This window comes from Peribacillus sp. NPDC101481, assembly GCF_044767165.1.
In the GTDB taxonomy this organism is placed as follows: Bacteria; Bacillota; Bacilli; order Bacillales; family DSM-1321; genus Peribacillus.
Map to the genome: position 1 here is coordinate 1,127,639 of NZ_JBIWNJ010000001.1, position 57,671 is coordinate 1,185,309.

At 36.6% G+C, this 57,671-nt stretch carries 51 protein-coding genes, 1 pseudogene and 1 riboswitch (1 of these 53 cut by a window edge); of the genes and pseudogenes, 13 read left to right on the top strand and 39 right to left on the bottom strand.

Annotation, left to right across the window (positions count from 1 at the left end; translation table 11 throughout):
- Nucleotides 1-557 precede the first annotated feature (557 nt).
- The 14 genes from ACIROD_RS05455 to cymR form a co-directional block, all read right to left on the bottom strand.
- Nucleotides 558-848, bottom strand: a complete 291-nt coding sequence (locus tag ACIROD_RS05455) for a DUF1292 domain-containing protein (RefSeq protein ID WP_063232962.1) — start codon at nucleotides 846-848, stop codon at nucleotides 558-560.
- A gap of 11 nt (nucleotides 849-859) precedes the next feature.
- Nucleotides 860-1,285 carry a Holliday junction resolvase RuvX gene (gene ruvX, locus ACIROD_RS05460; protein WP_034308633.1) on the bottom strand — a complete coding sequence of 142 codons (426 nt, stop codon included), beginning with the start codon at nucleotides 1,283-1,285 and terminating at the stop codon, nucleotides 860-862.
- Nucleotides 1,285-1,554, bottom strand: a complete 270-nt coding sequence (locus ACIROD_RS05465; protein WP_034311358.1) for an IreB family regulatory phosphoprotein — start codon at nucleotides 1,552-1,554, stop codon at nucleotides 1,285-1,287. Before ACIROD_RS05465 ends, ruvX begins: the two co-directional genes overlap by 1 nt.
- 66 nt (nucleotides 1,555-1,620) lie before the next feature.
- Entirely contained in the window at nucleotides 1,621-4,257 is a 2,637-nt protein-coding gene (alaS, locus tag ACIROD_RS05470; protein ID WP_402938544.1) for an alanine--tRNA ligase, read from the bottom strand.
- Nucleotides 4,258-4,567: 310 nt separating this feature from the next.
- The gene (locus tag ACIROD_RS05475) at nucleotides 4,568-5,644 is read right to left on the bottom strand and encodes an AI-2E family transporter (RefSeq protein WP_101222644.1); all 1,077 of its coding nucleotides are present in this window, start codon (nucleotides 5,642-5,644) and stop codon (nucleotides 4,568-4,570) included.
- 226 nt (nucleotides 5,645-5,870) lie between these two features.
- On the bottom strand, nucleotides 5,871-6,086 hold the full coding sequence (locus ACIROD_RS05480; protein ID WP_034311361.1) for a hypothetical protein: 216 nt from the start codon (nucleotides 6,084-6,086) through the stop codon (nucleotides 5,871-5,873).
- Entirely contained in the window at nucleotides 6,076-6,534 is a 459-nt protein-coding gene (locus ACIROD_RS05485) for a PRC-barrel domain-containing protein (protein WP_230177053.1), read from the bottom strand. The genes ACIROD_RS05480 and ACIROD_RS05485 overlap by 11 nt, the downstream gene beginning before the upstream one ends.
- A 146-nt stretch (nucleotides 6,535-6,680) precedes the next feature.
- A complete protein-coding gene (locus ACIROD_RS05490) occupies nucleotides 6,681-7,454 on the bottom strand; it encodes a TPM domain-containing protein (protein WP_402938547.1) in 774 nt (257 codons plus the stop codon).
- Nucleotides 7,454-8,023 (bottom strand): LemA family protein, encoded by a 570-nt coding sequence (locus tag ACIROD_RS05495; protein ID WP_397315188.1) that lies wholly within the window; start codon nucleotides 8,021-8,023, stop codon nucleotides 7,454-7,456. The genes ACIROD_RS05490 and ACIROD_RS05495 overlap by 1 nt, the downstream gene beginning before the upstream one ends.
- Nucleotides 8,024-8,103: 80 nt before the next feature.
- Complete coding sequence (gene recD2 / locus ACIROD_RS05500) at nucleotides 8,104-10,509, bottom strand: SF1B family DNA helicase RecD2 (protein WP_402938550.1); 2,406 nt, start codon at nucleotides 10,507-10,509, stop codon at nucleotides 8,104-8,106.
- Between the two features lie 36 nt (nucleotides 10,510-10,545).
- Complete coding sequence (locus ACIROD_RS05505) at nucleotides 10,546-11,211, bottom strand: tetratricopeptide repeat protein (protein ID WP_402938553.1); 666 nt, start codon at nucleotides 11,209-11,211, stop codon at nucleotides 10,546-10,548.
- A 122-nt stretch (nucleotides 11,212-11,333) separates the two neighbouring features.
- Entirely contained in the window at nucleotides 11,334-12,449 is a 1,116-nt protein-coding gene (mnmA, locus tag ACIROD_RS05510; protein WP_101222649.1) for a tRNA 2-thiouridine(34) synthase MnmA, read from the bottom strand.
- 29 nt (nucleotides 12,450-12,478) lie between these two features.
- Nucleotides 12,479-13,624 (bottom strand): cysteine desulfurase family protein, encoded by a 1,146-nt coding sequence (locus ACIROD_RS05515; protein WP_402938556.1) that lies wholly within the window; start codon nucleotides 13,622-13,624, stop codon nucleotides 12,479-12,481.
- 60 nt (nucleotides 13,625-13,684) lie between these two features.
- Entirely contained in the window at nucleotides 13,685-14,104 is a 420-nt protein-coding gene (gene cymR, locus ACIROD_RS05520) for a cysteine metabolism transcriptional regulator CymR (RefSeq protein ID WP_034308657.1), read from the bottom strand.
- A 379-nt stretch (nucleotides 14,105-14,483) separates the two neighbouring features.
- Here cymR and ACIROD_RS05525 point away from each other — a divergent pair, with 379 nt between their 5' ends.
- Together ACIROD_RS05525 and ACIROD_RS05530 are read left to right on the top strand one after the other, a co-directional pair.
- The gene (locus ACIROD_RS05525; RefSeq protein ID WP_402938559.1) at nucleotides 14,484-15,476 is read left to right on the top strand and encodes a nuclease-related domain-containing protein; all 993 of its coding nucleotides are present in this window, start codon (nucleotides 14,484-14,486) and stop codon (nucleotides 15,474-15,476) included.
- A 535-nt stretch (nucleotides 15,477-16,011) separates the two neighbouring features.
- Nucleotides 16,012-17,283, top strand: a complete 1,272-nt coding sequence (locus ACIROD_RS05530) for a replication-associated recombination protein A (RefSeq protein ID WP_260358142.1) — start codon at nucleotides 16,012-16,014, stop codon at nucleotides 17,281-17,283.
- Between the two features lie 29 nt (nucleotides 17,284-17,312).
- Here the strand turns inward: ACIROD_RS05530 and ACIROD_RS05535 are convergent, their stop codons facing one another.
- A complete protein-coding gene (locus tag ACIROD_RS05535; RefSeq protein WP_101222705.1) occupies nucleotides 17,313-17,960 on the bottom strand; it encodes a DUF2642 domain-containing protein in 648 nt (215 codons plus the stop codon).
- A gap of 211 nt (nucleotides 17,961-18,171) precedes the next feature.
- Nucleotides 18,172-19,146, bottom strand: a complete 975-nt coding sequence (locus ACIROD_RS05540; protein WP_402938563.1) for a hypothetical protein — start codon at nucleotides 19,144-19,146, stop codon at nucleotides 18,172-18,174.
- 766 nt (nucleotides 19,147-19,912) lie between these two features.
- Here ACIROD_RS05540 and tagU point away from each other — a divergent pair.
- Nucleotides 19,913-20,842, top strand: coding sequence for a polyisoprenyl-teichoic acid--peptidoglycan teichoic acid transferase TagU (tagU, locus tag ACIROD_RS05545; protein WP_402938566.1), 930 nt, complete (start codon nucleotides 19,913-19,915; stop codon nucleotides 20,840-20,842).
- 993 nt (nucleotides 20,843-21,835) lie between these two features.
- Here tagU and ACIROD_RS05550 read toward each other — a convergent pair.
- The 4 genes from ACIROD_RS05550 to ACIROD_RS05565 form a co-directional block, all read right to left on the bottom strand.
- Entirely contained in the window at nucleotides 21,836-22,318 is a 483-nt protein-coding gene (locus tag ACIROD_RS05550) for a VanZ family protein (RefSeq protein ID WP_402938568.1), read from the bottom strand.
- On the bottom strand, nucleotides 22,315-22,446 hold the full coding sequence (locus tag ACIROD_RS05555; protein WP_402938571.1) for a YwzD family small protein: 132 nt from the start codon (nucleotides 22,444-22,446) through the stop codon (nucleotides 22,315-22,317). Before ACIROD_RS05555 ends, ACIROD_RS05550 begins: the two co-directional genes overlap by 4 nt.
- Nucleotides 22,447-22,719: 273 nt before the next feature.
- Nucleotides 22,720-22,857 carry a hypothetical protein gene (locus tag ACIROD_RS05560; protein ID WP_170974034.1) on the bottom strand — a complete coding sequence of 46 codons (138 nt, stop codon included), beginning with the start codon at nucleotides 22,855-22,857 and terminating at the stop codon, nucleotides 22,720-22,722.
- 505 nt (nucleotides 22,858-23,362) lie between these two features.
- Nucleotides 23,363-23,497, bottom strand: coding sequence for an anti-repressor SinI family protein (locus tag ACIROD_RS05565; RefSeq protein ID WP_402938574.1), 135 nt, complete (start codon nucleotides 23,495-23,497; stop codon nucleotides 23,363-23,365).
- A 17-nt stretch (nucleotides 23,498-23,514) separates the two neighbouring features.
- A riboswitch (cyclic di-GMP riboswitch) is annotated at nucleotides 23,515-23,596 on the bottom strand.
- An 872-nt stretch (nucleotides 23,597-24,468) separates the two neighbouring features.
- On the opposite strand from ACIROD_RS05565, the gene ACIROD_RS05570 reads away from it, so the two are divergent.
- From ACIROD_RS05570 to ACIROD_RS05615, 10 genes are all read left to right on the top strand, one after another.
- Nucleotides 24,469-25,644: an acyltransferase family protein gene (locus ACIROD_RS05570; RefSeq protein ID WP_402938577.1), complete on the top strand. Its 1,176-nt coding sequence runs from the start codon at nucleotides 24,469-24,471 to the stop codon at nucleotides 25,642-25,644.
- A gap of 74 nt (nucleotides 25,645-25,718) precedes the next feature.
- The gene (locus ACIROD_RS05575; RefSeq protein ID WP_402938580.1) at nucleotides 25,719-26,462 is read left to right on the top strand and encodes a YveK family protein; all 744 of its coding nucleotides are present in this window, start codon (nucleotides 25,719-25,721) and stop codon (nucleotides 26,460-26,462) included.
- A complete protein-coding gene (locus tag ACIROD_RS05580) occupies nucleotides 26,452-27,075 on the top strand; it encodes a CpsD/CapB family tyrosine-protein kinase (protein WP_402938583.1) in 624 nt (207 codons plus the stop codon). The genes ACIROD_RS05575 and ACIROD_RS05580 overlap by 11 nt, the downstream gene beginning before the upstream one ends.
- Before the next feature lie 104 nt (nucleotides 27,076-27,179).
- On the top strand, nucleotides 27,180-27,731 hold the full coding sequence (locus tag ACIROD_RS05585; protein WP_260358621.1) for a sugar transferase: 552 nt from the start codon (nucleotides 27,180-27,182) through the stop codon (nucleotides 27,729-27,731).
- 21 nt (nucleotides 27,732-27,752) lie between these two features.
- Nucleotides 27,753-28,745 carry an NAD-dependent epimerase/dehydratase family protein gene (locus tag ACIROD_RS05590; protein ID WP_260358165.1) on the top strand — a complete coding sequence of 331 codons (993 nt, stop codon included), beginning with the start codon at nucleotides 27,753-27,755 and terminating at the stop codon, nucleotides 28,743-28,745.
- A gap of 17 nt (nucleotides 28,746-28,762) precedes the next feature.
- On the top strand, nucleotides 28,763-30,229 hold the full coding sequence (locus tag ACIROD_RS05595) for an oligosaccharide flippase family protein (protein ID WP_402938586.1): 1,467 nt from the start codon (nucleotides 28,763-28,765) through the stop codon (nucleotides 30,227-30,229).
- The gene (locus ACIROD_RS05600; RefSeq protein WP_402938589.1) at nucleotides 30,210-31,433 is read left to right on the top strand and encodes an O-antigen ligase family protein; all 1,224 of its coding nucleotides are present in this window, start codon (nucleotides 30,210-30,212) and stop codon (nucleotides 31,431-31,433) included. The genes ACIROD_RS05595 and ACIROD_RS05600 overlap by 20 nt, the downstream gene beginning before the upstream one ends.
- Nucleotides 31,411-32,214 (top strand): glycosyltransferase family 2 protein, encoded by an 804-nt coding sequence (locus ACIROD_RS05605; RefSeq protein WP_402938592.1) that lies wholly within the window; start codon nucleotides 31,411-31,413, stop codon nucleotides 32,212-32,214. Before ACIROD_RS05600 ends, ACIROD_RS05605 begins: the two co-directional genes overlap by 23 nt.
- 5 nt (nucleotides 32,215-32,219) lie before the next feature.
- On the top strand, nucleotides 32,220-33,266 hold the full coding sequence (locus tag ACIROD_RS05610; RefSeq protein WP_402938595.1) for a glycosyltransferase family 4 protein: 1,047 nt from the start codon (nucleotides 32,220-32,222) through the stop codon (nucleotides 33,264-33,266).
- A gap of 104 nt (nucleotides 33,267-33,370) precedes the next feature.
- Complete coding sequence (locus ACIROD_RS05615) at nucleotides 33,371-34,912, top strand: glycoside hydrolase family protein (protein WP_402938598.1); 1,542 nt, start codon at nucleotides 33,371-33,373, stop codon at nucleotides 34,910-34,912.
- Between the two features lie 171 nt (nucleotides 34,913-35,083).
- Here the strand turns inward: ACIROD_RS05615 and ACIROD_RS05620 are convergent, their stop codons facing one another.
- The 19 genes and pseudogenes from ACIROD_RS05620 to galU form a co-directional block, all read right to left on the bottom strand.
- Entirely contained in the window at nucleotides 35,084-36,007 is a 924-nt protein-coding gene (locus ACIROD_RS05620) for a hypothetical protein (protein WP_402938601.1), read from the bottom strand.
- A gap of 485 nt (nucleotides 36,008-36,492) precedes the next feature.
- Nucleotides 36,493-37,515, bottom strand: a complete 1,023-nt coding sequence (rfbB, locus tag ACIROD_RS05625; RefSeq protein ID WP_402938604.1) for a dTDP-glucose 4,6-dehydratase — start codon at nucleotides 37,513-37,515, stop codon at nucleotides 36,493-36,495.
- A 1-nt stretch (nucleotide 37,516) separates the two neighbouring features.
- Nucleotides 37,517-38,371 (bottom strand): dTDP-4-dehydrorhamnose reductase, encoded by an 855-nt coding sequence (rfbD, locus tag ACIROD_RS05630; protein ID WP_402938607.1) that lies wholly within the window; start codon nucleotides 38,369-38,371, stop codon nucleotides 37,517-37,519.
- 1 nt (nucleotide 38,372) lies between these two features.
- Nucleotides 38,373-38,936, bottom strand: coding sequence for a dTDP-4-dehydrorhamnose 3,5-epimerase (gene rfbC / locus ACIROD_RS05635; protein ID WP_402938610.1), 564 nt, complete (start codon nucleotides 38,934-38,936; stop codon nucleotides 38,373-38,375).
- Nucleotides 38,933-39,835 carry a glucose-1-phosphate thymidylyltransferase RfbA gene (gene rfbA, locus ACIROD_RS05640; RefSeq protein ID WP_402938613.1) on the bottom strand — a complete coding sequence of 301 codons (903 nt, stop codon included), beginning with the start codon at nucleotides 39,833-39,835 and terminating at the stop codon, nucleotides 38,933-38,935. Before rfbA ends, rfbC begins: the two co-directional genes overlap by 4 nt.
- Nucleotides 39,832-40,998 (bottom strand): non-hydrolyzing UDP-N-acetylglucosamine 2-epimerase, encoded by a 1,167-nt coding sequence (gene wecB / locus ACIROD_RS05645; protein WP_402938616.1) that lies wholly within the window; start codon nucleotides 40,996-40,998, stop codon nucleotides 39,832-39,834. Before wecB ends, rfbA begins: the two co-directional genes overlap by 4 nt.
- A 41-nt stretch (nucleotides 40,999-41,039) precedes the next feature.
- Nucleotides 41,040-42,197 carry a beta 1-4 rhamnosyltransferase Cps2T gene (gene cps2T, locus ACIROD_RS05650; protein WP_402938619.1) on the bottom strand — a complete coding sequence of 386 codons (1,158 nt, stop codon included), beginning with the start codon at nucleotides 42,195-42,197 and terminating at the stop codon, nucleotides 41,040-41,042.
- Nucleotides 42,198-42,205: 8 nt separating this feature from the next.
- Nucleotides 42,206-43,456 carry a glycosyltransferase gene (locus ACIROD_RS05655; RefSeq protein ID WP_402938622.1) on the bottom strand — a complete coding sequence of 417 codons (1,251 nt, stop codon included), beginning with the start codon at nucleotides 43,454-43,456 and terminating at the stop codon, nucleotides 42,206-42,208.
- A gap of 4 nt (nucleotides 43,457-43,460) precedes the next feature.
- Nucleotides 43,461-44,555, bottom strand: a complete 1,095-nt coding sequence (locus tag ACIROD_RS05660; protein ID WP_402938625.1) for a glycosyltransferase — start codon at nucleotides 44,553-44,555, stop codon at nucleotides 43,461-43,463.
- 474 nt (nucleotides 44,556-45,029) lie between these two features.
- Nucleotides 45,030-46,388 carry an O-antigen ligase family protein gene (locus tag ACIROD_RS05665; RefSeq protein WP_402938628.1) on the bottom strand — a complete coding sequence of 453 codons (1,359 nt, stop codon included), beginning with the start codon at nucleotides 46,386-46,388 and terminating at the stop codon, nucleotides 45,030-45,032.
- Nucleotides 46,389-46,995: 607 nt separating this feature from the next.
- Nucleotides 46,996-48,130 (bottom strand): annotated as a pseudogene (locus tag ACIROD_RS05670) (IS3 family transposase).
- 167 nt (nucleotides 48,131-48,297) lie between these two features.
- Nucleotides 48,298-49,491 (bottom strand): glycosyltransferase family 4 protein, encoded by a 1,194-nt coding sequence (locus ACIROD_RS05675; protein WP_402938631.1) that lies wholly within the window; start codon nucleotides 49,489-49,491, stop codon nucleotides 48,298-48,300.
- Between the two features lie 104 nt (nucleotides 49,492-49,595).
- Nucleotides 49,596-50,861 (bottom strand): flippase, encoded by a 1,266-nt coding sequence (locus tag ACIROD_RS05680; protein ID WP_402938634.1) that lies wholly within the window; start codon nucleotides 50,859-50,861, stop codon nucleotides 49,596-49,598.
- A 317-nt stretch (nucleotides 50,862-51,178) separates the two neighbouring features.
- Nucleotides 51,179-52,156 (bottom strand): N(5)-(carboxyethyl)ornithine synthase, encoded by a 978-nt coding sequence (locus tag ACIROD_RS05685; protein WP_402938636.1) that lies wholly within the window; start codon nucleotides 52,154-52,156, stop codon nucleotides 51,179-51,181.
- 16 nt (nucleotides 52,157-52,172) lie between these two features.
- Nucleotides 52,173-53,531, bottom strand: a complete 1,359-nt coding sequence (locus ACIROD_RS05690) for an acyl-CoA synthetase family protein (protein WP_402938638.1) — start codon at nucleotides 53,529-53,531, stop codon at nucleotides 52,173-52,175.
- 1 nt (nucleotide 53,532) lies between these two features.
- Nucleotides 53,533-55,512, bottom strand: coding sequence for an alginate lyase family protein (locus ACIROD_RS05695; RefSeq protein WP_402938640.1), 1,980 nt, complete (start codon nucleotides 55,510-55,512; stop codon nucleotides 53,533-53,535).
- A gap of 8 nt (nucleotides 55,513-55,520) precedes the next feature.
- On the bottom strand, nucleotides 55,521-56,783 hold the full coding sequence (gene wecC / locus ACIROD_RS05700) for a UDP-N-acetyl-D-mannosamine dehydrogenase (protein WP_402938643.1): 1,263 nt from the start codon (nucleotides 56,781-56,783) through the stop codon (nucleotides 55,521-55,523).
- 16 nt (nucleotides 56,784-56,799) lie between these two features.
- Nucleotides 56,800-57,453: a sugar transferase gene (locus ACIROD_RS05705; RefSeq protein WP_402940119.1), complete on the bottom strand. Its 654-nt coding sequence runs from the start codon at nucleotides 57,451-57,453 to the stop codon at nucleotides 56,800-56,802.
- A 55-nt stretch (nucleotides 57,454-57,508) separates the two neighbouring features.
- A protein-coding gene (gene galU, locus ACIROD_RS05710) for a UTP--glucose-1-phosphate uridylyltransferase GalU (RefSeq protein WP_402938646.1) crosses the window boundary here: on the bottom strand, nucleotides 57,509-57,671 show its end. The gene runs 713 nt beyond the window's last position; the window shows 163 of its 876 coding nt (coding positions 714-876); its start codon lies off the right edge, out of view; its stop codon occupies nucleotides 57,509-57,511.

The window sequence follows — 57,671 nt, forward strand, 5'->3', positions numbered from 1 at the left end:
CTTCCGCCTGCGGGGTCTCCTTAGACACGCTTTTCCCGCAGGAGTCTCGCACCTTCCGTTCCAATCGACTTTGTATTAAAAATTCAGATTGAAACCTTGAAACCCTTTTGCCTAAAAAAATGGCTCGGAATGGTCACAACCGAACCATGAAATGTTATTTGGTGGTGGACTTAAATTTCCACTCCAGGTACTCGCTTTCCGAGGGCGTCTCGGGAGCCTCCTCGGCTTCCGCCTGCGGGGTCTCCTTAGACACGCTTTTCCCGCAGGAGTCTCGCACCTTCCGTTCCAATCGACTTTGTATTAAAAATTCAGATTGAAACCCTTTTGCCTAAAAAAATGGCTCAGAATGGTCACAACCGAACCATGAAATGTTATTTGGTGGTGGACTTAAATTTCCACTCCATGTACTCGCTTTCCGCGGGCGTCTCGGGAGCCTCCTCGGCTTCCGCCTGCGGGGTCTCCTTAGACACGCTTTTCCCGCAGGAGTCTCGCACCTTCCGTTCCAAATCTTCCTCTTTTCAAAAAAAAAACCGACCTTTAAGGGCCGGTTTTTTCTCTTATTCTTCTTCCGCTTCTTCTTGGTCAAGGAATGTATTTAACATTTCCTCGACAAGATCCCACTCTTCTTCTGTTTCGATCGGTGTAAGTTCACCATCTTTATTATCTTCGCTTGGTACGAATGATGAAGCGTGGATTTCGATTTCTTCCTCATCATCTTCTGCAGACATCGGATAGTAAAGTACATAAGATTTGTTGAATTTATCTGAGTCGAATGTGAAAAGGATTTCGCAAAGCTGCTCGTTTCCGTTTTCATCTACTACTGTAATGTTGTTTTCGCCGTGTTCCATTTGTATTCACCTCATATTGAATTTGTTTGTCTGTCCAAGAATCCTTGCAGAATCATGACAGCCGCCATTTTATCAATGACTTTCTTGCGTTTGCTTCGACTCACGTCCGCCTCAAGAAGGACACGTTCAGCCGCCATAGTTGTCAACCGTTCATCCCAGAGAAACACCGGCAGCTTGAATTTGTTTTCTAATCGTTTAGCGAAATCTTGGCTGATTTCGCCTCGCGGTCCAACGGTACCATTCATGTTTTTAGGTAATCCGAGGACAATTTTAGAAACATCATGCTCTTTTATGATTTCATTGAGGCGTTTAAAGCCGAAGTCATTTCCAGCTTCGTTAATTTTGATCGTTTCCAATCCTTGTGCAGTCCAACCCATCGCGTCACTCAGGGCAACGCCGATGGTCTTTGAACCTAAATCAAGTCCCATTGTGCGCATTAGTATTCCTCTCGATGGTTCTTAAGATACGACTTAACCAATTCTTCGATGATTTCATCGCGTTCTAGCTTACGAATAATGTTTCGAGCATCCATATGGCGCGGGATGTAGGCCGGGTCACCAGATAATAGATAACCGACAATCTGGTTTATCGGGTTATAACCTTTTTCCTGAAGTGCAACATAAACTTGAGACAATACTTCTTGTACATCTCTTTCGAATGGTTCTTCGGGAAAATTAAATTTCATCGTTTTATCAAAGGAACTCATAAACATGCACCTCTCCTCAGCGTCCAGAATCCACTATTACCTACATTGTACAACACTTTCCATTGATTATGAAATCGATAAGACCCATTCTTCAACAAAATTAAGCGCTGCATCCAATTTTTCAGGGTCTTTTCCGCCGGCTTGGGCCATATCTGGACGTCCGCCACCGCCGCCGCCGCAACGGGAAGCAACTTCTTTGACCAATTTACCAGCATGGAAGCCGCGGTCGATGTAATCCTTGGTCACCCCGGCAATCAAATTGACTTTATCACCTTGGGCCGAACCTAATACGATAATGACAGAATCGAGCTTTTGTTTCAAATCATCCGCCATGGCACGCAGATTATTCATATCGGTAGCTTGAACCTTCGCCACCAATACTTGAACGCCATTAACGTCTTTTACGTTAGAAATAAGGCTGCTTGCTTCAATATTACTTAATTTTGCAGTAAGGCTTTCATTCTCACGATGAAGTTCCTTCACTTCAGCTAGTACCGTTTCAATTCTTGAAGGTACATCTTTCAAGTTCGTTTTCAATTTGGCAGCCGCGTCTTTCAAGACACCGATTTGATCAGTCATCAATTTGTATGCCCCTGCACCCGTTACCGCTTCAATACGGCGAGTACCTGCACCGATGCCGGTTTCAGATACGATTTTGAACAAGCCGATTACCGCTGTATTCGGAACGTGGACACCTCCGCAAAGCTCAAGGCTGTAATCGCCGATTTGAACGACACGGACAATCTTGCCGTATTTTTCGCCGAACAACGCCATTGCGCCCATAGCCTTAGCTTCCTCGATGTTTTTATAGTCCGTATTCACTTGTAAGCTTTGCCAAATCTTTTCATTTACAATCGTTTCGATTTGTTCAATCTCTTCCGCCGTTATCTGGCCAAAATGAGAGAAGTCGAAGCGAAGGCGTTCAGCCTGTACGAGTGAACCTGCTTGATTGACATGTGTACCAAGGACATCTTTCAACGCCTGATGCAGAAGATGCGTCGCTGTATGATTTTTCGTGATATGGATCCGATTTTCTTGATTTACCGTAGCAACGATATCGGAATCTGCTGTTAAAGTGCCGGCAGTAACTGTTACACGGTGCAGATTTTGGCCATTAGGAGCCTTTTGGACGTCATGGACATCAACCTTCACTGATTCACTGGCCATCGTTCCTATATCGGCTATTTGTCCGCCGCTTTCCGCATAGAAAGGAGTTTTGTTCAGTATCACTTGAACTTCTTCACCTTCTTGTGCCTCCGTTACAAGCTCGCCATTTTTTACTATGGCAGCAACTCTGGCTTCGACAGCGACTTGATCATAGCCGACAAATTCACTTTCAACTTTAATATCTCCCAATACCCCGCCTTGGATTTGCATGGAATCCACATCTTGACGCGCTGAACGGGCACGTTCACGCTGTGCATCCATTTCCTTTTCAAATCCAGCATGATCGACCGTCATGCCTTCTTCTTCTGCATATTCTTCCGTTAACTCAATCGGGAAGCCATATGTGTCATATAAACGGAATGCGTCACTGCCAGGAATGGTTGTACCGCCTTTTTCCTTTTCCTTTTTAATGACTTCAGAAAGGATAGCGAGTCCATCATTTAGAGTTTCATGGAAGCGTTCCTCTTCATTCTTGATTACTTTTGCAATGAACTCTTTATTCTTAAGGACTTCAGGGTAGAAGTCTTTCATGATTTCGCCGACGACCGTCACAAGCTCGAACATGAATGGTCGATTGATGTTGATTTGCTTAGCATACCGAACCGCTCTGCGGAGTAAACGGCGCAATACATAACCGCGGCCTTCGTTGGATGGAAGAGCCCCGTCACCTACTGCAAAGGCTACCGTACGAATATGGTCTGCAATGACCTTGAATGCAACATCTTTTTCTGAATCAACACCATACTTCACATCGGAAATCTCTTCGACTGCCCGGATGATCGGCATGAATAAATCTGTATCATAGTTCGTCGCCACATCTTGAACCACGGAAGCCATACGTTCAAGGCCCATGCCTGTATCGATATTTTTCTTTGGAAGCGGTGTGTAAGAACCGTCCGGATTATGGTTGAATTGGGAAAACACAAGATTCCAGACTTCTAGATGCCGTTCATTTTCCCCGCCTGGATATAATTCCGGATCATTCGGATCATCGCCATATGCTGGTCCGCGGTCATAGAAAATCTCTGTGTTCGGGCCGCTTGGACCTTCACCGATATCCCAGAAGTTCTCCTCCAGGCGAATGATCCTTTCTGCAGGAACACCGATTTTCTTATTCCAGAGTTCGAATGCTTCATCATCTTCAGGATGAATCGTCACAGCCAATTTGTCCTTGTCGAACCCAATCCATTTTTCATCGGTCAAAAATTCCCATGCCCATGTGATGGCTTCTTCTTTGAAGTATTCACCAATGGAGAAGTTTCCGAGCATTTCGAAGAACGTATGATGACGTGCCGTTTTCCCCACGTTTTCAATATCGTTTGTACGGATGGCCTTTTGAGCATTTGTAATCCTTGGATTTTCAGGAATCACCCGTCCATCAAAATATTTCTTTAACGTCGCCACCCCGGAATTGATCCAAAGCAATGATGGATCTTCATGAGGAACCAATGACGCACTTGGTTCGATGTTATGGCCTTTTTCACTAAAAAAATCTAAATACATTTGGCGGATTTGAGCACCAGTTAAATACTTCATATATATATCCTCCTTTAAAAATTATGTAATTTTGAGCACACAAAAAACCCCCATCCCAAAAACAGGGACGAGAGTTGACTCGCGGTACCACCCTGATTATGGACGCAGGAATTCATCCTAGGCCCATCACCTTCATAAAAGCCTTAACGCGGCATGACGGCAGGTATTAGCTGCTCTCAGGACTAGCTTTCTGCTGCTCTTCACCTTGCAGCCCCTTTCAGCCTGGGGGACCACTCTCTTTTAGATGGACTTCAGCATACTTCATCCTTCAACGAATTATCTTATGTAATGGATTATATTCACAAGACTTTTATTTGTCAATAAGGGGCGGCTTCTTTCTAAAGTGAACGCGGGCATGAAGTACAAAAACTTTCAATACTGCCAATATGGGAATTGAAAGGACCATGCCCATGATACCTCCTATTTCCCCCCCGGCCAATAATGCGAGCATGATGAACAGCGGATGCATATGGAGGCTTTTACCGACTATAAGCGGCGAAAGGATATTTCCCTCAAGAAATTGAAGTACAAGCACGATGACCGCGATGATCAACACCATCTTAACTGACATTGTCGCGGCGATGACCAGTGCAGGAATCGCCCCAATAATCGGTCCGAAATACGGAATGACATTCGTTATCCCGATTATCGCCCCCAATAGAAGCGGATATTGCATTCCGACTATCCAGAAGAGCAGCGAGGAAATCAAACCGATCACGACACAGACGATGATTTGTCCGCGGATATAGCCGCCAAGCGATGCATCCACATCACGAATGAATGCCCGTCCCTGCTTGCGCCATTTTTTCGGCGTCATATACCATGCCATTTTTTTTAAAACAGTGAAATCTTTCAGGATATAAAATGCGATGAATGGAATCAATGCAATCAGGACGATGAAATCAATCATCTTCATTGCATACTCCATCGCCTTTTCAGGTATACGCTTCAGCCAATCTTCGAAAAGGGTGACACCTTCTTCGAACCTTTCATGAATTCCGAACGGCCAGGCAGCCGTTTGATGATTGAGTTTATCGATGCTGCCCCGGTACTGTTCAACCAGTTCCGGCACGCTTTCCGACAGCTCGCGGACCTGGCTGACCATCACTGGGATACCTTTATAAACAGCAAAGCCGATCCCTCCGAAAAACAATAAATAGATGATCGTAATCGAAAGCCAGCGACGCATCCCCTTCTCATTTAAATATTCCACTACTGGGTGGAGCAAGTAACTGATGAACGCACCAATCAAAAAAGGCAGCAGTACCGTCACACATACAGCAACGACAGGTCCCCACATGGGCTTAAGTTTCATAAAAATATAGATAACGAAAAATAAGAGCAATAAAAAACCCAGGCGATAAAACCACTTTAGACGAATACTCACAATAAACACCTCCCGCTCATTTATTCTTCGAAAGGCGGGAGGTTTTCATACATAAAAAAGAGTGCCCTCATTATCAGGACACCCATTCCTGCTATAATAATGATTTTAATCTTTTGCGTATTTTCTTCATGTTCCGTTTAAACATCTTCGAGTTCATCAAGTCCGAACCCATATTCATTAGAGTATTGCGTGAACGTCTAGCCATTGCAAACACCTCTTCCGTTATTTACATACCGAAGCGGCGGTCATTTTCCTCAAACAAATCGTCCAATGAGCTTAAACTTCCATCTTCCTCGACTTGGTGCGTATTTATGAGCCCTTCGGATAGAGTCATTTCAATAAAGCAATTCCAACAATAATATTGATTTACGCCAATCTTCCCAACATCTTTACTGCGGCAATTCGGACATTTAATTTCCAAAATGGACACCTCACTGTTCATAAACTGAAACAATGATGGTATCCTTCCCTAATGCAGGCGGCTGTTTTGATTCTATCACTGTCGACTCCGAGAAAAACCCATCCGTTGTTTCATACGCTATAATCGTGCCCATTTTCTCCTTGAAATATACATCCTGCAGTAAACCAAGCTCTTCGCCCATTTCTGAAAAAAGCATGCGTCCCAATAATTCGTCCTTCGAAAGGCAAATGGAATCCGCAGGCACCTTCCTTAAGGTTGAATCCTGTTGCATGATGACGATCCCATCTGGACCGAATGAAGAAATATCGTCGAGTTTCAAATGAAAAGCTCTTTTGAACAATGCATGTTGATGAACGACCAAGCCTGTTACCTGACCCATTTCAGAAATTGATAAATCGTGGACCGTACCGATTCTTTCTCCTTTGATTGTAAAAACCGGCATCCCTTTCAATAAAGAAAACGTCCGCAAGGTCATCCCGCCTTTCCGAACATTTTTATTATCTCTTTACTATTGTAAATAGATGTGCTGAAAGGTTTTCCATTGTTGGTCCCTCTTCTGGTAAAACAGAAACCAGGCATAAAAAAAGACCGGTTTCCCGGTCTAATACACTTACTTTACCATCCTCTGCTGGCACCTCCGCCACCGGAACTTCCTCCGCCGCCGCCCCGTGGACCGCCGCTGCCGCCTCCACGGCCGCCGCCACCTCCGCGACTGATGATTATCAAGAGAATATTGATTAGCGTTTGAAGGAAAAATCCTTTAAAGAACTTGGCATCGAGGATGACTACGATGATGACTACGATGATAATGAGGAAAATCTGTAAACCTGATGGCTGAAAGGTTTCTGACTCTGGCTGAACGGAGAGATCTTGATAAAATTCGTCACCTAGGTCGTATTCTTTCGTGACATCGTTATATACAGCCTTATAGGTCTCCGTCAGGGCAACATCATATTTACCCTCTTTCAGCGCAGGGATAGCCACATCATCCAAAATCTGTCCAGATCTTATATCGGTAATGGCCCCTTCCAAACCGTATCCCACTTCAATGCGGATTTTCTGTTCTTCCATGGCCAGCACAATGAGGACTCCATTGTTCAGCTCGGCATCACCAAGCTTGAATGATCTTAATGCCTCGACCGAGTACTCCTCGATTTCGGATCCTTCCATCGAATCAACCGTCAAAACGGAAATTTGTGCTTTTGTGGCATCATCCAATCGTTTCCCAAGTTCGATGAGTTCGGATTTTTCCTGATCATCCAGGACTCCAGCAAAGTCCTGAACATATATATCCCCAACTGGTTCAGGGATGTTAGGTTGTGCTGCGGCTACGTTTGCTAAACCGAACGTGAGAATGAAGAATAGCGCAAACACAGCGAGTCTTTTCATTATTTATCGCTCCCGAAATCAACCTTTGGCGTTTCTTTTTCTTGATCGGTCACTTCAAAATATGGTTTGGCATCGAACCCGAACACTCCTGCCATCATATTCTTCGGAAAGCGTTTAATCATTTTATTATAGTTGGTAACTTCATCATTATAGTCTTTTCGTGCTACCGTCAGCCGATTTTCCGTTCCTTCCAAACTATCCATGAGACCCTTAAAGTTCTCATTGGCCTTTAAATCCGGATAGTTTTCGACAACCACCAAAAGTCGGCTCAAGGCCCCACTCAATTCTTGATCGGCATCAATCGCATCTTCAGTGGAATTGGCACCGGCCAGCTTCGAGCGTGCATCACTCACCGCTTTAATGGCTTCCGTTTCATGCGAAGCATAACCCTTCACCGTTTCGACAAGATTTGGAATCAAATCCGCTCTTCGTTTTAATTGATTATCCACTTGCGACCATTTATTGTCGACGTCTTCACTGGCACTTACAAGGCCGTTGTATGAAGATGCCCCATAAATGACAAGTAAAACGACAATGACTATTCCTATTATCCAACCTTTTTTCATCAAATCCCCCCTACTCTTTCACATATTAGTTATAATTCCACCAAAACTATGAATTTTAAACAAAATGCATCCAAAAGAACCCGCTACATAAAATCATAAGGCGTGACATTCTCCATCCCGATCATCGGGTCAGCATGCATGAGAATATCAAGATAACTCGATTGTTGAGGTACTTCTCCCTTTTCCGCCGGCATTTCTTCTTCGCTCAAAATTTCCCGCAGCTTTTCACGCAAAGTCGTTTTGCGGCGCATCTCATCATTACGCTCGATCCCTAAACGGAATGCATCTTCTTCACCACAAAGGATCAAGAAATTTTTACTGCGCGTAATCGCCGTATACAATAAATTACGTCGGAGCATCCGATAATAGCTTTTCACTACAGGTAAAATGACAATGGGGAATTCGCTTCCCTGCGACTTATGGATGGAGCAGCAATATGCATGTGTGATCTGGTTCAAGTCCTGCTTCGTGTATGTCACTTCGATGCCTTCGAACGATATGATTACTTTATCGACAGAATCGGTATTTTCTTTAGCGAACAATATGGACACGATTTCTCCCATATCACCATTAAAGACTCCCTCCTCTGGCTGGTTCACCAGTTGAAGCACCTTATCTCCCGTTCTGTATATTACGTCTCCGAATTTTATTTCCCGCCGCTTTTCATCCGCATTGCTATTGAACACTTCCTGAAGCATTTTATTCAGTGCATCAATCCCGGCAGGCCCTCTATACATGGGAGCCAGCACCTGTATATCCTTGGCCGTGAAGCCTTTCGTCCTGGCATTGGCAACGACTTTCTCGATTACTTGGGCGATTTGACCGGTTTGGCAGCGAATGAACGATCGGTCTTCTTGCTGTTTCGTGACATCAGCCGGAAGCCTTCCCTTTTTGATTTCATGGGCCAATTCAATGATCGACGAGCCATCGGCTTGACGATAAATATGTTCCAGACTGACAGTCGGTACACAATTCGATGCAAGCAAATCCTTTAAAACCTGCCCAGGGCCAACAGATGGCAGCTGATCTTCATCACCAACCAATATCACTTGGACATTTTCCGGCAGAGCTTTAAACAATTGATGGGCCAGCCACGTATCCACCATGGAAACCTCATCGATGATTACAATACGGCCATCCAGCTGATTATCCTCATCATGGGAAAAGCCTTCACTCCCGTTCCACCCGAGCAAACGGTGGATCGTAACAGCGGGAAGCCCAGTCGATTCTGCCATGCGTTTCGCTGCACGGCCAGTAGGAGCCGCAAGTACGAATGGAAATGGATCGCTTCCTTCTTTTTTATAATCGTTAATGTCCATGGATACGCCATGCAGCTCTGCATATAGCTCAACGATTCCTTTGATGACTGTCGTCTTACCGGTACCCGGTCCGCCCGTCAAGATTAACATGGGTGATTGCAGGGCCGTTTGGATCGCTTCCTTTTGGGCCGGGGCATAGGAAACATCCAGACGCTCTTCCAGCTCCCCAAGTGCAAGCAAGAACTCCGATTCGGGGAACTGGTCCTCATACTCGGTTTGAGCAAGCAGTCGCTTGATGTTCATTACGATTCCCTTTTCCGAATAGAATAGCGAAGGCGGATAAATTCGTTGATCCTCGACAACTATTTTCCCCTCTTGCGTCAATTCGATTATTTCCGAGGAAATGTTCGTGAATTCAATGCGATCCCGCTTATTTTCCTCCAACAGCCGTTTGACTGCTTCCAAAAGCTGCTCGGCTTCTATGTAGATATTTCCGTCCTGCAGGCATTGTGATTCAAGCGTATATAAGCATGCAGCCTTGATTCGGTCGGGATGGCTGCCGGAAATGCCCAGCTGATGCCCAAGCTCATCCGCCCGTCCAAAACCAATCCCTTCAATATCCTCTACGAGCTTATACGGATTCCCCTGAACCATCGTGATCGTATCCTGTTTATACATTTGATATATCTTCATCGACAACTGCGGACCGAAGCCATATTGATTCAGGGCGATCATCACCTGCTCCAGACCTTGATGCTCGACCAATGTATCATAGAGGCCCTTTGCCTTTTCACCGGATAGCTTCGGGATATCATCAAGCAGCGAGGGCTGAGCCAGAATTTTTGAAATTGCCTTTTCACCCAGTGTCTCAACAATGCTTTCAGCTGTTTTCTTCCCAATGCCCTTGAAAAGGTCACCTGATAAATAACTGACGATGCCTTCCTTGGATTGAGGCAAATCCTTGCGAAAATGCTCTACATGAAATTGAAGGCCAAAACGCGGATGTTCCTTCATGGCCCCATAAAAAATATAGATCTCATCCTCATGCATCCTTGGAAAATAACCAGTTACGACCGCTTCCTTCTCTTCATAATTCAGATTCGTTTCATGCACACGAATTCTTACAACCGAGTACATATTTTCTTCATTATGAAAGATTGTCACTAAATGACTTCCCTTCATGAACATCTTCTCTTCTGAAAACAAATCCAACGAGTCTTGCTGGCTCAACGCTTCTCCCCACCTTTCCATGCATATGCTTTTTATTTACTCTGCATTCATTTCTTCCAACAGTTTCTTACCGTGTGCAGCAAGCATATGATCAGGCTGTGCTTCCAAAGCCTTGTCAAAATAAGCCATCGCTGCTTGCGCATCCTCACGATACCCTGCAAACGCAACACCTAAATTATAATAAGCATCCGCATGTCCCGGATCCTGTTCAACAACTAAATTCAGCTGGTTGATCAATTCATCATATAATTCCGCATTAGCAAGACATAACGCATATTGGAATCTTGCATCAACGTCCTCTGGGCTCAGCTCCACCGTTCTCTGTAAATAAGGCATCGCCAATTTCGGCTGATCCAATGCCATCAATGTCAATCCAAGCATGAAGTAAGCATCGCTGTTATCCAGTCCCAATCGGATTGCCTTTTCGAACATATCCTTCGCTTCAACTAGTTTAGAATCTGATTCATAATATAAGTTTCCTAATGAATAGTAAGCCGCTGCCGCATTTTCATCCAGCTTGATCGCCTTTTTGTAAAACTTGACCGCTTTATCCGTTTCACCAACGGCAGTCAATACATTCCCAAAGTTTATGTAGGCAACAGGCTCATTCGGATTTTCCTCGATCGCCTCATTAAAAACCTTCGCCGCTTCTTCGTATTTCCCTTGCTGCATAAATTCAATTCCTTGTTGATTCTTATCCATATCCATTCACACTCCATTTTTATATTAAAAAGTATAGCATAAGCCAGTGGCCGAATTCAGGCGGTATACCCGCAATCCAAAAGAAGTCCCCAACCGCAAACACAGCTGGGGACATGCTTATTTTACCCTACGTAAGTCAGTTTTTCACCTTTTTTAAATACTTCATCAATCGTACCGCCGCCAAGGCATACTTCACCTTCATAGAATACGACTGCTTGTCCAGGTGTGATCGCGCGGACTGGCTCGTCAAAGATGACTTCGACGTCACCATTGTCCAAGACCTTCACCTTAACACCGCTATCCTCTTGACGGTACCTGAACTTTGCCGTACATGTAAATTCACCCGCAGGTATATGTTCCGCTACCCAGCTGACATTCACTGCACGAAGGGAATTGGAATACAGTACATCATTATCAAAGCCTTGACACACATATAAAACATTGCGCTTCAAGTCTTTTCCCGCAACAAACCAAGGTTCGCCGCTGCCGCCGATCCCTAGACCGTGACGCTGACCGATGGTGTAATACATCAATCCGTCATGCTTGCCCATGACCTTGCCATCCATCGTGACCATATCACCGGGCTGAGCTGGGAGGTAATTGCTTAAAAACTCTTTGAAATTGCGTTCACCGATAAAACAGATGCCTGTAGAATCTTTTTTCGTTGCCGTGGCAAGACCCGCTTCTTTTGCAATTTCACGGACTTCCTTCTTATCAATGTGTCCAAGCGGAAACATGACTTTTTCCAACTGTTCTTGAGTAAGCTGGTTCAAGAAGTACGTTTGATCTTTATTATTATCGACACCGCGAAGCATTTTGTATTCGCCATCCCGGTATTCAACCTGTGCGTAATGACCTGTGGCCACATAATCGGCACCAAGGCTTACGGCATGTTCAAGAAATGCCTTGAACTTGATTTCCTTATTGCACATTACATCCGGATTCGGGGTACGGCCCGCTTTATACTCATCCAAGAAATATGTGAAAACTTTATCCCAATACTGCTTTTCAAAATTGACCGCATAATAAGGGATGCCGATTTGATTACAAACGGCAATTACATCATTGTAATCTTCCGTTGCCGTACAGACTCCGTTTTCATCTGTATCATCCCAGTTCTTCATGAAAATCCCGACCACATCATAGCCTTGATTCTTCAATAGCAGGGCTGACACAGAAGAATCGACGCCTCCTGACATACCCACGACGACGCGGGTGTCCTGTGGTGCTTTTCTCATTCTGTCACCTCATTTATTTAAAGTGAGAATTATCTTCTCACTAATCTATTAACGATTTTAACGGTAGTTTCAGCCGCCTGCCTTACTTCCTCTTCCGTGTTGTTCAGACCGAAGCTGTAACGAATGGAATTCTTCGTCCGCTCCGAATCTTTCCCGAACATCGCCACAAGCACATGCGACGGATCGATTGACCCAGCAGTACAAGCAGATCCGCTCGATACAGCAACACCTGCCAAGTCCATATTAACGAGCATCGATTCCACATTCGTACCAGGAAAACTAACATTCAGCAAATGCGGCAGCGACTGTTCCATAGATCCGTTAATTTCATATTGTACATCCGCCTCATCAAAGACGGCAAGCAATACGTCTTTAAAACGCTTGTATTGCTCCTTTTTCTTTTCCATCGTGCTTTGTGCAATTAAAACAGCTTCTGCAAAACCGGCAATTGCAGGCACGCTCTCCGTACCAGCACGGCGCTTGCGTTCTTGTTCCCCGCCATATAAATGTGGATTCAGCTTCAAGCCTTCACGTATATAAAGAAAGCCGATTCCTTTTGGACCGTTGATTTTATGTGCGGATACGCTAAGTAAATCCACACCCAGCTCACGGACGTCGATAGAGATCAAACCATATGCCTGAACCGCATCCGTATGGAAAATGGCTTGATGCCCCCTGAGCAGCTGCCCAATTTCAGCAATCGGCTGGACCGTTCCAACCTCATTATTGCCGAACATGACCGAAACCAAAATCGTGTCATCCCGCAATGCGGCCTTTAAATCGGCAATTGAAATAAGCCCCGCTTCATTCACAGGTAAATATGTGACCTCAAAGCCAGACTTCTCAAGGTATTGGCATGTATGCAAAACCGCATGATGCTCAATCTCCGTAGTAATGATGTGCTTTCCTTGTTCTTTATAAGCATTCGCAACACCAATGATCGCCGTATTATCCGCCTCGGTTCCGCCGCTCGTGAAAATGATTTCATTCCGCCCCGCACCGATGCTCGCTGCAATACTCGAACGCGCCTCATCCAAAACATGGCGCGCCTCCCGCCCGAACGCATGAATGCTCGACGGATTCCCGAAGTCATTGCTCATGACCGTCATCATCCTATCGATCACATTCGGATGCATCGGTGATGTCGCAGCATGATCTAAATATATTCTGTCCACTTTTTTGTCGCCTCCATTAAAAAACGCAAGCGCCTACATAATAGGCGCATTGCTAATCACTTAAATATAATACATATAAGAATCGATTTCACCCGTATCCTTGTAGCTCGCCAAATCCATAAGCGTCGTATTATCCAATACATCCTTCACAGCATCGCGAATCCGGATCCAAAGCTGGCGCTTCACCGGCTCCTCATCCTCAATTCCTTCAACAGGCGTAATCGGCCCTTCCAATACACGAATCACATCACCCGAAGTAATCTCCTGAGGATCCTTAGACAAGACATACCCGCCATACGCACCGCGCACACTCTTCACCAATCCCGCATTACGAAGCGGCGCAATCAACTGCTCCAAATAATGCTCCGACAAATTATGCGTCTGGGCAATCGATTTCAAACTCTTCGGGCCTTCTCCATAATGTTTAGCAAGCTCGATCATAATCGTCAAACCATAACGGCCTTTAGTAGATATCTTCATACATATACACCTCAAATTATTTATCCGTTTCTAAATTCTTTTGAAATTATAGCATATTCCCGCCGGAAATGCATTCACCCGCCCTTCATTTGTCAAATTATCCTAATTGGAGAGGTAGGAAAAGATAGAAAAAGGTTGGGTTAGGACGGAATTTTTGCTCGAACGGTCGGATTACTGCGGGGATAGGTCGAATCTTTCGCCCGGACGGTCGGATTATTGCAGAGATAGGTCGGATCTTTCGCCCGGACGGTCGGATTTTTGCGGGGATAGGTCGAATTAATACAAAAGTTCATCCATGCCACATTTAATTTCACTAAAATACAGGAAATCTCTTTATTAACCGAGAATACTTCACTTAAATCTATAAGGAGTGGTTATCATGATCATTAAAAACTGCAAGAGGCCTTTAAAAATAGACATGCTCGAAGCTCTGATGAGACGCTTACCTCCTGGGCATGCGAAGCACCCGGCAATTATTGAAGATATTAAAAAAATCAAGGCTGGATACAACGGTGAAAACAGAGTCTTTCAATCTCTTAAATCCCTTCCTGAAAAAGAGTATCTACTCTTTCATGACCTCCGACTTATTGGATCACCTTTCCCCTTCCAAATGGACATCCTCATTCTCACATCCTCTTTCCTTTTAATCCTTGAAGTCAAAAACATGGCTGGTGAAATCTTTTTCGATAATACATTCAATCAACTTATCCGTACAAATCCAGATGGAAAAACCGAAGCTTTTGATGATCCCATATTGCAAGTGAGCCGGCAGCGCCAGCACTTGTTAGACTGGTTAAAAACAAAAAGAACGAACAACCTTCCAGTTGAAACTCTCGTAGTCAGTGCCAATTCTTCAACTATCATTCGGGCCGGGAATACGGATATTAATAGAATAGTGACACGTAAGGATCGGATTCTACTTAAAATTGAGGAATTAAAAAACAAGTATAACGAAGCGGTCCTTTCTACTAGAGCAATGAAACGATTATCGAATTTATTGCTTGATAGTCACATCCCTTATTTTCCTAAACCGCTCGAGAATTATAGAATTCCGATTACCGCCCTCCAAACCGGAGTATTCTGCGATAAGTGTCATGCATTTTCGATGGAGCGGAAATCAAGAAAGTGGATTTGCCGTACCTGTTTGGATATTTCCCTCGATGCACACATTTCAGCACTATATGATTATCTATACCTCGTCAAACCTACCATTACCAACAGGGAATTTCGAAACTTCCTACAACTCCAATCCCCATCCAGTGCAAAAAAACTATTACTTTCACTAAAACTGAATCATTCCGGCCATACTAGAGGCAGAGTTTATCTATTAAATTCTCTCATAGAAGGAGAGGTCGGATTATTACGTCGGTAGGTCGAATTAATCCCCCGCTAGGTCGGATTTTTCCTCTGATAGGTCGAATTAATCCCCCGCTAGGTCGGATTTTTCCTCTGATAGGTCGATTTAGTCACCTGCTAGGTCGGATTTTTCCGCCGGTAGGTCGAATTAATCCTCCGCTAGGTCGGATTTTTCCTCTGATAGGTCGAATTAATCCCCCGCTAGGTCGGATTTTTCCTCTGGTAGGTCGAATTCGTCCTCTGCTAGGTCGGATTTTTCCGCTGGTAGGTCGATTTAGTCACCTGCTAGGTCGGATTTTCCCGCCGGTAGGTCGAATTCGTCAACCGATAGGTCGGATTTTTCCGCTGATAGGTCGAATTAATCCCCTGCTAGGTCGGATTTTTCCGCTGGTAGGTCGAATTCGTCCACTGCTAGATCGAATTATCGATCTCACAGCATAAATTAAATCCCGAAACAGACTACTATAATAGGAATTCACCCTCTTTTACAGCATAATCAGCGCATTTCCCCCATCAGTTGTGATACCTTATATAAAAAGGAGAGGTGCGCAATGAATATTAAACCGCTTGCTTTCCGGATGCGGCCTCGTTCGATTGATGAGATCATCGGGCAGGAGCATCTGGTCGGTGAAGGGAAAATTATCGCAAGGATGGTGAAAGCCAAGCAGCTTTCTTCCATGATATTGTATGGTCCGCCGGGAATTGGCAAGACTTCGATTGCAAGTGCGATTGCCGGAAGCACGAAGTTTGCTTTCAGGACACTGAACGCGGTGACCAATAATAAAAAGGATATGGAAATCGTGGCTGCCGAGGCTAAGATGTCCGGAAAAGTGATTCTGCTGCTTGATGAGGTTCACCGGCTCGATAAGGCGAAGCAGGATTTCCTATTGCCTTATCTTGAAAACGGGATGATCACCTTGATCGGTGCAACGACCAGCAATCCCTATCATGCAATCAATCCGGCCATCCGAAGCCGGTGCCAGATTTTCGAGCTCAAATCATTGGAAACCAATGATATTACCAAAGCTCTGGAACGGGCACTTCATGATGAAGAGCGCGGGCTTGGTGCGTATATAACGGATGTCAGCCTTGATGCCCTTACCCATTTCGCGACGGCTTCGAACGGAGATGTCCGCAGTGCGCTTAACGCTCTTGAGCTCGCCGTCATTTCCACCGAACCCGATGAGTCCGGAACGATACATATAGATCTGCAAATTGCCGAGGAATGCATGCAGAAAAAAAGCTTCTCACATGACAAGGATGGAGATGCCCATTATGATGTTCTGTCGGCTTTCCAAAAATCTATTCGCGGCAGTGACGTGAATGCAGCCCTTCATTATTTGGGGCGCTTAGTCGAAGCCGGCGATCTTGTCAGCATTGCCCGCCGCATGGTGGTCATTGCCTACGAAGACATTGGTCTCGCCAATCCGCAGGCTGGTCCCAGGGCCCTCGCTGCAGTCGAAGCCGCTGAACGGCTCGGGTTTCCCGAAGCCCGGATTCCACTTGCCAACTCCGTGATCGAGTTATGCCTATCACCTAAATCGAATACCGCCATTACCGCAATTGATGCGGCTCTTTCCGATATTCGCAGCGGCCATAGTGGAGATGTACCGGATCATCTTAAGGATGCCCATTACAAAGGGGCCACTGAACTCGGACGCGGCATCGGCTACCTTTATCCGCATGACTACGAGAATGGCTGGGTGAAGCAGCAATACTTACCCGACAAACTGCGCAGAAAAAAATACTACAAACCGAAAAAGAGCGGGAAATTCGAACAAGCCCTTGCCTCGGTCTATGAAAATATCGAGAAAAAGAAATAACTCCGGATCACTTCAGACCCGGAGTTTCTTTATTGTGGGAAATGAAAACTTTTAACATGCCTCATGTTAACAAAAATCGCCTCCCCTTGAGCATTCACCATCTCAATGATGCCATCTTTCACTGCACTGATCATCCCGATATTCTGCGGATGCATCCCCAAGTCGAGCACCACCAGTTTATTGGTTAACTTTTTTACCTGTTCCTCCAATGTCCTGGCCCAGCTTAAAGATGAAACCTGTGCCAATTGTTCCCCTTTATTCAAACCGTATGGACCCTTTTCATCATTACAAACCGAAAGCCACTTTAAATGATCCATCGAAATGAACATCGTTTTAAATACTGGCGAATAAAAGACGAAATAGTTATTCATGATGCCCACGATATAACCATGAACCGAGTTTTTTTTCGTGAGCAGGATTTCAACAAACATCCCCTTCGCATTCATCAGTAATTTTCGGAACGAGGTCTCGTCAATCTCCGGCTCTCCTCCCGAACCAATCTCCTCATCGATTATAGGAAAGGAAAAATTCTTAATGTGCCGGAATGGAACGTAACGGTAGGCTTTTCCAGTATACAAAACGATGATGTCAGAACTTACTTCAATTAAAATCCCCGCTTCATGTATATTCCCTGAGAGCTCCAGTTCCATATACTGGCCTATATGTTTTGCTAACAAGCGACGCTTCCCCCTTTATATTAAGATCAACCAAACAAAATGGTTGCTTGGCCATTTTAAAAGCATTTGAACATAAACTTTTGCAAATGAAAAAATAAATCAAAGGTGTATTGAATCCCAATGAATCCATCTTAGGCAATAACGGCATGTCCACCTTCCATAAGAAGGCACAACAACTCGATTTTGGTTGCTGTACCTGTTTGGTATTTCTTTACCGGATATTTTGATTTGAAGCTTTGATTAAGTTCTCAATCCAAATTTGCTTGAATGCATTTGCACGAGGACTTCTGCGTCTTCCTGATCTTTCATCTGAGCTTGAGCTTGAGCTTGAAGAGCTTTCATATGAGCTTGAGCTTGAAGAGCTTTCATATGAAGAACTGCTCTCTTCTAATGAACTGCTTTCATCCTTTCTACTTCCGTTTGCTGAATTTCCATTTGCTGAATTCGCGTTTGATGCACCTCCGTCCGACGAACCTCCATCTTCGGAATTTTCATCTGTCTCCTCTTCAGCTTCTTCCTCTACCTTCACAGTTAAGGCAACGAATTGGACATGATCAGTTGGCACATAAAATAATTCTTCTTTATGCACAACGATAAGGTACGTATCAGCCACTTTCATCAGGATGCCCTCAACCCTCTCAGGTCCACCAGCGAAAACGGATACCCAGTTGTGGACTAAGCGAGTCAGAAGGCCATTAAGTGTATCGGTTCCGTTATAAACAAATTCAGGCAATAATTGTTCGTCTGATTCTTCGATCACTGTTACACTTTTAATATGGGAAATCGGGTATAAAACAAGCCCATCCTTCTCCGTGGATAAAACTAAAAATTCATCTTTCACATCTACAACCCGGCCAACTTTAGATCCCGGACCGCCGCCATTCACTTGAATGCAGCTAGTTTGAAGTGTTGACAGCACTCCTAAAAAACTGGTCGGAAATACTGTTTCTTCTTCCTCGGCCAATAAATCGACTTGTGACTTTTTCGCATTCGCGACAACTATTTTCAAATGATCCCTTGCGTAATACACAAGTTGAGTTTGTTCATCTTTCCCTGTTTGTAAAACGATATAATCGCTAAATACTCCTATAAGCCTGCCTTCTCTAGAATCAGGCCCGCCTTTAAACACCCTCACCGATTTTCCTGTTAAAGCATCAAGGTACGGTAAACCAACAGTCTCTGCCATTTTTCCTTTAGCCTCCAATAGTTATTTATACTTTAATGATATCCGTACTGCATATATATGCGCCTGCTTTCCAATACGGACTCTGCTTATCACCCATTTTGTGGGAAATCGTCGTACGCCTAGAAATTCCCTTTTGAAAAATCACTTTTTCCATTCTATTCAACTTTTAATAAAGGGCCTTACTTTTTAATAAAAAAACTCGGGAATTTTTTCCGGAGTTACATCACATATTTCTATATAGAATGAAATGGCTACACAGGAGCTTTCTTTTGCCTGGATTTTGTCACGGTTCATGCAGCTTGCCAAACTATAACTTCGTTTACATCACAGAATAACTGGTGATTTTTTTCTGATTCTGTATATAGCTCCACATACTGCTCAGCTGAAACATTTTGCGGAGCTGCCTCGATCAGCGGCGGATACCGTCCTTCCCCTACCGGGAATTGAAAAGGTAGCTGGAACTCACCGTTTTCAAAACAGCCTACCCTTCATAAATTCCACGACTATTTACCTAGATGAAATCCAGACTTTTATATAGCCGTGCTGCTACAATGTCATAGCTTTAAATCCCTGCTATATCAGCATTCAATTCAAAAAAATTCAAACTAATTATAAAAAACTATTAAACTTTCAAGTCATAACAAAAACCTTTTATTGGCTTCCAAATATGTCAAAGGTATTATAAAGTAGCAAAATATACTATTCTTTTATTATGAAATTAAATATAATAGATGAAGTGGTTACAAAAAGAGGAAGGAAGTAAAATATGAGACATGAAAAAAAGAAGAAAAAGAAACGGACATGGCTGAAGGTAGTCGGGGTAATTGTCCTACTATTCATATTGGCTGGGGGAGCCTTTGCCTATTCCGTATGGAATTCACTGACAAAAACCGTTGACACGATGCATACACCAATAGACCGTACCACCGATAAACGAACTAAGGACCTTGCACTATCAGATCAGGAGCCATTTTCGATGCTCATGCTCGGTGTCGATGAACGTGATGGCGACAAAGGCCGCTCAGATACAATGATCGTCTTGACAGTCAATCCACAAAAGAAATCGGTCAAAATGCTAAGCATTCCGCGTGATACACGGACCGAAATCGTCGGTCATGGAACACAGGATAAAATCAACCATGCATTTGCCTTCGGCGGCGCAAAAATGTCCATGGATACCGTTGAAAACTTCCTTGATATCCCAATCGACTATTATATGAAAATCAATATGGAAGGCTTTAAGGATATCGTTGACGCAGTCGGCGGCGTGACAGTACAAAACGATCTGGATTTCACTTATGAAGGTGTCCATTTCGCAAAAGGGAGCATTAATCTAAATGGAGAAGATGCACTTAAATATTCGCGAATGAGATATGATGATCCGAATGGTGATTATGGCCGTCAATCCAGACAACGTTCCATCATCGAGGCTGTCATCAAGGAAGGCGCTAGCCTTTCATCACTTACGAAATACGATGATGTATTCGATGCATTAAGTAAAAATATCCAGACGAATTTGACGTTTGATGACATGATGGACATCCAAAAGAACTACAGGGACGCAAGCAAAAGCATAACGCAAGCAACCATTCCAGGAGATGGAACGAAGATCGACGGAGTCTACTATAATATCGTGTCGGATGAAGAAAAAGAAAAGGTTCAATCCGAATTAAAAGAACAATTATCCATCAAATAAGAAAAAATGAAAGAGCTGTCCGGACCCGCATCCCGACAGCTTTTTCATTTTCCCCGTCCAATAATCTGACAAAAAACGAACACCAATTGTAGAGATTTGTTGGAATTTTTGTTGTTTATTAGGCACTAAAAGACGGTATAATCTAATATGAGCTGACAGTTCCATCTTCCCCTTGCCCCTATTATCAATTGACGCTATCATTCACTGGACCCGGAATTCCATCAACCGTCATTCATCAACTATAATAAATAATCCTAAACCAAAGGAGTGGATTTGTATGAAAATCAAAGCAGGCAGCTGGGCTATGCTAAGCAAACAGGACAAAATGTTTATTCTGAAAGCCATCAGTGATCGATCAAGAATGAAATATGTTTCATGAGAAGTAGCTCTTTTCGGCAATTACATGAGAGCATGCCTCTCCCTTTTCAATAAAACGAACTCGAGCCTGAAAAAGGAGAGGAATCTATTTAAACCGATAATCCCATAACAAACAGCATTCGCCTTTTTCTTTGATAACATAGCTATCTTGTTCAAGATAAACATCACAATGCGAGAATTGAAGACCTGTGTAACTGGAATTTCATAGGCCGTTTTATGCTGCCCTCCAACCTTATCCAGAATCCAGTTCTTCACATTCTTAAGTATCGGTCTGCAAATCATATTGAAAGGACTTCACATTCATATGCTGTAAAAATACATGTGACCGATTTTGCACATAATCTGCACGATTCGGAAATCGAAGCTTTATTTTAAACTTAACAAATCCCAGGACTTCCCGAACTCCGCCTCACTTTCATCACTCGCTTTTTGAACCGATCGAAAAAAAAATGATACAAACTCCTGCAGCTAACACCCCGAGAATAGTCGTCAATTCTCCTCATACTCATCACCCTCACAGGTTATCATTCATTTATATATAAATGAAAACGATAAAAAAGAAGCATGTTTTAAACATGCTCCTTTAGTATATGCAACTGAAATGATTTCTTAAATTCATTGACGCTTTCTTCTTCGATACCAGAAAAGAGAAAAGAAGATTCCCAGCAAACCTCCAAACGTGTCCAGCATGACATCTTGCAACAAGGGAGTTCGGCCACCGGTTAGTTTTTGATGCAGTTCGTCTGCACTCGCATAAAAAAGGACACATAATAGAGCGCCTGAAAACGAAAGAACAGGATTCTTCACAAAGCGGCCCCAAACACGATACGTCAATAATCCAAACACAAAAAAGATAAAAAGATGGGCACCCTTCCGAAGGAAGAACTCCAGAAAGCCATTTACTCCAGCTATTTGGGCACTCACCTCAACCCCTCCATACATGAATGAAATACCACTTAGCTTATCATACCAATATGGAGTATTGAACTGCGTTAAAAAAGGGGTAATGCTTTGCTCCTCATACGTCTGCGAGGAAAAAAAGAAGATGACCATCGCCCATAATATGAGCAAAATAGGGAATATGTATCTACGAATCATATACTTTCAGGATGTTCAATGATCCCGCTTAATTTCTCCTTAATCTCTTCCACAAGTTCATTTACAGAAACATCTTGTCCAGACTCACCCTTGGCAAAAGTGTCTTTTAAAATATCAAAAAAATCCATGCGAAATTTCCACTCCAATATATAATTGAGCCACCATTTCATACTGTTGTCCTAATCCTTTTTTCAAAAATAAGGAATATAGCTCATTTATTTGATAATCACATATAAAGCGGGAATTGGCAAGCAGAAACTAGTTTAAAAACCAAAAATTTACCCAATTTTAACATTTCTGAAATATCCCTTAGGAATGAATACTAGTAAGGTTTAGGCAAATAGTGTGGATATAAAAAAACAAAAAAGGACCGATTGCTCAGCCCCTTCGATAACCCCATATTATGCTTGTCCCATAAAATATGTCATTAATGAAATCAAAACTAATGTAATGGTAATATAAGTCCCAATAAAAATTTTCTTGCTTCTCTGTTTCTTTTCATAAACTTCCTCGAACGTAATGAACTTGTTTTTTGTCATCAAATAATCTCCTTCTATTTTGATGGCAGCTATCTGACATCGCCTTTGCGAAGTCCCTTTGCTTGATCTCTATATGTAGTATCGGCACATAACGAAAAATATTTAAGTATTATTAACTATTTTTTTGCTATATTTCGTATATCTGGAGAAGGGTAAGACAACTTAAAACACATTATGTATATAAGTTAAATTCCATTATCAATATACTAAATCCTTCTGTATTCATTTAATAATCTGATTTAATAAGGGTTTTATTCTAAAACATTCAATATTATTTTTATCCAACCGCAAAATGATAACCATAGCGGTACACTGAATAAAGTTCCCCACATTAAACCCTTCAAAAAGGCAATAGGTACATCCATAATAAAAATCCCCCTCAATTAGGTCGCATTTTTATTATCATCGCCATGTTCCTTATTCTGGATACCTTTTACGGTAATTTCCGGTAATGAAAATAAAAAAAAAAAGACTGTATAACAGCCTTCCCTAAGGTACATATAGCTTATCCCATGATGTAAGATTTTTCTCTTGATCCATTTTCTACGATAAAATCATTCACATCTTTAATGGACAAGCCTGAATTTTTCGCTTCTAACATTAAATAAATCCATTCTTCAAATTCATTGTTTGCTTCCATGACAAATTCCGCCTACTTGTGGTAACACAGCCGTCTTAGCAAAGCCTTAGACCTGTAATTTTGCGTCCCTATTTTTCAATAGGTTTGCTTTTCTCAAGAATATTTAACATTATGATGATTTTCCAATTAAATTTCATGCGCAAAATATGTATGTCTAACTTTTTTGAAGTCGACATACCCATATATTCATGTTAATTATACTTAATAAATCTGATAATTAACTAAAATACTTTTCGTTATTTTCCGCCATCATTCTACAATATTCTTAAAAAAACAACTAGGTATTGGAAATTTTAAAAACAAGCTTAACGCGCAATTAAATTAAATAATGCATTACTTTAACTTTCTTCGACGTTTATTAAATACTTTCATAAAAATACTTCCTTCTTCTGTTTTAAAAAACTTAACTCCAACTAATTTTAAAGGTGTCCATATTTCTCTCATTTGGTATAAAGGCATTAAAAATCATCCTTTCTTCTATAGATTATTAATTGAGCTAATGGCAGGTATATATTAAATAGTAAAATCTATTATTTTACATTTTTTCTAATTTTTTATCCTTTGATAGAAATAACAGTGTAACACTAACATTTAACGAACAAACCGTTCTTTATAAAGAATAATTAAATTGAACTTACCATCTTTACATTATTATGTCAATTAGTTTCATTATTAATCTATACTAGCATTTTGTTTCCCTCATCTTCTACTTTTCCTCTCTAAACTTGCTGGCCTATTCCCAAACTGCATACCTTATTTATATTTAGGTGATAGGATCTGGATTTATCCAATGACCCGGAATCCCTTATTTTTATTCGCCCATTAAACATTTCATAATTGAGCCTAAAAATTAAGATATGTTGGTTAACTTTATATTTTTTTGTCTATTTTTGTCTGTTTTAGAGAACTAACTATACTTTATTAAGAACAAGTGCTATATTATAAAAAAAACGGTTCATATGGAGGAGGATATGACTAGATATGAGGAATTCGACTCATTAAGGGGTTTAGCCGCTCTCATTGTGTTAATCGGGCATTATTTGATGGTTTACCCTTCATATGCTGATTATCAGTATGGTTCAAGCAGCTCCTACATAATTTATTTGTTTAAGGAAACTCCTTTACGCCTTTTTTTCAGCAGTGGAAATGAGTCTGTCATTCTATTCTTTGTATTAAGTGGTTTTGTTTTGTATTTATCAGTTAATAGTGCTAAATTCCACTATTCTACATACTTAATAAAACGAGTGTTTCGAATTTATATACCATATCTAGTAGCAATAGGCATGGCTATATTGGCTAAAATGCTTTTAAGCCAAATTGATTTGCCCTATATCTCTGACTGGTTTAATAAATCTTGGACAGGCCCGGATACTCCTTCCTTATTAATAGAACATCTTTTGTTTATAGGGCAGTACAATACAGACGCCTATAACAATGTTATATGGTCCCTTGTCCACGAAATGAGAATTTCGATTATATTTCCTGTTCTGATTTTTTTATTTGTTCGAAAAAAGCTTAAATACTCTTTATTATGGCTTTTTGTTTTAATTTTTTCTTCGACTATTTTTTTGTTTTTGTTTGGTTCTGGTGGCGATATAACCAGCATTCTTCTAAGTTTCCACTACAGTACGCTTTTTTTGATGGGAGCAATAATAGCTAAATATCGACACGGACTTTTTTCCTATACCTTGAAAAAGAAAAAACCTGTAAAAATTGCATTGTTGTTGGGGGCAATTACCTGTTTTATGTACGAAGGCATCATTGGCGAAGTGGATTTTTTAAACAATTATATTTTTAGGGATTACGTTGTCTCATTCGGTGTTTGCATTTTTATCATCATGAGCGTATGTTCCCAAAAAATTTCGGCGGTCTTAAGGTCTAGATTGCTAACTCTTCTCGGGAAGATTTCATATAGTTTGTATTTGTACCATCTTATATCCTTATTCTCTTTGATGTACCTATTCTATAACAAGCTGCCTACCGGTTTAATATTGATATTTTCCTTTTTATTATCTTTTTTACTCTCTTCAGCGTCCTATCTACTCGTGGAAAAACCATGCATGAGGCTCGGATCGTACTTCACAAAAAACAAACAAGAAAAAGTAATTTCCAAAGACCACATAGCTTTAAAACGCAAAATAGGATAATTCCTACTATTATATAAAAATTCTTTGCAAGTTGTGAACGTATTCTTACTATCTCTAAAAAAGTGGTGAAATCGATGAATGAAAAAGTAAAAATTAAAGATTTTATACGAATCTTAAAAAAGCGAATATTTATCATTATTCTATCTACCCTTTGTATTACTGGTTTTATTATTTTTTCGTCCATGTACCTTATGAAACCAACCTATCAGTATTCCACTCAAGTTCTGGCAGGATCTTTAAGCATGGATGAAAAGGAAGCCTCGATAAACAAGGTTCAAGAGAACAGACAGCTTGCCCTTTCATATATGGACATCATTAAAAGTCCGCAGATCATGATAGTAGTTAAAGAGGAATTGAATCTTAAGACTTCTAGCTATGACTTACTTAAGCAAGTTTCCATTACTAATCGAGATAATTCACAAATCATCACGATTACCGTCAAGGATTCAAATCCTGAATCCGCTAAGGACATCGCCCAAACTGTCGCGAGGCATTCGATATCTAATTTTAAAGACATTACAAACGTTAAACAGATTAGTATTCTCAATGATAATGAAATGGGACAAGCAGAACTGCTTTTCCCAAAGCCGAAATTCATCATAGCCATTTCGATCGTAATAGGCTTTTTTGCTGGAATAGGCTTAGCACTTCTTAGAGAGCACTTTGATGATTCAACCTACTCCGATAGGGAGCTTGAACTTCTTGGAATTCCATTATTAGGGAGGCTGGATTTGAATACCAAAAGAATAAACAGAAAACGTAAAACAACATATAAAACCTTACCTTCCACAAAACGGGGTGAATATAGTGAGTATTAAATTCACAAGGAAACAATCCTTTTACCTAAATGAAATCAATAAAGAGCAATTTTATTCGATATGTAACAATATCGAGTCCAACCTTCATAAAGACGATTCAATATTAATGATTACATCTCTTTCACAATCACAGAATATTGTAAATGCATCAGCGTACTTAGCACTTGCCTTTTCTGAGCAGCGTAAACGAGTCCTTGTAGTGGATGCTAATCTGCGCCAGCCTTCGCTGCATCAAGTGTTTAATATCGATAATTCATTCGGTTTGACCAACTTGCTTTTAAACGAGAAGCCCAATATTAACGAACATGCTATACATATAAAGGGTCATCTATTTTGTATACCTACAAGCGAAGCCATTTATGAGCCAGCAACTTTATTAACATTAGAAACCCTTCCAACTCTGATTGAGGAGTGGAAGAAGGATTTTGACATCATTTTATTTCATACATCAGACAGTTTAAATAAACCTGATGCAAATATCGTTGCTAAATATTGTGATGGCATAATATTAGCGATACAAGAAGGCAGAGACAAGTTAGAGAAAATTGCCGGTGTGAAAATGCAATTCGAAAGGGCAAATCTTGAAATTTCAGGATCAATGATCATTTCTTAATTCAGGGAGGATAACCAGTGGATTCGAAAGTCAGAGTCGATAGACAGGAAGCAAACCTGACAAAGCCACTATCGACATCATCTAATTTTAATATAAAGCGCACTATGGATTTAATCATCTCATTTTTTATGCTGATACTTACAGCACCTATTTTACTTTTATTCTGCATTCTTATCCCTATTGATTCAACTGGCTCCCCTTTTTTTTATCAGCAAAGACTAGGTCTGGATGGGAAGCCCTTCAATATGATTAAACTGCGTTCCATGGGCATCGATGCCGAAAAAAATGGGCCTAAGTGGGCAAGTGCAAATGATTCCAGGGTGACTAGAATAGGAGCCTTTATACGAAAAACACGGATTGATGAAATCCCTCAGCTTATTAATGTTTTAAAAGGAGATATGTCGCTCATCGGGCCAAGACCTGAAAGGGAATATTTCTATAAAGAATTTGAAAAGTTTTTGCCTGGCTTTAAAAACCGTTTATATGTAAAACCTGGAATTACTGGATGGGCACAAGTAAATGGGGGTTATGATTTATCACCAAAAGAAAAGCTGCATTACGACCTATATTATATTCAACACCGCACATTTGCTATGGAAATCAAGATTTTGTTTCGAACTTTGACCATAGTCTTTACTGGTAATGGAGCTAGATAATCAAAAAAGGGGTAGTGAAAAATGAAAAAAGTACTAGTAACTGGGGGCTTTGGATTTATTGGTTCTCATATTGTTGATACATTAATCCGTAATAATTATGAAGTGGCTATATATGATAACCTCTCTACCGGATCTATCGGAAATGTCCAGGCCAAAGTCACTCCCTTCTTTGGAAATGTTGAAGATGAGGTCCTGCTTGAAAATGCGATGGAGACATTTAGGCCTGACTATGTCATTCATCAAGCTGCACAAGTAAGTGTCCAACAATCCATTTCGGATATTACGAATGATGCACGAATCAATATCATGGGAACGATAAACATCGCTAAGCTTTCTCATAAGTATGCCGTAAAAAAAATCGTGTTTGCTTCATCTGCGGCTGTATATGGAGATGCTGATGTCATGCCAATCACATTATCACATCTTACCTCTCCATTATCACCCTATGGTGCATCAAAAAAAACGGCAGAGGATTATCTAAAGCTTGCTAAAGAATTATACGATTTAAATTATGTGAATCTTCGATACAGCAATGTATATGGGCCAAGACAGACAGCTAGCGGCGAAGGCGGTGTTATATCGATCTTCACTAATCTTGTCATAAAAAATGAGCGGCCCGTCATTTATGGAGACGGCACTCAAACAAGGGATTTCATCTATGTAAAGGATGTAGCCGATGCCAATCTGAAGGCGTTGGAATATGAAGAAAGCGGCACCTTCAATGTCTCATCAACCACCAGTACAAGCATCAATCAATTATTCTCGATTATTCAATCCTTTGGCAGCCATGATTTATCTCCTATTTATCAGCCAGCTAAAAATGGGGATATCAAAGACAGCTTACTCTGTAATAAAACGACACTTCAAAAATTGGGTTGGCATCCCGCTCATTCACTTGAACAGGGTCTTGCGAGCACATATGAATATTATTTAAACCAAACTCAGCCTTCTTTAACCAGAAAGACAATTCAATCACCTGCACCACTACTCAACCCAACGACTTTATCGTCATAAAATCGGGAGCGAATAAAGTGAATACAAAGAAAAACTCTATTTTAAAAAATATTGTCCACTTATTTTACAGTACCATTCTATCCAATGTTCTTAATGCGGCCACGCTCATTCTATTAGCAAATTATTTTAACTCAAAGAACTACGGGATTTTCAGTGTGGCATTGGCTCTTGCCATGGTCATGAATTTTCTTACGGACCTCGGGACAAGTAATACTTTTCTAAGAGAAGGATCAAAAAAGGAAAACTTAGGAAGAACGTTTTCTTCCTATATTAAGATTCGGATTGTTTGCTCCCTTTTGACCTTTTTTGTTTTTTTTGCCGGCATCCACATTCTTTATCAAGAACAACAAATTCTTTATATGATCTATAGCCTAATGATCCCGATGGTCATTGGCCTGGCGATGCAAAGTATTGGAATAACCTACTTTCAATTAACTGAAAGGATGCAATTCATCGCGTCGATAAAAATCTTCTCTTCTTTTGCGTTGATACTTTCAACCACGGTAAGTATGGGCTTGAAAGTTGATGTTCATCTGGCAGCCTTTTTATATGGATTCTCTTATTTAGCCGGTGGATTTTACAGCCTTTATTTACTGCTGAAAAAAGCGGAAATACAATGGAAGTCTCCTTTTGAAAAACAATTATTAACGAATCTTAGTCCGTTTTTAATCAGTGGGTTATTTATTATGCTAACCCCACAATTGGGTCCATTGGTGCTGGAAAAAACACTGCCTTTAGCGCTTGTCGGTCTCTTTGCAGTAGCCTATCGGATTCCTTCTGCTTTATACCAAATACCAGGAGTCATTGCAGGAGCCTTTTTTCCGCTTTTATTTAAGCGATACAACCAAGGTGAGCTTGCAGAACATACAAGATTGAATATCCTGCAAATGAAAATCATGTCCTATATCGGCATGTGCATGACTATAACCTTATTCTACTTGGCCACTTATCTCGTCACCATTTTATTTGGACCCGAGTGGGGATCTGCGGTTCAGCCTTTAAAAATATTGGCTTTTATAATCGTTCTGCAAGGCTTTAACATTGCCATTGCTGACGGTCTCACAACAAGGGGATTACAGAACCGGCGTACAATTGTCCAGTTCATAACCATCACCGTTGGTTTGGTTTCCTTCTATTTTATGAGCGTTAACTATGCAGTGGCTGGCTCAGCTTTTGCCGTCCTTACCATGGAAATCGTCTCATTCATTGGCTATGTCGCTGCAAATCCAGAAAAAAGAGCGGTACTTTTCAAGGTCATCCTGCCGTATGGTACCTTCTTTTTCATTAGTTTCATCCTGATGCAAAACTTATTATCCAAGTATCCTTTTATAGCCATGATTTCTACCATCATTTTCGTCACTGCTCTAATTTTGCAGCTCGATAAGAGCATCAAGCAATTAATCGTTGGCTTTATTAAAAAGAAACCTGCTACCGAACATTTACAAGATGGGAGACAAAAAGAGAATGGAAAAATTGCTAATTAATAAAAACACCACCTCTATATGGTCAGTCTTTCTCTTGTTATTTTTTATTACGCTCAGTAAATATAATATCTCCATCGGTTTTTCTTTAAAAATTTATATGATATTTCTAGCCATTTTCTTTTGCATTCATTTTCGGGATTTTTATTTCCATACCCTTTATCATTATGAAATCCTTTTGCTCTTATTTTATTTCACCTATTGTCTGAGCGGCGCTTTTTCTCAGTATCCTGAATCGAGCATTCGTGTCATTCTAGGAGTGATACTCGTACTTGGCTGTTATTTCATCATGAGATATGTATTGGAGCTAACTTCGTTAAGTGCGATTGAGAAATCGATTGCAAATGTCGGAATCATCTTTAACGTTAGCAGCCTATTATTATACATCATAGGAATACAGGTGACTGGAAGATTTCCGACAGGTGTTGAGATTACTTCATATGGATTATTATTGGACCGGGATTATCCAAGATTAATCGGTTTGCTGGATGACCCCAACATCTTCATTTTTTTTAACACAATCTTTTTTTCCTATTATTTAACCAATTTAAAGGGATTGAAGCATTCGATAGGATTCCTCCTATGTATGATTACTTCCCTTCTTACTTTTTCAAGAGGCGGTGTTTTAGCGCTTGTACTGGTGGTCTTTTTGTACATGCTGTTAGCTAATTTCTCAAAAAAAATCAAAATGTTAGCTGTTTCCTTATTATTTTTAGCGGTAATATATGTTGCTGGATCTCTTATCAATATAGATCTCAATGAAATCGTCATGAGCCGCATTTCTGACTTTTCAACTGACGGGGGCAGCGGAAGGTTTGAATTATGGGGACAGGCGATTAACTACTTTATGTCAAATCCCCTTTTTGGCATTGGCGCTTTTAATTTTTCCGATTATTACGCTTTTGAGCATAATGAAAAGCTATATGTTCACAATACGTATCTTGAGGTTTTAGTAGAGTCAGGAATCATTGGTTTTCTTTTTTACCTTTCCTTTTTATTAATGCTTATCATCACTTTATTCAAGACTAAATTACATAAAGAAAAACCCTTCATTGTGCTTACTCTTTTTGCTTTCTTAATACAGATGATGTCCCTTTCACTCATGATTAATGAAGCATTTTTTTCCTTTTTAGCACTAACTTTAAAATATATTTCGGTATATGAGAAAAAAGAGGTGGAATGTAATGACCTACAGCAAAAAGGATGACAGACCTTTAGTTTCCGTGATAACTCCCTCGTATAACTGCTCGTCTTTTATCCGTGAAACGATAAAAACTGTGCAAGATCAAACCTATTTTAACTGGGAAATGATCATTGTAGATGATAAATCAAAGGATGATTCTGTTTCTATCATTAAATCCTATGCAGAGCACGATTCACGGATCAGACTTATTCCCTTATCCAAGAATGTCGGAGCTGCCCGCGCAAGAAATATAGCCATTAAAGAAGCCAACGGAAAATATATCGCGTTTCTTGATAGTGATGATTTATGGCTCCCAACTAAATTGGAAGAACAAGTCGCATTCATGCAAAAGGGAAATCTCGCTTTCTCTTTCACCTCCTATTCTTTAATAAATGAAGAAGGTAAGTCTCTTGATGTTGAAGTAAAGGCACCTAAAGAGGTGGATTATAAGCATCTGATTGGAAATACAACAATTGGCTGTTTAACCGTGATGCTGGATAGGCTGCAAATCAAACATATCGAAATGCCTGATATTCAGCCTGAGGATACTGCATTATGGCTGTTACTGTTACGACAAGGATATAAAGCGCATGGCTTACCAAAAATGTTATCCAAATATCGGATTGTAAGTAACTCCACTTCAAGAAATAAATTTAAGGCTGCTTACCGATATTGGAAGCTGTTACGAAGCCAGGAAAAATTAAACTTTGTAAAAGCTAACTTCTATTTTAGCAAATACGCCTATAACGCATACAACAAAAACAGAGGTTCACAGCCTGCCTCTTTACTAAATGGAGGGAAATAGAGTATATGAACAATGTACTTTTACTTACAGATAAACTCATAATTGGCGGAGCTGAGATGTATTTTTGCAAATTGGAAAACCATCTCCAGGATGAAAACATGACGTTTTACTCTGCTGCTGCGACAGGGGAATTGTACAAGCAAATTCATAACAAACAACAATTCATCCCTTTAAGCTTAAAGAATCACCTCGCCAATCTTAAAATACTGACTAAACAAGTTAGAATAAAAAACATCGATGTCATTCATGCCAATAGTTTACGAATGCTGCTATATTCAATCGCCATCAAGAAACTGACCAGAAAAAATATCAAGCTAGTCTATACCAAGCATAATGTAACCATTCTAGAAAAAAAGGTGCCCTTTCTATTTAAAAGGGTGCTGAATAAGCATGTTGAGCAAATCATTGCGGTCAGTAATTTTGAAAAAGATAACTTACTTCAACTGGGTGTAAGGAATGAGCTTATTCGGACGATTTACAATGGCGTGGATGTGGAACACTTTTCTTTTAAACAATTACAGCCTAAAGAAACCTTCAATGTGGGAATTTTAGCCCGCTTATCAAAAGAGAAAAATCATGAACTTTTCTTGAAAATCGTTAATGAGTTAAAAGACGTACCTAATGTGATGTTTTATATTGCTGGAGATGGACCGGAGCGGGAATTTGTAGAAAAAATGATTAAAAACTTAAAGTTACGCCATAAAGTGATGCTACTAGGCAATGCCTCCAATCCGTATGAATTTATATGCAATATGGACTTACTTCTTTTAACGTCACTTAGAGAAGTTTTTCCAATGGTCGTCCTGGAAGCGATGGCCGCAGGAACTCCAATTATGTCAGTCGATGTAGGCGGCATTAAAGAGGCGGTTGTGGACCATGAAACAGGGATTCTCATCTCACAACATTCAGAACAGGAATTTGCCAAACAAATTAAAACGCTTCAAGATAATGTGGATTTAAGGCAACGCTTGGGAAGCAAAGCAAGACAAAAAGTAGAAGAATCCTTCTCCCTCTCAAATATGATTCATTCTACACTGAAAACCTATCAATGAACAAAAAACAAACGATGACCTCGTTTGTTTTTGTTTTTTATACCTATACATACTTTTTGGACAAGCATATGCTATATAACATCACCATAAAAGGAGTGTTATATATGGCAGACCCACTCAACCTCCCTGAGGATTGCCAGAACAGAGATATTGCTAATATTGATTGTTTTGGCGCCGATCCCAATCTAGCGGATAATTCTCCAGCCATTCAAGCAGCGATTGATTATTGTGTAGATAATAACTACTCTAAAGTTGTCATTACAGGGAAGAAACAATATACCCTCTCCTCCCCCATTATCATTAAGCGAAATGTCCATCTAGAAATTGATCCGACGATAACATTAATAGTTAAAGGTAATTTCCAGGTTTTTGAGCTACAAAAGGATGCTTCCCTCTCCGGCGGGACGATTGAAGTAGTCGATACTAGCTTCAATTCATCCGTCATTTTCCTTTCCGGGGCGCAGCAAATAGAAATCCATAATCATACAGCTATATCCAATATCAATATAATTAACCGTACAACAACATATCAAGGTATAGCCATCCACCTATACTGCAACAAAGCATGGGATTTCATCAGCTTCTTTAAGGCAAGCTCCCTCCAAATCACAAACTTCCATACAGCACTCTATTTAAAAACTGAAAAACTATCAAATGTAGATACCCCATGCTGGATTAATGCCAACTCCTTCGAGTCCATTTTTATAGACGGCTGCCAGTACGGTATCGAGATTGTGGGAAGCAGTGATCTACCTTACGAAATTTCCGGCAACACCTTTACTGGAATTCAAGTTCAAAGCCGAAAACAAACGAAAAAAGTCATTCGATGCTCGGGTGCTTATAATATATTTGAAGGCATCATATGGGATACCTACCGTATGGATGATCCCCCGCTCGTCATTGAATTCTCCTCCGTTTCCCATCACAACTACTTAAGCTCGAATCAGGTATCCACATCCATCCTTGATCGCGGCCAATATAATCGATGCACATCTCCTCATGAAGAATCGCTCCAAGTATATCCACCTCTTGCCCTAGGAAAAGCCCAACTAGTCGGAAATCAAGACGATGTCCTAGTAAATGCAAACGTCCGCTACGCTGTACGTCAGCTTTCTGGAAAGGCTCCTTATGGAGGAAATATCAATAACTGCTTCAATTTACTCGATGAGCAAAGTGTAAATTACCTCGATGTCCCTAGTTCCCAGCCGGTTGTGATTGAATTGGATTTTACCAAACAGCCTATTAAAATGCTAAATTGCTTTGGTATTTATTTTGGATGGAATGAAAGTCCCAGCCGAGTATTAATTGAATATCAACAAAGCTTAAATGGACCATGGATCGCAGCTAAGAATCTCCCATTTAATGCCGGTAACACTGTTATCTCAGAAGCAAGAGCAGAAACACTGTATAAAATTAGACTGACGTTAAGCGGGTATACACAAGAGCACAAACGATTCCGAATTAATCGGATCTTCGCAAGATCATCGTTACAGCAAGGTGCAGCTTGGTTACCGACTACAGGCGGAACACTATATGGAGATTTAGAACTTCAAAAAGGGAAAGCTGTGACAATGGCTTCTCCAAACGGAACAAAGTGGAAAGTGACTATTAATGATCAAGGCCAAATTATCACTACAAAACTATGACTATTAAATATAAAAAAAACCGGCATATATACTCTTTAACCAAAGAGGAAAGGAATATTCCCCATGGATAAAGATCAATAGTACCAGTTAATTAATGGTCATAAATGTTATCTCCAAATTATATTACAGGGTGTGAGCCTATCTATTAGCTAATCACCCTTTTCACTTTTATTATTGATTCAAGCTATTGGCTTGACCTCTATCAGCGATTCGGCTCATAGGCAGAGACGGGATCTCAATGATAGTGCCCATGCTATTATCTTTAAGTTCAATAACATCGTTTTGAAGGGTGATTTTGTCCAAATCCCAAGCCATTCCCTCAAACTTATTGTATTGCCCATTTACCTTCAAAATGCTCTTTGTTTTGCCTGAAGGCTGTATCTGTAAGTTGGTAAATTGATTACCACTAACTTCGTTCGGTACGGTAGAATGACTATCTATGTAAATCATATTCACACAATCTTCCAATGATAGATTCAAAAAACGATTAGCATTGATCCAGGCCTTACCAGAAGACGGTTTTTCAGCTATTAGCTTAACTCCAGTCTCCATTCCTGCAACCTTGACATTTTCAAAGTTCACGAAAGAAATCTCATGTTCCTTACCGCCAGCATATAAAGATATCCCTGTACCCTGATTACTCTCAGACCAATTAATGATATTTACATCCTTCACTTGCGTTTTATTCCAGGTATTATAATATTTATACTTACCATCTAAGTAAATGACCTCTGAATTAAATTCAGCATCAATTATCACTACATAAGCACCCTCAATAGAAGCATTCTGCTCAAGCTCAAGCACCCTGAAGTTCCCCTCAACAATGAACTTCGTTCCGTATCCGAATAGCAGCTTAACACCTTTCCTAACTTTGATCGGTGATGAAATCGTATACTCCCTATCATCCAGCATTACCGTTTTTAACTTATTGGCCTTTGCATGATCAATGGCAGCCTGAATCTTCGCAGAATCATTAGCCCCTTTAAAATCTTCAACGTATATCTTTTCTTTGTGATTAGATATAGAATGTTTTTGCTGAAAAATGAAGAAAACAATCAGCAAAAAACAGAAGGAAAAACCAATCATTTTTTTCATGAAACACATCCTTTTTTCTTTATTTTTTTCTATTTGTATTGCTGAAGGTATTATCACTGTATTCATTTTCTTATATGGGGAAAAGGTCACCATGTTGAATTATTATTTAATATCGTCAATATTAGTAAACCATTTAAATGGATAACACTATGATTTGCAAATATTTAATACAGTCATTATTCCAGTAAAAGTGAAAATTAAAGTATGCCTTCTTTTTCAAATAAGATTTGATTTGAAATTTTCAAGGAATAATTAATATTCCTAAATGTTCGTTATATAGAATATCATACTTTAATATTACCATACTTGCTAAGCATACCAACGGTTTCAAACTCTACTTTCCACTAGAACTTACCTTCAATTAATTTATTATCGAAAGATTTTTTCACCTACTCTTTCCTAGCATATTAAACACCTTATAAACATTTCTGTATTCATAAAAAAATAGCCTACCACTTATTTAAGTAGTAGGCTGGTAAAATTATTTATTGTCCCTTATATTGCTTTTCAAAATAATATTGATATTCACCATCAATGATTTGTTTCCACCATTCTTTATTATCCAGATACCATTGAATGGTATGTGCAATGCCTGTCTCAAAATTGTAAGTTGGTTTCCAACCTAATTGTTCCAATTTTGTAGGATCAATTGCATATCGCTTATCATGTCCTAGACGGTCCTCTACAAATTCTATTAAGTCTTCCGATTTTCCGAGAGTACTAATAATAGTTTTAACCACTTCTAAATTGGTTTGCTCATTATGACCACCAACATTATAAACTTCACCCAACTCACCTTTATGAAGGACCAAATCAATGGCAGCACAATGATCAATTACATGCAACCAATCTCGAATATTCTTTCCATCCCCATATACGGGGACCTTTTGATTATTTACAACTCTTGAAATTGATAAAGGAATCAGTTTTTCTGGAAAATGATAAGGACCATAGTTATTCGAGCAACGAGTAATATTAATCGGCAATTTATAAGTTTCATAATAGGCACGCACTAACATATCAGATGAAGCCTTACTAGCACTATAAGGACTGTTTGGCTGTAATGGGGTTTCTTCTGTAAAGAAGGTTTCAGGATCAAAATCTAACTCTCCATACACCTCATCAGTAGATATATGAACAAATTTTGTTATTTTATGTTCTTTAGCAGCATCCAATAAGACTTGCGTCCCCAATACATTTGTGACAACAAATACCTCAGGATTCGTTATCGAACGGTCTACATGACTTTCAGCTGCAAAGTGGGCTACAAAATCGAATTTTTCTTTCTCGAAAAGTTCCATTATAACTTTTCTATCTGCTATATCCGCTTTAATAAAGTGATAATTTTCTTTCTTTTCGATACTACTATGTTTGGTTAAATCACCAGCATATGTTAATAAATCTAGGTTATAAATATCATAATCTGGGTACTTATCTACCATGTATTGGACAAAATTGCCTCCAATGAATCCTGCTCCACCTGTAACTAAAACTTTTTTATTTTCCATACTATTTCACCTCTTTTTCTAACTCAACTAGATAGCGGGATAATGCATTTTCCCAAGTAGGCAACTGGTTAAAACCAGCATCCACTAATTTCTGTTTTGACAATCGAGAGTTTTTTGGCCGTATAGCTCTAGTTGGATATTCTTCAGTAGTTATTGAATGGACTTTTACCGTTTTATTAGCTTGGTTAAATATTTCTTGAGAAAACTCTGCCCAGCTGCAAAAACCTTCATTTGAAGCATGGTAAATTCCATACTTTTCTGTTTGTGCCATTTGCAATAATAAGTGGGATAAATCAACTGTGTATGTTGGTGAACCAAATTGATCACCTACAATGTTCAATTCATCTCGAGTTTCTGATAACCTCAGCATGGTTTTAATAAAGTTGTTTCCATTTAAGCCAAATACCCAAGAAATTCTTACAATAAAATACTTTTCCAATATAGACCTGACTACCATTTCTCCTTCAAACTTGGTTATTCCATACTGTCCAATAGGATTAGGAATATCTGCTTCATTAAAAGGAGCATCACCAAGTCCATCAAATACATAATCTGTACTAATGTAAATAAATTTTGCATCAATTTGTTTGGCAGCTTCTGCTAAATATTTTGTACCATTAGTATTTACATCATAACAGTCCTCTTTGTAATCTTCTGCCTTATCTACAGCAGTATATGCTGCACAGTGCACAATTACATCTGGCTTTACTTTGTTTATATATTCACAAACATTTTCTTTATTTGTAATATCCAATTCCTTTGATCCAGTACCATACATTTCGAATCCATATTTATTACCCTCTCGGACAACATCAAATCCTAATTGCCCACTTACACCAGTCACTAATATCTTCATCTCATTTAACCTCTAGTTTAAAGTTATTATCTGCATCTTTTAATAGTGGTGCATTTTCATCTTTAGCAGACAAAACTGGCTGAATATTAATTGGCCATTCAATACCTATTTCTGGGTCATTCCAAGTAATTCCTCGATCATGCTCAGGTGAATACAACTCATCCACTTTATACTGAACCTCAACATCATCTGTTAGCGTCATAAAACCATGAGCAAACCCTTTTGGAACTAATAATTGCTTTTTATTTTCTTCACTAAGCTCTACTCCATACCATTCACCATAGGTAGGGCTTTCTTTTCGAATATCAATTGCTACATCAAAGATTGAACCTTTTGTGCAACGGACAAGCTTTGTTTGTGCTTTTGGATCCTTTTGATAATGTAATCCTCGTAGCGTTCCTTTTGTGGCAGAAAATGAATGATTATCTTGTATAAAAACTGTGTCTATACCAGCCTTTTTAAAGCTCTCTTCATTATAAGTTTCAGTAAACCACCCACGGTGATCACCAAAAATTTTTGGTTCAATCACCATTACACCATTTAATTTGGTTTTAGTAATATTCATGATTTTGCACCCACTAAATTTTTATCGATTAATACTTGCTCAGCTAAGCGCAGCATATATTTCCCATATTCATTTTTCTTTAAAGGTTCAGCTAGCTTTATGAGTTGATCTCTTGAAATATATCCTTTTCGATAAGCAATCTCTTCTAAACAAGCAACTTTTAAACTTTGCCGTTTTTCTATCGTTTCTATGAAAGTAGAAGCTTCTAATAGAGATTCATGAGTCCCTGTATCTAACCATGCAAAACCACGGCCCATTAACTCTACTTGAAGCTTTCCTCTCCGTAAGTATTCCTCATTCACTGCTGTAATTTCCAATTCTCCTCGTTCAGAAGGTTTAATAGATTTCGCTATTTCAACTACATCGTTATCATAAAAATATAGACCTGTTACTGCATAGGTTGATTTTGGAGTTTGCGGTTTTTCTTCAATAGAAACCGCCTTCCCACTTTCATCAAATTCAACAACTCCAAAGCGCTCTGGATCTTTAACATTGTAGCCAAATACAGTCGCTCCATTTTTTTGACTGGCTACTCGTTCCAATACTTTCGTAAAACCGTGCCCATAGAAAATATTATCACCTAAAACCAGAGCAACCGATTCGTCACCAATGAAATCTTCTCCAATGATAAATGCCTGTGCTAAACCATCTGGTGAAGGTTGGATAGCATAACTTAATTCAATTCCCAATTCTTTTCCATCACCCAACAGTTGCTCAAATCTAGGCGTATCTTCTGGCGTTGATATGATTAATATATCCCGAATACCTGCAAGCATTAATACTGATAACGGATAATAAATCATTGGTTTATCGTAAACCGGAATTAATTGTTTTGATATCGACTTAGTTATAGGATAAAGGCGTGTGCCACTTCCACCTGCTAATATAATTCCTTTCATATTTTTACCGCCTCATTTGTATGAAAATCTAATGGTTTTTTATCATTTAGACCAAAGTGATGTAGAATCCCTTCTACTATTCTACTTGATGCCTCACCATCTCCATATGGATTTGATGATTGAGCCATCTTATCATATGCGACTTTGTCTATTAACAACTTATTAGCTAAATTGAATATCACATTTTCATCTGTTCCAGCTAATTTTAATGTTCCCGCTTCTATACCTTCTGGTCTTTCAGTTGTATCTCTAAGAACAAGCACAGGTACACCTAAAGAGGGAGCTTCTTCTTGAACACCACCCGAATCAGTCATAATTAAGTATGCTTTGGATGCAAAATTATGAAAATCAATTACATCTAGCGGATCTATCAAATGAATACGAGGATGTTCCCCAAGTATTTCATTTGCAATTTTTTGAACTATAGGATTCATATGAACAGGATATACCACTATTGTATCTTCATGGCAATCAACTAATCTCTTTATAGATTTGAAGATATTTCTCATCGGTTCACCTAAATTTTCTCTGCGATGAGCAGTAACTAAGATTAACCTTTTGTCTCCGATAGAATCCAAGATATGATGACTATAGTTATCTAAGATAGTAGTTTGGAGAGCATCGATAGCCGTATTACCAGTCACATAGACATTTTTCTCTTTCTTATTTTCTTTTATAAGATTCGAAGCAGCTTTTTTAGTTGGTGCAAAATGTAAATCAGCTAAAACACCTGTTAATTGACGATTCGCTTCTTCCGGATAAGGAGATAACTTATTCCCTGTCCGTAATCCTGCTTCTACGTGCCCAATAGCTATTTGATTATAAAATGCAGCCAAACTAGCAATAAACGTTGTCGTAGTATCTCCATGAACCAATACTAAATCTGGCTTGACTTCTTGTATGACTTTATTCAATCCGTCTAATCCCCTTGTTGTAATATCAACTAGGGTTTGGTTAGCTTTCATGATATTTAAATCGTAATGAGGCTGTATCTTAAATATATCTAATACCTGATCTAACATTTCCCTATGTTGTGCTGTAACAACTACTATTGATTCTATTTGTTCCTTATATTTATCTAATTCTAATACTAGAGGAGCCATTTTTATAGCTTCTGGTCTTGTACCAAATACAGTCATTACCTTAAGTTTTTTATTTAGCATAGTTCACACCCCAATAAAAACCTTTCCTTTTACAAGCAAGGTTAATTTTTTGAAAATAAAGTTTCATATTCATTAACAATTTTATCCCATGAATATTCTTTTCTTATTCTTTCCTTAGCCGCTTTACCTAGGTTCTCAATCTGACTTGGAGTATAATTCTCTACTTCTTTAATTAAATTGGTAAGTGAATTTGTTTCTTTAGAAAAATAAACAGCTCCATCTTTACCAACTTCTTTATTGAAAACGACGTCCAAGAGTAAATTTATATTTGTCGAAGCTAGTGCTTCTAAAAGTGAGGGATTTGTCCCCCCTACTTCATGTCCATGAAAGTAACCATACGCATTTTCTCTTATTCTTTTAAGTAATTCTTGATCATAAACTGTTCCCACAAACTTAATACGCTGATCCTTTTCAAAATTGGTTGTTTGTTTCAATTGTTCATAAAATGCATTTTCCTCAACATTTGCGATAAGAATAAAATCTTTTGTTGATGAAGAATTCATAAACTCTTTTATCATTAATTCATAGTTGTTTTCAGGAACAAATCGTCCAACAACTAAATAATACTCTTTAGACTGAATTTGCTGCTTTTCATACCAATCGATAAGCTTTTTATCCTCATTACTCAAAATAGACGGAGTAATATCAGCACCGTAAGCAATAAATGTTGTTTTAGGTTCAAATGCTGAGTAATCGGTTTGTATATAATTCTCAATCCCGATAGAGTCACAGATTAATAAATCTGCATTTTTCACCATTAATTTCTCAGATATCTTCCAATAGCGCTTAACCCAGTAATTCCATTTACTTCGTTTCCATTCATGACCATCAGGATTCACAAATACTTGTGCCCCGAGTTTCTCTAACTGCTTTTTATAATATGAAAAGAAAGGACCAATTCGACAAGCTAAAATATATACAATACAGTTCTTTAGCTGATTCTCCTTAATATAACGAATACTTTCTTTTAAACTTAAAATATCATATAAAACTGCCCTAGCACTCCCAACATTAGGTACCTTCACATTAAAACAGCGGGCTTTATTATGATAGAATTCACTATTATCTTCACCTAAACATGATACATGATACATGATACTATTATTTACCTTACGTGCTGTTAAATACTCTACAAACGTTTCAAATCCACCGTACTTAGCCGGAATACCTTTAGAACCTATGATAAATATATTTCTCATATACAAACTCAACACGCTCTTTTCTTAAACATTAGCTGCTCATATAATTTTATTAATTCACTATAATATTTATCCATTGTAAATTCCTCTTTAAATACCAAAGATTCATTTACCATATTTTGATATTCTATAGAAGACTTATCCATACTTAATATTTTATTTAGAGCATTTTTTAAACTTTCAACATTACCATTTTCGAAAACAAAACCTGTTTTGTTATCTTTAATATTTTCTGGTATCCCACCAAGGTTACTTCCAATTACCGGAGTCCCTGCACTGTATGACTCAATTATAGTTAACCCAAATACCTCATGCCATGTTGAAGGAATTATAGTAGCCTTACTAGAACTTATTTCATTGTGTAGTTCGTCCCCACTTTTAAAACCTAAAAATCTCACATTTTTTATATTTTCTTTTGAGACACGGTTTTTTAGTCTCTCTTCTTCTGAACCTGTTCCAATAATTTTAAGGATATAATCCTCATTAATTTCTTTTATAGCATCTAGTAAAAGATCTAGCCCCTTTTCTTGAGATAATCGACCATAATATAATAAAGTTTTATTTTCCTTATGCCCTTTTTTTACTACTTTATCATCGAAATCAGATGTTAAAAAATTCGGGATATGAATAAGTTTCTCTTCTTCATATCCACCTTTAATCAATTGATTCTTCATAAATAAGCTAGGACAAATAATTTTATCTACCATGTCGTATGATTTCTTAAATTTATGATAATACGCCTCTATACTTAATAGTGCACTAAATAAAATAGAATCTTTATGACATTTGTTAATTGCACAATTAACAAAATTTCCATTTAAACATTTTGTGCAAATTTCTTCACCAGAATATAATTTATAGTTTGGACAAACCATTTTATAATCGTGAGATGTAAATACTATAGGTATATTATATTTTTTTAATGCATGAAAAATAGATGGGGTTAATTGATGATAAATCAAGTTAACATGGGCAATATCCGGTTGTGAATCCTCAATCAACTTACAAAGATTTTTATATGCTTCATTAGAATTAATTAATTTCAGACCATTCTTTATTTTTGTAATTTTGTTACCTTTTTCATAATCTACATTTGATACAAAATATTTTCGATAGTTTGATTGGTAATTTCTGTCATCACTCATGCTAAAATCTATTGTTTCATGCCCACGATTTTCTAACATCTTCTTTAGTCCAAAAAAGTAAGTCTCACTGCCACCTTTAACATAAAAGTACTTATTTATTAATAGAATTTTCATTAAATCACCTTATCTCCGACATATATTCTTTTAATTGGATATAACGTTTTTCCCATGTATTATTCGAAGCATACTCTTTATATACTTCTGTTCGTTTTGAAGTGACTAATAATTCTTTTATTAGTGATACAAATTCTTCTTCATTTTTATATAACAGTGCGGGAGAATTCATTTCTTTTACTTCTTCTAATTCTCTAGAAACAACAGGTAATCCAGCTGCGAAATATTCATATACCTTTAAGGGGTGAATGCTGTGTGTTAATTTATTTTCGATGAAAGGCATAATTCCAATATCCGCATAATAAAGATAATTAGGTAATTCATCATGAGCTTTTTTACCTAACAAAAAAATGTTTTCTTGTTCTTTAAACATGTTTTTTGCTGTCTCACTTACATTCCCAATTAGGATAAAAGATACTTCTTTTAATGTTATTGCTGAATTTAGAATTAGTGAATAATCAAACCAATCTTCCAATGCGCCAACATAAATTACTTTAGGCCCATTTATATTTGAATACTCTTTTGGAAGTGAATACTCAATATTTTCAAACCTTGATGTATCTACCCCATTAGGTAAATAAATTACATTTTTATTGAATTTATTTGCCTTATCAATCAAATTTTTTGCACTAACTAATACTAAATCTGATTTTTTTATTACTTCATTTTGCAAATAAATCATATTTTTATACGCACCTGAAAAACCTGAAAAATCATCAGCCATTCTATGAATCATAAAATTGTGTTTAATTGTATCTGCCAATTTCAACATTTTAACATTTGTCATCCATAAAATATCAGTTTGGTTAACGTCTAATCTTTTATTAAATGTTCTAGAAAATTCGTTTAAATAGTTATTTGCCCAAAATTTAGTATTAAAAGGGGGATACTTACAAAATGGCATAATTACCTTTGGATTGAAAACTTTGTAACCCGAAGAAACTTCTTCAAACTCTATATTTCTCTTAAATAAATATGGAGTTGGCTGATTAATCCAATTTACATCATATTTATCTTGTTGAAAGTTCTTTGCATAATAATGACTTCCCACCTGGAATACTGTGTTAACATCTAAATACTCACACATTAAAACATTCATTCTTATACCCCTTATTAATTGTATAATTTTTACTATAACACTGGAAAAATTACACATATTGTTTTTTTTAAAAATATACTATATCTAAACGCTTAACAAACACTCCAGAGCTCGTGTTTAAATTTATATTAGTACATTTTTTCTGTTAAACTCTCCATTAATATTTTTAAATTCAGGAAATAAATTTCCCCATGAAAACGAATCAATAGTTTTATTTATTAATTTAAGTTCACTATAGGTTTTTCCACCATATTTTTTTGACTGTATATACTTTGGAATTCTTGAATAACTTTATCAAATTTGAAGATTATTTTAGTTTTCAGCGTCGATTTCTTAAAGCATATGCTCGTATTTGTTTAATAAACATTATTATTAACAACTCTAAATTAAATTATCTTCGAAATTATATTCAATAATTCAGTATACCAACTATTGGAACAACGTATTACATTCAATAAAATTAGATCCTATTAACTAAACATTTTCATATTTTCCCTTTTTATTCATTTTTCCGAAAAATGTTTTTTCATCTATGAACACTAAACTAAATAACATTATGAATAAGATATAATTAGGTATTGCATAATATTGATTTGGATTAAAATTTGAAACTATAATGTACCCGCTAATTAAAGTCGGAAGAAACCATTTGTTATTACTGAAGTTTTTATAGCCCTTGAATATAAGATAAATTAATAGAGTAATAAATAAGATGAAATTAATTATTCCTTGTTCCACCAATATATTCAATAACTGAGAGTGGATTGCTATATCAATAATATAATAATTCATACTCAAATAATAAGTATACTGACCAGCCCCTATACCTAATATAGGCAAATCTGCAAGAATTAATTTTATATACTCAAACTGAATAAAGCGTGATGATTGGGTATCTCCCCTATCAACGATTAAAGTTTTGTAAATATCATCAAAAAAGAAAAATATCACTAAACCAAAAATACCCATTAAAAACAATGCTAAAAAGATTTTAAATGCAACATTTAACTTATCTTTTGACCTTATAAGTAGGAAACAAAGAATCAACTCAATAAAAATCGCTAAGTATCCCAACCTTGTAAAGGTTAAAACACAAAAAATTAAATTAGTTAGAATAGCTATAAACCCAATTTTTTTATTGTACTTTAAAAAATACAAAATAAGAATGGGCATTAATATAGCCGCTAGATTACCTGCTCCATTACTTGCCCCTACTATTCCTATGGCTCTTTTGATTACACTTCTACCTTCTGTATAAAAAATATCCGCTGCATCCGAAAATGGTAAAAAAGATGAATTAAATATATACTGTATAAATCCTAATACTGAATTAAATAGGGAGAATACTACAATAGATATTAAAATTTGTTTGAATTTCAATCCATTCGCACTTAATATATATATAACCATTCCTAACAAAAAAAGGTTTACCAATAAATTGAATTGATTTAAATATAAATTGTAATCATAAATATCTATAAAAAATAATTGTACAATTAAAACTAATATCATTAGAAAAAACAAAAAAGTAATAAATTTCATTTTTTTACTATTATATACAAAAAAATTATTACTCAATTTAATATTTTTCTGCTTTATAAGGACGGAAACTGTGATAAATGCCCAGATAATTGTTAGATTGATGAAAGTTAGCAAGGACAAGTAGATTGATTGATTAAAAATCACGATATTAAATTGAATATTTGAACTAAATGCCAAAAAAACCACAAAAACTATAACCCCATTTAAAAACGAAAACTTTTTTCTTGAATATAAAGAAATTATAAATATATAGAAAATCGCTAACAACGGTAGTAATAAAAATAATTTCATAATCTACTCCAATCTTGGAAAACTTTTTTTGAAATTAAATTACATTTAAACCACACCTTTATATTTTTTTTAATTCTAAATTTTATTCCTTTACTTTAAATAGGAGTGCAAAAATATATTAGGTTAATAAATACCACATAATTTGCTCCACCGAGTACGTAATTTAAAATTAGGTTTAATATAAATGAGCATAATTTCTCATGATTTACCTTAATTCATTAATGTCAGATCTTTAGGAGAATAATTTTTCATTTAATAAAACCTTACTAGTAAAAGCTCTAATTAATAACTGCGTTTTGACATTGTTCACCGAAAACGAAGGGAATAATAACATGTGCTAAAACCCCTACATGAATCCGAAAAGTGAACCATAATTGAAATGCTAATTTAATAAGTTTTATTTATTTTTTACTTATTCTATATTATTATTAGTAAAATTAAAGGTTATCATCAAATGTAATAAATAATTGTTTGTTCAAACTGTAATTTCCGATTTACTTTTATATAATTAGTCAGAAAGTTATCCATTATTAATTTTCATTCAACTTCAATCTCCTAATAAATTAGTGGATTTGAGTCAATATTTTGGACACTAAAAAGTTAAATCTTAAGCTGTATTCCTAATTCGATCTTCAATGGCTTGTGGGGTTTGATAGCCCAAGCTGCTGTGAATTCTTTTTCGGTTATACCAACCTTCAATAAATTGGTACATCGCTAATTTAGCTGTTTGATAGTCTAGATATTGTACGTGGTTGACTTCTTCCTTTTTTAATAGGGCATGAAAGGATTCAATACAGGCATTATCGTACGGGCAACCTTTCTGACTAAAAGATTGCTTAATATGATGGTTTTGGATATGTTGAGTAAACTCACTGCTTGTATATTGCGAGCCAAGATCCGTATGAAGAACTAAGCCCTCCGAGGGCTTTTGTGATAAGTGTGCGTTATTGAAAGCTTTTATGACCAGTTCTGTCGTCATTGAACGAGAAAATGAATACCCTACTATTTTCTTAGAATGAAGGTCCAATACCGAAGCTAAATAACACCATCCGTCTTTTAACGTGTGGATATACGTAATATCTGCTACCCATTTCTCATTAATGGTTTGAGTAGTGAAGTCTCGTTTTAGCAAATTATCCAATTGATAACCTTTTCTTTAGATGGATAGGGACGATACCTTTTCTTAGTAATAGAACGAATTCTCGCCTTGCTCATTAAACGTTGAACACGCTTTAGACTTAGGGAAAACCCTTTGGTTAATAAGCTTTCATGAATCTTTGGAGCCCCATATCGTCCTTTGCTTTCCAGGTAAATAAGATGAATTTCCTTCGTTAGTTCTATGTTTTCCTGTTCGCAATTTGATACGACTATTTGAAGGGATTGATAATGGCTGCTTCTTTGGATTTCTAGTATTTCACACATCTTCTGTACGGGATATTGTTTCTTGTGTTCCTCAATAAATTCGTAAGGTCTGTCTCGGTTACTTTTTCGCGAATATGGCCATAGCCTTTTTTAAGATTTTAACTTCTTGCTTTAACCGAAGGTTTTCCTTCTGAATGGCGGCTAATTCCTTTGGAGTCATGGACTCTTCCCCTAAACCGATAGGAGTAAATATAAATGGTAACTTCTGATACGCCATATTCGCCGCTTAATTCTTTGACCGAATTACCCGAGTGATAAAGATCTATAATAGTCTTTTTGAATTCATTATTATATTTTTTACCTGTATTCTTACGTTCCAAGACGGACACATCCTCTCAAAAATCATTGTAAGGGCTTAACTAAAATGTGTCCATGAAACTATACTAACTCCATTAGAAATTAAAAAGTCCGAGAGTAATTCCTCTGATTACTTAATTTATAAGGGGAAAATAATATGAAAACAGAACACTCCCGGTCTGTTTTCATATTATTCATTAGAACATTTGTTTTTTGCTGAATCGCTATAAATCTTTTTAAATTCAGCAAATAAATTATCCCAAGAAAACAAATCAAGAGTTTTATCAATTAACTTAGTTTCATCAATCTCTTCTAAGAGAACAGACTTTATTTTTAAGGCTAGTTCTAAATTATTTTCTTCTCTTGGGTTAAAAGGCTCTCCTATATATAATGGTCTGTATATACTTTGGAATTCCTTAATAACTTTATCAAAACCTATTACTGGGGTTCCATACGATAATGATTCTATATATACTAGCCCAAAACTTTCACTATTACTTGGTAAAACAAAAACATCACTAATACTATAGTAGTCTATGATTTTACTATAAGACATAGGTTTCAAAGCAACAATATTTTTCAAACCATTATATTTTTTTATGAAATTCAAACCTTCTTCATTTGTTACAATTATTATAACTGTATTATTTCTTAAGTAACTATCATTAGATATACTATCTAAAAGAATTCCTAATCCTTTTCTTTTGACAGGTTCTGAAACCCCTGAGAAAAAAATAATTTTCTTTTTTTCGTCAATATTCAACGTTTTTTTAATTTCATTTTTGTTTTTTGTTTTTAACTCCTTCTCTAAATATGGATTATATATTTTTATCAAATTTGACGTATTTAATTTGTATTCTACATGCTTTACCTTGGCGTATTCAGAAATATATATCACTCTATTTGTATTAAAAGAATTATATCTAACCTTTTCAATACTTTTTTCAATGTCTCCTTGCCAAAAACCATGATCAGTAACAACTACCTTGGGCTTATTTTCTATTAAGGATAAAGCAGTTATACAATCATTATGCAAAGAATGGATGTGGACTACATTATACATTGATACAAGATTTTTTAATTTACAAAAGTGGTATAGAACTCTTAATTTCTCTTTAAACTTTAAAAACTTAATTTTTTTTAGTTTCTCTTTATCAACTAATAAATATCCATATAAGCTCTTAAGAATTTTAATAAACTTATTATCTTCTTTATATAAAGTGACTCCATCTATATTTTTAATTTCATTTATATTTGAGTATAAACTTACTTTATATTCTTTTTTAGCTTTTAATATTAACTGTACGGAATGAGTTGCAACACCTCCATCCATTTCACCTCCATATTCTTTTGGTAAGATTGTAATATAAAGAATTCTTTCCATTATTTTACCCCATTCTTTTCAATGCATTTAAAATGTTTCCTATTGAAAATTATATTTATCTCGCAGTATAAAAAATTTTGCTAAGACTGATTATATTACCTTCCTTAATTATTTCTTAAATAAATTTTATTGAAGAAATAACCATTTATAAATATAGTTAATAAATACGTTATTGTATTTGCTATTGCAGCACCATACATTCCATACCTACTAATGAAAAAATAGTTTATTGTTATATTTAGTATTGTTGCAATCGTGTTTATATATAAATTTATATCCGATCTCCCTACACTCATTAGCGTAATACCTTTTGGAGAATATATACTCCAAAAAATAAATCCTATTAATAAAATTTCAAGATAGAATACCGAATTAGAATATTTTTCACCAAATACTAAAGGAAGTATAAACGGTGCAAATATACCTGCAATTAAAGCAACTGAAATAGAAATTATCGTATTTCTGATTTGGTATTTTTTTAATAATATCTTTACATCTTCTACATTATGAGAAACTCTAGAAATTTTAGGTATCATTATTTGTCCTAGAGTAGCAGGAAACATCATCATAGCTGAAATAATTAATTGTGCTATACTGTAATATCCTATTTCTTTTGAATTAATAGTTAGAAAGGTGGCCATTATGATATTTACATTTGACATTAATGTCCCTAATAAGTTGGATCCAAATGCAAAAAGACCATTATTAAAAATGTTTTTAAGTTTTGGTATTGTGATGTTAAATATATATTTAAAATTCATTTCTCTTCTTATAAATAGAAGTATAACTATAAATGAAATAAAGTTTAAAATTACTAAAGAATAAATATAACCTTCTAAGCCTAACCAATAAGCAAAAAGAGTACTAAAAATAACTATAAAAATTTTAGTATATGATTGAATTATAGACATAGTTTTTATTTTCTGTTGTGATTGAAGATATACAATTATTAGGTTAGTGAGACTTAAAATAGGAATTAAAAAAATATATATTTTTATTAGGTTGTCTACATTAATTATTGAAACATTAACCAGATTAATGACAATCAACATTATTATAAATGATGACACAATGGTGATTAAAAAACTAATATTAAAGATGCTTTTTTGCTTTTTCTTACTGATATCCTCTGAGCAAAGCTTCAAAACAGATGTGTTTAATCCCAATGAAGCTACTAATATTAAAATGTTCAAATAGGATTGTAAAACTTTTATAGTTCCAATATCTTCTACGCTTAATATCCTTGTGAGAAAAATTTGCCCCCCAAATGCGGATATTTGTATTAAAAGATTAGCAGATAATAAATGTAAAAAACCAACCTTATTAGCTAGCTGATATAAATCAGCAAAAGTTTTCTTTATTTTCTTCACTTAAATATATTCCTTCCAACTACTACTTTGTTAGGGTAAATTCATTATGACATGTATAAAATTAATGAAGTAAAATCTTTAATGGAAAGTTCCTTTACTTTTCAATAGAATAGTAACACCATATTTAATATCTTCTGTTCACTTCACAATATCTCTGAATTATAATAGTCAGATAAGATTTCTATGTTAATTATTAAAATGTTAATAGGTTAATAGAAGGTATACCTGACTTTTCTCTTTAAAAACCTTACTTATCCTTTGGCACGAACAGATATCCCCCGAAAAGTAAAGGGGGATATCTTCCATTTGAATTATATTCATACTAGCGATTCAATCCTATTCTGGAAAATCAATATCTTATCATCCAGAACTTTTCCTTCTTTAATAATTATGGATTTATTTAATACTTTAGTATTCTCTTCATTATTTTCCATAATAATAGGTAAATACTTTTTAACTTCCATACTAATTGAATTTGAAGCTGTTTTATAGAAAATACTAGGCGTATGATCAACTACATAATGCATAACACCATCTACATAATAAAATGGATTAGCAATAGTAGTTGCTTTACTAGTCTCTATTCCTTTACCTTCATCACAACTAATATCAATAATCATCGAATTTTTCTTCATTCTTTTAATGTCTTCTTTATAAAGAATATGATCACTACGATTGGTATCCCATAAAATCGCATTTACAAATACGTCATATTGTTCTATTTCTTTACGAAGTAAATTTTCAGTTTTACGATCATATATGGTTATTTCCGCTCCTAACCCTTGAAGTGCTTTTTGTGCTCCTCTTGCTATATTCCCTTTACCTAAGATGGCTACTTTAGTTTCATAAGGCATTTTACCAAAAAGCATATATGCATGAAGTATAGCAGCTTCACCAGCTAATTCATTGTTTCTCCAAAAAACATGTCTTCCATCTTCAAACATGTCTTCCCAAGCTATTGCTGTCATATTTTTGTTTATGAATCGATCTGTAATATCTTTGTTTTGAACAGCATGAATCCAACCAAAAACAATTTGGCCAAATGAAAGTTGTTCAAGGTAATCTGCATCTCCTGCTTTTGGATCACAGATAATATTTTGTTTTAAAACTTCATTCCTATTAACAACATTGACACCAATAGTTATCATATCATCATCAGTTATACCCAATACATCTCCATATCCTGATTCAAAATATAATTGTGATTTATATGGGAATTCCAATATGTCTTTTAAAACAAGTGCTCTTCGGAATTCATTCTCTTTTAAACTAACAGGAAAGCCTACAGTTCTCATTTATTAAGCCCCATTTCTATAATTTTGACACTAAAAATCTATGCTTTAGATTATCAGGTCTATTAATTGAAGTTACTATTTTAATATTTATTTTAATTGAGTATGCAATACGTTCTGCTAATGCTTGTTTGAATTTTTCTCCTTCTGCACTACTATAATTTTCAGTTGGAACAATGTATACAATTAAATTTTCAATATCTGTTTGTACTAGTTGTAAATCCTTAAAATTTGATATATATCTAATGGCAAACTCCAGCATTGTTGGAGAATAGTATTTACCATCAGCTGTTTTTAAGAAATCTCCACTTCTGCCATCAATCTCACTAATCGTCCTCATTTCTATTGGACGATTTTTATATTTTTTTATTGGACCTAAAGTTGCTATGTCTCCCGTTTTATATCTTATTAAAGGGAATGCATAATTATTAAATCCTGTGCCTACTATTTCTGCTTGCTGTCCTTCCTCATTCACATTCATATTCTCATTATTTAAAAACTCAGCTATTCCATACTCAGGTAGTATTTCATATTTTTCAATCCCCTGTCTAACCATTAAGACAAGACGCTCATTATGGCCATAGTAGTCTATAACTGGACAATTAAACGCTTTACTTATCTCTTCTTTTTGGAAGTCAAACATTTTTTCAGAAGCACAAAATATACCTTTAATACTCGTTACTTGGCTATGATATTTATTTTCATTAATGAATTTTGATAACAAAAATATCATAGAAGGATAAGCTTGTATAAATTTTGGTTTTTTTTCATATATTAAATTAAGTGTCTCAAGCATCTTTTTTTCACTAAAATTTTCGGTATTAATTATTAAATATTTCCGATAAGGGTTATATTCAAATAACCCCTCAAATTTCCCAAATCTACCTCTTAAAAACAGCACTAACTCATTATTATAACCAAATTCTGACCATATCATCTTATAAAATGCCCATTCTCTGTTATTAGTTGTTTTTGTGTTAAAGAAATGCAAAGGTGAAGATGTTGTGCCACCAGTATTTATAGGTATCAAATGATTTTTATTGATGTTTCCCGCAATGAATTTTTCTCTATTAAGTTTCACAATTTCTTTATCTATTAATGGGAGTTCTTTTAGATCTGATACATTTTGAATCTGTTTTATTTTTATTCCATAGTTATTCCAAACTTCTTGATAATATGGTACATTTTCCATACTGTGTTGTAAAACTAATCTTAATTGTAAATTTTGGAATTCAAGAACCTCGTTATTACCCCAGTTTTTCGTGCCTTCTAAAAAGGAACGGTAATCTTTATATTCTCTTTTTTCTAATAAAGTGTCTGGTAAGAGTGAAGCTAAAAGTTTCAGAGTAAACTTGAATTTTGGGTATTTTTCTAACAATCTAATCCCTCATTATTCTAAAAGATATTGTTTGGGTTTTATTTCCATCTGCATAGCCTAATAGTTGATTTGATATGCTTTTTAAGCCATACTGATTTGAAATATAACTTTGTTGTAGACTTATCAAACCTGTACTAAACTCTACTTCTAATGTAGATTTATTTGAAGTTAAAAGATATTTATTAATTTCAACTTTTTTTATTTTAATTTCTTTTGGTATATTGAAACATTGCTTAAACTTATTATTATATTTACTATTTTTTATATTATCTTCTATTTTAATTACATCCGATTTAATACAAACTGTCCTTTCATGAATTCCCCCATTTTTAACATAAAATCCAAAATGTTCTCCACAAAAATGATTTTGGTCGAAAGAAACAAGTCGAGAATTAGTCTGCTCTGCCATATTAAACAAATTCTTTTCCTCAAAATCATTTTGTTCAAAATCTTCGATTTGAACAGTGTTATGCATTGAGGTACTACGGAAAAGATTTCGCATTTTATAATCGGCTGTATAAATATAAGTCCCTGGATCAACAATGAAATCTTCTCCATCAACGTTTAGTTCAAAACTTAATTGATCATTATGGCTATGAACACCCTCTCCTCTAAAGGAAAGTTCGCCACATCTAATACAGCAATAGACCCGTTTATTACGTAATATAAAATAGCCTCCATCTCTATATTCAATAGATGTTAAAGGCTTTGGTATTTCAACATCTTTCTTGAAATTCTTATGAATCCATAAAGTATCTTCTCTATATTCTTTGCCATAATATCGAAAATCATCACGCTCAAATAGCTCTCCTGCTATTCCTAATAAATGGCGAAAATCATTTCTAATCCAATTACTGTAGTTTGATAATATCAATAATCGTCCATCATCTGCATCACCGATAATTGGAGATAATCCGTTTGGTTTTGTAATATTCATAATAAAATCGCACATTTTTTCTAATCGAATCATATAATCCTTTGAGAAATGAATATTGTTCTTATTACAAAGGATAGTTGTTAATAAAAACAACTCAGTTACAAGTCGATGATAGGAAGTCGAAGCTTCATAGTTTGTTCCATCTGGATTATTTTGAACAAACATTTCCTTTTCCAATTCTGAAAGTCCAAATTCAAGCCATTTTTTAGGATTATTTTTCCTATTCACATCATTAACTGTGAATGAATCAAAATAAAGCCCAAGCCAAACAAGTCCTACTATGTTTGATAAATAGTGATTTCCGGTATGGACACTTTTATTTTCTAGATTTTTTGTTATAAATCTCCCATGCAAATACAATGATTTATTAAATTCCAACCAAAAATTCTTGTCAATTGATCTCGACTTTTTAAAAAAGAAAGAAGCAGCAATCCAATTAACTGCTCTAATTCCCACATCCATCGTACAAGTCCAATTGACTGACATTTCAACTGGATTCATTTCTATCCAATCCTCTATTTCATCTTTAAATTCTACCGCATATTTTTCATCGCCAGTTACCCAATAGGCCTTACCTAACGTAAACAAATGTTGAAAACGAGATAATTCCCATGGAACTTTAACATCAGCTTTGTTAGAAAAATCTACAATCTTTATGTCCTTATTAAACTTGTTTTCCCATACAAAGTTAGTTTTAAAATCTTTATTCCACGGAAGATATTTTCCAAGTTTAACATCACCAGAACCTAGTAAGTTAAATGTATGAGAACAAATTTTATCAGCATCTCTGATAATATCATCTATAATAGTTAGCTCATTAATTCGTTGAACTATTGTATCCTTATCTTCTATATCAATGAAATATTTACAGTTTGGTTTTATTTCATAAAAATATGAGTCTTTCATATTTATTGGACGACTTTTGATTAGTTGCTTCCTCATCTGTTTATAAGGCACTTCACAAGATTTTGTAATAATCTTTTTTACGGCTTTATTCAATGGCATTTTTTTTAAATTTTTGAACTTTTGTTTTAAATCTAACATTTTTCCTCCTAAATTACATTAGATACCACTTTTTCCCCTAATTTTAAAATTCCCCTTGTATCAATAACAATTTTATTTAGAAAAATTTCTTCATCCATAGCTTTAAAATAATCATGATCCACTAACAATATCACTACATCCGCTTTGTTAATAGCATCTTCCGTTTTAGTCAGTTCAATTTTATAATCTTTTAAACTATACGGAAGTTCCTCAATATGTGGTTCAGCTACTAAAATTGTTTGATTAAAAATAGATGTTAATTCTTTCACAATTTCAACTGCTGGACTTTCTCTTAAATCATCAATATTCGCTTTAAATGACAAACCTAAACAAGCAATAGTTGGGTTTGAAATATTCTGTGAAACTTCTTTTACTTTTTTTACTATATAGTGAGGTTTCGAGTCATTGACTTTTCGTGCCGTATGAATAAGCTGTGATTTCTCTGGTGCGGCATCGACGATAAACCATGGGTCCACTGCAATACAATGGCCTCCTACTCCGGGCCCTGGCTGTAAAATATTAACACGTGGATGGTGATTGGCTAAATTTATTAACTCCCATACTTCAATATTTAAATCATCACAAATCATCGAGAGTTCATTCGCAAAAGCAATATTCACATCTCGAAATGCATTTTCAGTTAACTTTGATAATTCAGCAGTTCTTGCATTCGTTTGTAGTACTTTACCCTCAACAAATGTTTCATAAAATTGTGCTGTTTCATTTGTAGATAACTCGTTAATACCACCAACAATTCGATCGTTTTCAATTAATTCCTTTAATATTTTTCCAGGCAGTACACGTTCTGGACAATGTGATACATAAATTCGATTCGACTTTTTTTCATCTACACTTAAATCAGTTCTTTCATTTAATATCCACTCAACAATTTTTTCAGTTGTACCAATTGGACTAGTAGATTCTAGTATTATTAAATTTCCAGGTTCAATATAGGGAATGATTGATTTAGTTGCTGATTCCACATAAGTCAGATCTGGCTTATGATTTTCTTTAAAAGGTGTTGGAACGGCTAGAATATAAACATCTGCCTTTATAGGCTCGATATCGGCACTCAATTTTCCTGCTGCTACTACTTTTTTCACAACATTCTCCAAATCTGGTTCATATATATGTACCTGTCCATTATTTATTAAATTAACAGCCTTTTTATTTACATCTACCCCATGAACCGAAAACCCTTTATCTGCTAATACAGCTGCTGTTGGTAACCCAATATAACCCAAACCAACTATACAAACTTTTTTATCCAATATAATCATCTCCAATTTAGTAAGCCTCATCTGAATTAATCATGCATTTCACAGTTTTAAGGATTATTTTAATATCAAAAAACAAATTTCGATTATCAATATAAAATATGTCCAATTTAACCATTTCTTCAAATCCTAAGCTATTTCTACCATTTACTTGCCATAATCCTGTACATCCAGGTGTTACTAGTAATCTCTGTTTATCAAATAGAGAGTATTCATCTACTTCGCGACGTAACGGTGGCCTAGGTCCAACTAAGCTCATTTCTCCCTTTAATACGTTTAACAATTGTGGTAGCTCATCAATACTTGTTCTCCGAATAAATTTCCCAATCTTCGTAATCCTAGGATCATTCTTCATTTTAAACATAGCGCCCGATACTTCATTTAAAGCTAGTAAATCTTTTAATTGCTCTTCTGCATTAGAGACCATTGATCTGAATTTATACATTTGAAATTGCGTTTCGTTTTTCCCTACACGAAGTTGCTTAAAAAATATGGGTCCTTTAGGGTCTTCTATTTTGATTAAAATAGCTACCATCAAAAAGACTGGTGATAGTAAGATAAGACCAATAATTGATCCAAAAATATCTATTAACCTTTTCATTCTTAAATAACCCAAATTAGAATTTGCTTGATCTTCTGTTAATAAATGGTCAGATGACGCCACTCTCTGCTCAGCTGCTACTGCTTTCAAATTGTCTCCTCCCTTACTCTTATTATTCTTATATCTTTTGTTTTTCTAGAATGTTCTCTATAAACTCTAAAATATCATCTTTAAGTATTTTATCTTTCAAAGCAAACTCAATGGTTGTCTGAATAAATCCTAATTTCTCTCCAACGTCAAATCGTTTCCCTTCAAAATCATAAGCAAAAACTCGTTGAATT

Bases quoted from the DNA above. Each gene is read 5' to 3' on its own strand.
- ACIROD_RS05455 (WP_063232962.1), bottom strand. From the start codon at position 848: ATGGAACACGGCGAAAACAACATTACAGTAGTAGATGAAAACGGAAAC.
- ruvX (WP_034308633.1), bottom strand. From the start codon at position 1,285: ATGCGCACAATGGGACTTGATTTAGGTTCAAAGACCATCGGCGTTGCC.
- ACIROD_RS05465 (WP_034311358.1), bottom strand. From the start codon at position 1,554: ATGAGTTCCTTTGATAAAACGATGAAATTTAATTTTCCCGAAGAACCA.
- alaS (WP_402938544.1), bottom strand. From the start codon at position 4,257: ATGAAGTATTTAACTGGTGCTCAAATCCGCCAAATGTATTTAGATTTT.
- ACIROD_RS05480 (WP_034311361.1), bottom strand. From the start codon at position 6,086: ATGAACAGTGAGGTGTCCATTTTGGAAATTAAATGTCCGAATTGCCGC.
- ACIROD_RS05490 (WP_402938547.1), bottom strand. From the start codon at position 7,454: ATGAAAAGACTCGCTGTGTTTGCGCTATTCTTCATTCTCACGTTCGGT.
- ACIROD_RS05505 (WP_402938553.1), bottom strand. From the start codon at position 11,211: ATGGATAAGAATCAACAAGGAATTGAATTTATGCAGCAAGGGAAATAC.
- mnmA (WP_101222649.1), bottom strand. From the start codon at position 12,449: ATGAGAAAAGCACCACAGGACACCCGCGTCGTCGTGGGTATGTCAGGA.
- cymR (WP_034308657.1), bottom strand. From the start codon at position 14,104: ATGAAGATATCTACTAAAGGCCGTTATGGTTTGACGATTATGATCGAG.
- ACIROD_RS05525 (WP_402938559.1), top strand. From the start codon at position 14,484: ATGATCATTAAAAACTGCAAGAGGCCTTTAAAAATAGACATGCTCGAA.
- ACIROD_RS05530 (WP_260358142.1), top strand. From the start codon at position 16,012: ATGAATATTAAACCGCTTGCTTTCCGGATGCGGCCTCGTTCGATTGAT.
- ACIROD_RS05540 (WP_402938563.1), bottom strand. From the start codon at position 19,146: ATGGCAGAGACTGTTGGTTTACCGTACCTTGATGCTTTAACAGGAAAA.
- tagU (WP_402938566.1), top strand. From the start codon at position 19,913: ATGAGACATGAAAAAAAGAAGAAAAAGAAACGGACATGGCTGAAGGTA.
- ACIROD_RS05550 (WP_402938568.1), bottom strand. From the start codon at position 22,318: ATGATTCGTAGATACATATTCCCTATTTTGCTCATATTATGGGCGATG.
- ACIROD_RS05555 (WP_402938571.1), bottom strand. From the start codon at position 22,446: ATGGATTTTTTTGATATTTTAAAAGACACTTTTGCCAAGGGTGAGTCT.
- ACIROD_RS05560 (WP_170974034.1), bottom strand. From the start codon at position 22,857: ATGACAAAAAACAAGTTCATTACGTTCGAGGAAGTTTATGAAAAGAAA.
- ACIROD_RS05565 (WP_402938574.1), bottom strand. From the start codon at position 23,497: ATGGAAGCAAACAATGAATTTGAAGAATGGATTTATTTAATGTTAGAA.
- ACIROD_RS05570 (WP_402938577.1), top strand. From the start codon at position 24,469: ATGACTAGATATGAGGAATTCGACTCATTAAGGGGTTTAGCCGCTCTC.
- ACIROD_RS05575 (WP_402938580.1), top strand. From the start codon at position 25,719: ATGAATGAAAAAGTAAAAATTAAAGATTTTATACGAATCTTAAAAAAG.
- ACIROD_RS05585 (WP_260358621.1), top strand. From the start codon at position 27,180: ATGGATTTAATCATCTCATTTTTTATGCTGATACTTACAGCACCTATT.
- ACIROD_RS05590 (WP_260358165.1), top strand. From the start codon at position 27,753: ATGAAAAAAGTACTAGTAACTGGGGGCTTTGGATTTATTGGTTCTCAT.
- ACIROD_RS05600 (WP_402938589.1), top strand. From the start codon at position 30,210: ATGGAAAAATTGCTAATTAATAAAAACACCACCTCTATATGGTCAGTC.
- ACIROD_RS05605 (WP_402938592.1), top strand. From the start codon at position 31,411: ATGACCTACAGCAAAAAGGATGACAGACCTTTAGTTTCCGTGATAACT.
- ACIROD_RS05610 (WP_402938595.1), top strand. From the start codon at position 32,220: ATGAACAATGTACTTTTACTTACAGATAAACTCATAATTGGCGGAGCT.
- ACIROD_RS05615 (WP_402938598.1), top strand. From the start codon at position 33,371: ATGGCAGACCCACTCAACCTCCCTGAGGATTGCCAGAACAGAGATATT.
- ACIROD_RS05620 (WP_402938601.1), bottom strand. From the start codon at position 36,007: ATGAAAAAAATGATTGGTTTTTCCTTCTGTTTTTTGCTGATTGTTTTC.
- rfbB (WP_402938604.1), bottom strand. From the start codon at position 37,515: ATGGAAAATAAAAAAGTTTTAGTTACAGGTGGAGCAGGATTCATTGGA.
- rfbD (WP_402938607.1), bottom strand. From the start codon at position 38,371: ATGAAGATATTAGTGACTGGTGTAAGTGGGCAATTAGGATTTGATGTT.
- rfbC (WP_402938610.1), bottom strand. From the start codon at position 38,936: ATGAATATTACTAAAACCAAATTAAATGGTGTAATGGTGATTGAACCA.
- rfbA (WP_402938613.1), bottom strand. From the start codon at position 39,835: ATGAAAGGAATTATATTAGCAGGTGGAAGTGGCACACGCCTTTATCCT.
- wecB (WP_402938616.1), bottom strand. From the start codon at position 40,998: ATGCTAAATAAAAAACTTAAGGTAATGACTGTATTTGGTACAAGACCA.
- cps2T (WP_402938619.1), bottom strand. From the start codon at position 42,197: ATGAGAAATATATTTATCATAGGTTCTAAAGGTATTCCGGCTAAGTAC.
- ACIROD_RS05655 (WP_402938622.1), bottom strand. From the start codon at position 43,456: ATGAAAATTCTATTAATAAATAAGTACTTTTATGTTAAAGGTGGCAGT.
- ACIROD_RS05660 (WP_402938625.1), bottom strand. From the start codon at position 44,555: ATGAATGTTTTAATGTGTGAGTATTTAGATGTTAACACAGTATTCCAG.
- ACIROD_RS05665 (WP_402938628.1), bottom strand. From the start codon at position 46,388: ATGAAATTATTTTTATTACTACCGTTGTTAGCGATTTTCTATATATTT.
- ACIROD_RS05675 (WP_402938631.1), bottom strand. From the start codon at position 49,491: ATGGAAAGAATTCTTTATATTACAATCTTACCAAAAGAATATGGAGGT.
- ACIROD_RS05685 (WP_402938636.1), bottom strand. From the start codon at position 52,156: ATGAGAACTGTAGGCTTTCCTGTTAGTTTAAAAGAGAATGAATTCCGA.
- ACIROD_RS05695 (WP_402938640.1), bottom strand. From the start codon at position 55,512: ATGTTAGATTTAAAACAAAAGTTCAAAAATTTAAAAAAAATGCCATTG.